Origin of the sequence: uncultured Mailhella sp. (assembly GCF_944324615.1) — a bacterium.
Taxonomy (GTDB): domain Bacteria; phylum Desulfobacterota; class Desulfovibrionia; order Desulfovibrionales; family Desulfovibrionaceae; genus Mailhella.
On the sequence record NZ_CALUWY010000016.1, the window covers coordinates 1 to 50071 of the forward strand.

Annotated in this window: 48 protein-coding genes and 1 tRNA gene; 18 read left to right on the forward strand and 31 right to left on the reverse strand. The window is 62.2% G+C overall.

Features of this window, described 5'->3' with window-relative positions; genetic code table 11:
- The coding region (locus Q0K07_RS05380; RefSeq protein WP_367178869.1) for an elongation factor G at positions 1 to 1014 on the forward strand (1014 nt) is incomplete at its 5' end.
- Between the two features lie 284 nt (positions 1015 to 1298).
- A complete protein-coding gene (locus Q0K07_RS05385) occupies positions 1299 to 1895 on the forward strand; it encodes a sugar O-acetyltransferase (protein WP_294557426.1) in 597 nt (198 codons plus the stop codon).
- A gap of 378 nt (positions 1896 to 2273) precedes the next feature.
- On the opposite strand, the gene Q0K07_RS05390 is transcribed toward Q0K07_RS05385, so the two are convergent.
- From Q0K07_RS05390 to Q0K07_RS05425, 8 genes are all read right to left on the reverse strand, one after another.
- Positions 2274 to 3215 carry a tripartite tricarboxylate transporter substrate binding protein gene (locus Q0K07_RS05390; RefSeq protein ID WP_294557428.1) on the reverse strand — a complete coding sequence of 314 codons (942 nt, stop codon included), beginning with the start codon at positions 3213 to 3215 and terminating at the stop codon, positions 2274 to 2276.
- Positions 3216 to 3301: 86 nt separating this feature from the next.
- The gene (locus Q0K07_RS05395; protein ID WP_294557430.1) at positions 3302 to 4786 is read right to left on the reverse strand and encodes a tripartite tricarboxylate transporter permease; all 1485 of its coding nucleotides are present in this window, start codon (positions 4784 to 4786) and stop codon (positions 3302 to 3304) included.
- A 16-nt stretch (positions 4787 to 4802) separates the two neighbouring features.
- A complete protein-coding gene (locus tag Q0K07_RS05400) occupies positions 4803 to 5249 on the reverse strand; it encodes a tripartite tricarboxylate transporter TctB family protein (RefSeq protein ID WP_294557433.1) in 447 nt (148 codons plus the stop codon).
- A complete protein-coding gene (locus tag Q0K07_RS05405; RefSeq protein ID WP_294557436.1) occupies positions 5246 to 6451 on the reverse strand; it encodes a M20/M25/M40 family metallo-hydrolase in 1206 nt (401 codons plus the stop codon). Before Q0K07_RS05405 ends, Q0K07_RS05400 begins: the two co-directional genes overlap by 4 nt.
- A gap of 296 nt (positions 6452 to 6747) precedes the next feature.
- On the reverse strand, positions 6748 to 7200 hold the full coding sequence (locus Q0K07_RS05410) for a hypothetical protein (protein WP_294557439.1): 453 nt from the start codon (positions 7198 to 7200) through the stop codon (positions 6748 to 6750).
- Positions 7201 to 7210: 10 nt separating this feature from the next.
- Positions 7211 to 8722: a tripartite tricarboxylate transporter permease gene (locus Q0K07_RS05415; protein WP_294557441.1), complete on the reverse strand. Its 1512-nt coding sequence runs from the start codon at positions 8720 to 8722 to the stop codon at positions 7211 to 7213.
- 108 nt (positions 8723 to 8830) lie between these two features.
- Positions 8831 to 9793 (reverse strand): tripartite tricarboxylate transporter substrate binding protein, encoded by a 963-nt coding sequence (locus Q0K07_RS05420; protein ID WP_294557443.1) that lies wholly within the window; start codon positions 9791 to 9793, stop codon positions 8831 to 8833.
- Between the two features lie 58 nt (positions 9794 to 9851).
- Positions 9852 to 11084, reverse strand: coding sequence for a pyridoxal-phosphate dependent enzyme (locus tag Q0K07_RS05425; protein WP_294557445.1), 1233 nt, complete (start codon positions 11082 to 11084; stop codon positions 9852 to 9854).
- Between the two features lie 174 nt (positions 11085 to 11258).
- Here Q0K07_RS05425 and Q0K07_RS05430 point away from each other — a divergent pair, with 174 nt between their 5' ends.
- From Q0K07_RS05430 to Q0K07_RS05455, 6 genes are all read left to right on the forward strand, one after another.
- Positions 11259 to 11792, forward strand: coding sequence for an aminoacyl-tRNA deacylase (locus tag Q0K07_RS05430; protein ID WP_294557447.1), 534 nt, complete (start codon positions 11259 to 11261; stop codon positions 11790 to 11792).
- Between the two features lie 227 nt (positions 11793 to 12019).
- Positions 12020 to 12724 carry a GntR family transcriptional regulator gene (locus Q0K07_RS05435; RefSeq protein ID WP_294557449.1) on the forward strand — a complete coding sequence of 235 codons (705 nt, stop codon included), beginning with the start codon at positions 12020 to 12022 and terminating at the stop codon, positions 12722 to 12724.
- Between the two features lie 176 nt (positions 12725 to 12900).
- Positions 12901 to 13311, forward strand: a complete 411-nt coding sequence (locus Q0K07_RS05440; RefSeq protein ID WP_294557451.1) for an OsmC family protein — start codon at positions 12901 to 12903, stop codon at positions 13309 to 13311.
- Positions 13312 to 13403: 92 nt separating this feature from the next.
- A complete protein-coding gene (locus Q0K07_RS05445; RefSeq protein ID WP_294557453.1) occupies positions 13404 to 13781 on the forward strand; it encodes a RidA family protein in 378 nt (125 codons plus the stop codon).
- Between the two features lie 172 nt (positions 13782 to 13953).
- Complete coding sequence (locus Q0K07_RS05450) at positions 13954 to 14760, forward strand: aspartate dehydrogenase domain-containing protein (RefSeq protein WP_294557455.1); 807 nt, start codon at positions 13954 to 13956, stop codon at positions 14758 to 14760.
- A gap of 22 nt (positions 14761 to 14782) precedes the next feature.
- Positions 14783 to 15205: an OsmC family protein gene (locus Q0K07_RS05455; protein ID WP_294557457.1), complete on the forward strand. Its 423-nt coding sequence runs from the start codon at positions 14783 to 14785 to the stop codon at positions 15203 to 15205.
- 313 nt (positions 15206 to 15518) lie between these two features.
- On the opposite strand, the gene Q0K07_RS05460 is transcribed toward Q0K07_RS05455, so the two are convergent.
- Together Q0K07_RS05460 and Q0K07_RS05465 are read right to left on the reverse strand one after the other, a co-directional pair.
- The gene (locus Q0K07_RS05460; RefSeq protein WP_294557459.1) at positions 15519 to 15986 is read right to left on the reverse strand and encodes a universal stress protein; all 468 of its coding nucleotides are present in this window, start codon (positions 15984 to 15986) and stop codon (positions 15519 to 15521) included.
- Positions 15987 to 16587: 601 nt separating this feature from the next.
- Entirely contained in the window at positions 16588 to 16728 is a 141-nt protein-coding gene (locus Q0K07_RS05465) for a hypothetical protein (protein ID WP_294557461.1), read from the reverse strand.
- A 489-nt stretch (positions 16729 to 17217) separates the two neighbouring features.
- Between Q0K07_RS05465 and Q0K07_RS05470 the strand changes: the two genes are divergently transcribed.
- Positions 17218 to 17445 carry a 4Fe-4S binding protein gene (locus Q0K07_RS05470; protein ID WP_294557463.1) on the forward strand — a complete coding sequence of 76 codons (228 nt, stop codon included), beginning with the start codon at positions 17218 to 17220 and terminating at the stop codon, positions 17443 to 17445.
- Positions 17426 to 18001 (forward strand): 4Fe-4S binding protein, encoded by a 576-nt coding sequence (locus Q0K07_RS05475; RefSeq protein WP_294557466.1) that lies wholly within the window; start codon positions 17426 to 17428, stop codon positions 17999 to 18001. Before Q0K07_RS05470 ends, Q0K07_RS05475 begins: the two co-directional genes overlap by 20 nt.
- 657 nt (positions 18002 to 18658) lie before the next feature.
- Here the strand turns inward: Q0K07_RS05475 and Q0K07_RS05480 are convergent.
- The 18 genes from Q0K07_RS05480 to Q0K07_RS05565 all read right to left on the reverse strand — a co-directional run bounded on the left by Q0K07_RS05480 (position 18659) and on the right by Q0K07_RS05565 (position 35226).
- Positions 18659 to 18733 (reverse strand) — tRNA-Pro (locus Q0K07_RS05480).
- A 54-nt stretch (positions 18734 to 18787) separates the two neighbouring features.
- Positions 18788 to 19273, reverse strand: a complete 486-nt coding sequence (pal, locus tag Q0K07_RS05485) for a peptidoglycan-associated lipoprotein Pal (RefSeq protein ID WP_294557469.1) — start codon at positions 19271 to 19273, stop codon at positions 18788 to 18790.
- Positions 19274 to 19441: 168 nt separating this feature from the next.
- A complete protein-coding gene (locus Q0K07_RS05490; protein WP_294557542.1) occupies positions 19442 to 20707 on the reverse strand; it encodes a translocation protein TolB in 1266 nt (421 codons plus the stop codon).
- Between the two features lie 126 nt (positions 20708 to 20833).
- Positions 20834 to 21172 (reverse strand): GIY-YIG nuclease family protein, encoded by a 339-nt coding sequence (locus Q0K07_RS05495; protein WP_294557472.1) that lies wholly within the window; start codon positions 21170 to 21172, stop codon positions 20834 to 20836.
- Positions 21173 to 21176: 4 nt separating this feature from the next.
- The gene (locus Q0K07_RS05500; protein ID WP_294557475.1) at positions 21177 to 21575 is read right to left on the reverse strand and encodes a CrcB family protein; all 399 of its coding nucleotides are present in this window, start codon (positions 21573 to 21575) and stop codon (positions 21177 to 21179) included.
- Positions 21576 to 21644: 69 nt separating this feature from the next.
- Positions 21645 to 22013: a fluoride efflux transporter CrcB gene (gene crcB / locus Q0K07_RS05505; protein WP_294557478.1), complete on the reverse strand. Its 369-nt coding sequence runs from the start codon at positions 22011 to 22013 to the stop codon at positions 21645 to 21647.
- 84 nt (positions 22014 to 22097) lie between these two features.
- Complete coding sequence (locus Q0K07_RS05510) at positions 22098 to 23312, reverse strand: ammonium transporter (RefSeq protein ID WP_294557481.1); 1215 nt, start codon at positions 23310 to 23312, stop codon at positions 22098 to 22100.
- A gap of 11 nt (positions 23313 to 23323) precedes the next feature.
- A complete protein-coding gene (yut, locus tag Q0K07_RS05515; protein ID WP_294557484.1) occupies positions 23324 to 24331 on the reverse strand; it encodes an urea transporter in 1008 nt (335 codons plus the stop codon).
- Between the two features lie 14 nt (positions 24332 to 24345).
- The gene (locus Q0K07_RS05520) at positions 24346 to 25344 is read right to left on the reverse strand and encodes an urease accessory protein UreD (protein ID WP_294557486.1); all 999 of its coding nucleotides are present in this window, start codon (positions 25342 to 25344) and stop codon (positions 24346 to 24348) included.
- The gene (gene ureG, locus Q0K07_RS05525) at positions 25337 to 25993 is read right to left on the reverse strand and encodes an urease accessory protein UreG (protein WP_294557488.1); all 657 of its coding nucleotides are present in this window, start codon (positions 25991 to 25993) and stop codon (positions 25337 to 25339) included. Before ureG ends, Q0K07_RS05520 begins: the two co-directional genes overlap by 8 nt.
- 63 nt (positions 25994 to 26056) lie before the next feature.
- Positions 26057 to 26824 (reverse strand): urease accessory protein UreF, encoded by a 768-nt coding sequence (locus Q0K07_RS05530; protein ID WP_294557491.1) that lies wholly within the window; start codon positions 26822 to 26824, stop codon positions 26057 to 26059.
- Between the two features lie 66 nt (positions 26825 to 26890).
- Entirely contained in the window at positions 26891 to 27463 is a 573-nt protein-coding gene (locus tag Q0K07_RS05535; protein WP_294557494.1) for an urease accessory protein UreE, read from the reverse strand.
- Positions 27464 to 27526: 63 nt separating this feature from the next.
- On the reverse strand, positions 27527 to 29245 hold the full coding sequence (locus Q0K07_RS05540; protein WP_294557496.1) for an urease subunit alpha: 1719 nt from the start codon (positions 29243 to 29245) through the stop codon (positions 27527 to 27529).
- A 14-nt stretch (positions 29246 to 29259) separates the two neighbouring features.
- Positions 29260 to 29655 carry an urease subunit beta gene (gene ureB / locus Q0K07_RS05545; protein ID WP_294557497.1) on the reverse strand — a complete coding sequence of 132 codons (396 nt, stop codon included), beginning with the start codon at positions 29653 to 29655 and terminating at the stop codon, positions 29260 to 29262.
- 55 nt (positions 29656 to 29710) lie between these two features.
- Positions 29711 to 30013, reverse strand: a complete 303-nt coding sequence (locus Q0K07_RS05550; protein WP_294557500.1) for an urease subunit gamma — start codon at positions 30011 to 30013, stop codon at positions 29711 to 29713.
- Between the two features lie 482 nt (positions 30014 to 30495).
- Positions 30496 to 31572 (reverse strand): M23 family metallopeptidase, encoded by a 1077-nt coding sequence (locus Q0K07_RS05555; RefSeq protein WP_294557502.1) that lies wholly within the window; start codon positions 31570 to 31572, stop codon positions 30496 to 30498.
- Positions 31573 to 31638: 66 nt separating this feature from the next.
- Positions 31639 to 33735 (reverse strand): ribonuclease catalytic domain-containing protein, encoded by a 2097-nt coding sequence (locus tag Q0K07_RS05560; RefSeq protein WP_294557505.1) that lies wholly within the window; start codon positions 33733 to 33735, stop codon positions 31639 to 31641.
- 216 nt (positions 33736 to 33951) lie between these two features.
- Positions 33952 to 35226, reverse strand: coding sequence for an IMP cyclohydrolase (locus Q0K07_RS05565; RefSeq protein ID WP_294557507.1), 1275 nt, complete (start codon positions 35224 to 35226; stop codon positions 33952 to 33954).
- 238 nt (positions 35227 to 35464) lie between these two features.
- Here Q0K07_RS05565 and Q0K07_RS05570 point away from each other — a divergent pair, with 238 nt between their 5' ends.
- The gene (locus Q0K07_RS05570) at positions 35465 to 35806 is read left to right on the forward strand and encodes a hypothetical protein (RefSeq protein WP_294557510.1); all 342 of its coding nucleotides are present in this window, start codon (positions 35465 to 35467) and stop codon (positions 35804 to 35806) included.
- Between the two features lie 119 nt (positions 35807 to 35925).
- Here Q0K07_RS05570 and mutM read toward each other — a convergent pair whose 3' ends face one another.
- The 3 genes from mutM to recA all read right to left on the reverse strand — a co-directional run bounded on the left by mutM (position 35926) and on the right by recA (position 40934).
- Entirely contained in the window at positions 35926 to 36873 is a 948-nt protein-coding gene (gene mutM / locus Q0K07_RS05575) for a bifunctional DNA-formamidopyrimidine glycosylase/DNA-(apurinic or apyrimidinic site) lyase (RefSeq protein WP_294557518.1), read from the reverse strand.
- Positions 36874 to 37075: 202 nt separating this feature from the next.
- On the reverse strand, positions 37076 to 39730 hold the full coding sequence (gene alaS, locus Q0K07_RS05580; RefSeq protein WP_294557521.1) for an alanine--tRNA ligase: 2655 nt from the start codon (positions 39728 to 39730) through the stop codon (positions 37076 to 37078).
- Positions 39731 to 39845: 115 nt separating this feature from the next.
- Positions 39846 to 40934 carry a recombinase RecA gene (gene recA, locus Q0K07_RS05585; protein WP_294557544.1) on the reverse strand — a complete coding sequence of 363 codons (1089 nt, stop codon included), beginning with the start codon at positions 40932 to 40934 and terminating at the stop codon, positions 39846 to 39848.
- Positions 40935 to 41114: 180 nt separating this feature from the next.
- Here recA and Q0K07_RS05590 point away from each other — a divergent pair, with 180 nt between their 5' ends.
- From Q0K07_RS05590 to Q0K07_RS05620, 7 genes are all read left to right on the forward strand, one after another.
- A complete protein-coding gene (locus Q0K07_RS05590) occupies positions 41115 to 42176 on the forward strand; it encodes a tRNA(5-methylaminomethyl-2-thiouridylate) methyltransferase (protein WP_294557524.1) in 1062 nt (353 codons plus the stop codon).
- A 47-nt stretch (positions 42177 to 42223) separates the two neighbouring features.
- A complete protein-coding gene (gene ilvA, locus Q0K07_RS05595; protein ID WP_294557527.1) occupies positions 42224 to 43765 on the forward strand; it encodes a threonine ammonia-lyase, biosynthetic in 1542 nt (513 codons plus the stop codon).
- A gap of 284 nt (positions 43766 to 44049) precedes the next feature.
- Positions 44050 to 45264 (forward strand): DUF3798 domain-containing protein, encoded by a 1215-nt coding sequence (locus Q0K07_RS05600; RefSeq protein ID WP_294557529.1) that lies wholly within the window; start codon positions 44050 to 44052, stop codon positions 45262 to 45264.
- 234 nt (positions 45265 to 45498) lie between these two features.
- On the forward strand, positions 45499 to 47136 hold the full coding sequence (locus Q0K07_RS05605) for a sugar ABC transporter ATP-binding protein (RefSeq protein WP_294557531.1): 1638 nt from the start codon (positions 45499 to 45501) through the stop codon (positions 47134 to 47136).
- Positions 47133 to 48176, forward strand: coding sequence for a hypothetical protein (locus Q0K07_RS05610; RefSeq protein WP_294557533.1), 1044 nt, complete (start codon positions 47133 to 47135; stop codon positions 48174 to 48176). Before Q0K07_RS05605 ends, Q0K07_RS05610 begins: the two co-directional genes overlap by 4 nt.
- Positions 48173 to 49285: an ABC transporter permease gene (locus Q0K07_RS05615; protein ID WP_294557536.1), complete on the forward strand. Its 1113-nt coding sequence runs from the start codon at positions 48173 to 48175 to the stop codon at positions 49283 to 49285. The genes Q0K07_RS05610 and Q0K07_RS05615 overlap by 4 nt, the downstream gene beginning before the upstream one ends.
- Complete coding sequence (locus Q0K07_RS05620; protein ID WP_294557539.1) at positions 49282 to 49680, forward strand: DUF6672 family protein; 399 nt, start codon at positions 49282 to 49284, stop codon at positions 49678 to 49680. Before Q0K07_RS05615 ends, Q0K07_RS05620 begins: the two co-directional genes overlap by 4 nt.
- Positions 49681 to 50071 lie beyond the last annotated feature (391 nt).

Consider the following 50071-nt stretch of genomic DNA (forward strand, 5'->3'; position numbering starts at 1 on the left):
CGTATCGTGCGCATGCACGCCAACAAGCGTGAAGAAATCAAGTGGGCCGGCGCCGGCGACATCGTCGCTCTCGTGGGCCTCAAGAACGTCTCCACCGGCGACACCCTCTGCCACGACGACGCTCCCGTGGTCCTGGAATCCCTGGACATCCCGGATCCCGTCATCCAGGTTGCCATCGAACCCAAGACCAAGGCCGACCGCGACGCCCTTTCCGCCGCCCTCAACAAGCTCTCCAAGGAAGACCCCTCCTTCCGCGTGACGGGCGATGAGGAAACCGGTCAGACCCTGATCGCCGGTATGGGCGAACTCCACCTCGACATCATCGTGGACCGCCTGACCCGCGAATTCAACGTGAATGCCAACGTGGGCAAGCCTCAGGTTGCCTACCGCGAAACCATCACCAAACCCTCCAAGTCCGACACCAAGTACGCCAAGCAGTCCGGTGGTCGCGGCCAGTACGGCCATGCCGTCATCGAGGTCGAACCCAACCCGGGCAAGGGCTACGAGTTCATCAACTCCATCACGGGCGGCGTGATCCCCAAGGAATACATCCCCGCCATCGACAAGGGTATCCAGGACGCTCTGAAGAGCGGCGTGCTCGCCGGCTACCCCGCCGTGGACGTGAAGGTCAACCTCGTGTTCGGTTCCTACCACGAAGTGGACTCCTCCGAACAGGCCTTCTACGTTGCCGGTTCCATGGCCATCAAGGACGCCATGCGCAAGGCCAGCCCCGTGCTTCTGGAACCCATCATGAGCGTGGAAGTGGTGACTCCCGAAGATTACCTCGGCGACGTCATGGGCGACCTCAACGGCCGCCGCGGCAAGGTGCAGGCCATGGAAGCCCGCGCCGGCGCCCAGGTCATCAGCTGCCATGTGCCGCTGTCTGAAATGTTCGGTTACGCCACCGACCTGCGTTCCCGTACGCAGGGCCGCGCCACCTTCAGCATGCAGTTCGATCACTACGAAAGAGTGCCCGCCAGCATCGCTGAAGAACTGGTAGCCAAGAAGAACTAGTCGTACAGGGTATTCCCTGACAAGGCCAGAGAACATGAGGGCCGGGGCGAAAGCTCCGGCCTTCTTTGTACCCTGCGCCCGGCTTCTGATGCGCGAAGGCCTGCGCTCTTCAGAAAGAGGCGCTCTTCCCGCAGAAGGGCGCCGCATCCTGCCATGACGGCCCAAGACGCCGGGCAGACATGCGGCGGAAGCCGCCTCCGCCCCACAGAACGACCTGAAATACCGAACATTTTCGGCCTTTGCGGCCCTCGCCGCACAAGGCTCTGCCCCGCAAGGAGAGAGGCATGACGGAAAAGGAAAAAATGATGGCCGGCATAGTGTACAGCGTACTGGATGAGGAACTGATCCGCCTGCACCGGGCCTGCGTGGACGCCTGCGCGCTCTGCGACAGGCTTCTTCCCTCGCAGCTGGAGGCCAGAAGGGAACATCTTGCCCGCATTCTCGGCAAAACCGGGGAACATTTCCTCATCGAACCGGGCTTTGTCTGCGATTACGGCTTCAACATCGAAATCGGGGAACATTTCTTCGCCAATTACAACCTCGTCATTCTCGACTGCGCGCCCGTGCGCTTCGGCAGAAACTGCTTCATCGGCCCGCAGTGCGGCTTCTACACGGCCTGCCATCCGCTGGATGCCGGGGAACGCGCCGCCGGTCTGGAATGGGCCAGACCGGTTCTTGTGGGCAACGACGTGTGGTTCGGCGGCCATGTCACCGTTCTGCCCGGGGTGACCATAGGCGACGGAAGCGTCATCGGCGCGGGGAGCGTGGTCACGCGCGACATTCCCCCGGGCGTGGTGGCGGCGGGCAATCCCTGCCGCGTTCTGCGCCCCGTCACGGAGAAGGACCGCATACTTCAGGGCGGCCTTCCGCCCCGGCACTGAACTTTCCCCCCTTCCTTTCCCCGAAAAGGGCCGGGGAAAGGCGACGGGCCGGCTTTCCGGCAGGGCAAAAGCGGCACAGCTTACTCGCCTGCCCTCTCCGGCCGGATGCGTTCCGCCGCAGAGTCCTTCCGACTTCCTGTGCCCTGTCTGTGCAGAGGAAAGCGCCCTTCCCCGCCTGTTTTCCGCCCCGCCCTTCTTGCCTCCTTCGCGGAAAAAACAGCGGAAAACGCCGCATTAAAGGAAAAAGCGCCCTTCCGGCACAGCCGGGAGAGCGCTTTTTTGCAGAGAGGGTCTGCCTCCGGGAAGAGTTGAACGGCAGGAGCGGAAAACAGGCCCTCCGGCAGGGAAACAGGAAAACGCTTCCGGGAAGGAACCCGATTAATTGGCCAGAGCTTCCTTCAGCGCCTCGCCGTAGGAGGTGAATTCCTCGGCGTAGAAGGCCTGGGCCTGTTCCGGCTCCATCCACCAGGGGTTCATGCTGAGCTTGCGCACGGCCTCGGCGTATTCGGGGCTGTTCACCACTTCGCGCATGGTATCCACGAGCACCTTGACGATGTCGGCGGGAATGCCCTTGGGCGCAATGCAGGCCTGCCACATGATGAAGTTCTTGTTCAGACCGATGTCGGCGGAATTCGGCATGGGCAGGTTGTCCACCTTCTTGTCGGAGAACTGCACAAGGCCGTACACGTCATACTGGGAAAGCGCCACGGGCATGTCGGCATGGAACTGCAGGCGGTCGGCGGCGATTTCCTTCATGATTTCCGGGGTGGAACGGTAGGGCACATAGCGGAACTTGAGCCCGTAGTGCCTGGCCAGCGCAAGCACCGGCACATGGCTCATGTTGCCCTTGCCGGAAATGCCCACGATGTACTTGCCCGGGGCCTTCTTCACGATTTCCACCATTTCCTCAATGTTCTTCCACGGAGCCTTCTTGCTGGTCATGAGCACCACGGGCTGCTGCGTGGCCATGCCGATGAACTGGAAGCTGTCCACACCGTAGGGCAGTTTCTTCATGTGGGGCTGGAGGCAGAGCGCGCCGGTGGGGTCGAAGCCTATGGTGTAGCCGTCGGGTCTGGCCTGGGCTATCTGCGTGGTGCCCTGCGTGCCGCCCGCACCCACCACGTTCTGCACCACCACGGGCTGGCCGAGCTTCTTTTCCATCATGCCGGCCAGAACACGGGCGGGCAGGTCATTGGAACCGCCCGCGCCGAAGGGCACGATCATGGTAATGGGACGTTCGGGGTAGGCGGCAAGGGCGGAACCCGCGGCAAGCAGCGTACAGGCGAAAGCCAGACCGAGACGTTTGAAAAGACTGTTCATGCGCTCTCCTTGAAAAAGGTTGAGGGTTCACGCCATGCGGCGAGGCGGAAAAGCGGGCGAAGATTCCCTCCGTCCGGCCGGAAACATCAGCTTCGCGTCCTCAGGCGGCGCAGAAGCGGCATGCAGAGAATGAGCGCGGTCACGGCGAACAGGCACAGGGCGATGGGCGAGGCGGAAATGTATTCCCACCAGCCGAGATCGGCCTTGTACAGGGTCATCTGGCCTATGCTCATTTCAAACTGCTGCCCGAGCACGAGACCGATGACGATGGGCGGCATGGGGAAGCCGCTGCGGCGCAGAAGATAGGCCACGATGCCCGCGCCTATGGTGACGGCCACGTCGTTGATGTTCCCGCGGGAACCGTAGGAACCCAGCACGCAGAGCACGGTGATGAGGCCCATGAGTATGGGTTCCGGGGTCTTGAGCAGGTAGTTGAACATGCGCGTGGTGAGGCAGCAGCAGGGCCACATGAGCACATTGGCCACGGCAAGGGCCACGAAAATGCCGTAGACGATGGCGGGGTTATCCGCCATGAGACGCACGCCCGGGGTGATGCCGTGCAGGATGAAGGTGGCCAGCATGATGGCGGTGACGGGATCGCCGGGAATGCCGAGAGCCAGGGAAGGCACCAGCGCACCGCCCGTCACGGCATTGTTGGCGGATTCGGCGGCCACGATGCTGTCGGGTTCGCCGGTGCCGAACTTGTCGCGGCGGGGGCTGGAGCGCTTGGCTTCACCATAGGCTATGAAGGCCGCCGTGGTGGCTCCCGTGCCGGGCAGAATGCCCACGAAGGTTCCGATGATGGAGGATTTCACGAGATTCCAGAGCCTGCCCCGGTAATCTGCGATGCGCGGCATCTTCAGCCTGTCCACACTCAGCACGCTCCCCTGTTCTTCATGAAGCATGCGCTCGGCACGGTCGATGACCTCGGAAATGGCGAACACGCCCACGATGACGGCCACGGTGTCCATGCCGCCGTCCAGGGCGTAGAGGCCGAAGGTGAAGCGCGCATCCGGCGTGAAGGGCGACATGCCCACGCAGGCCAGAAGCAGCCCGATGACGCCTGCCGCAAGCCCCTTGAGCTGATTTTTGCCCGACACGCTGGAAATGCAGGTCAGGCCCATGAGAATGAGACCGAAGGTTTCCAGCGGGCCGAACTGCAGGGCGAAGGAAGCCACCGTGGGCGCGGCGACGACAAGGACGGCGCAGGAAAAAAGGCCGCCGAAAATGGAAGAACCCAGGGCCCAGCCTATGGCCGTGCCGCCCTTGCCCATGCGGGCCATGGGGTAGCCGTCGATGGAGGTGGCGGCGGCCTGCGGCGTGCCGGGGGTGTTGATGAGCACGGCGGCGATGCTGCCGCCGCAGTTGGAGCCGCAGTACACGCCGAGCAGCAGGGCCATGGCCTGCAGCGGCTGCATGCCGAAGGTGAAGGGGAGGCAGATGGAAATGGCCACCACGGAACCGAGTCCGGGCAGAGCGCCGATGATCATGCCCACCATGACACCCATGAGGTTCATGATGAGGGGAAAGGGACTCAGCACTTCGGCAAAGGCGGAAAATATCATGTCCATGCTTGTCTCCCGGAAATCAGAACAGCGTCCCCACAGGCAGGGGAATGCGCAGGATGTAGGTAAAGAGCAGCCAGATCACCACCATGGAAAACCCGCACACGGCGATAAGGGCGGGAATCCTGCGCCAGCCCATGATGAAGGCCACGGCAAAGGCGGCAGCAAAGCTCGACACGAAGAATCCCACCGTGGTGAACACGGCGGCATAGAGAAAAAGCACGGCCATGACGGACAGGGTACGGCGGGAAAAAATGGGCACCGCGGAAACCGTGCCTGCCAGTCGCAGGCCTTTTCCGGCCAGCACGGCCCCCAGAAGCGCCAGCAGCGCAATGAGCATGCGCGGGTACTTCATGGGGTCGATGTCGTCTTCAAACATGATCTCGCTGGGATCGACCAGCGTCTGCGTATAGAGAACCGCGCTCAGGCCCATGAGCAGCACGCCGCTTATCACATCCTCTTTCTTCATGCTTCCGCCTCCTCGGAGCTTCTGTTCAGGGGAACCATGCCGCCACGGCATACCTCCTGCACCATGCGCAGAAGAAGGTAGAGGCGCGGGGCAACGGTACGCACGGGCAGGTATTCCTCCGCCGTGTGCATGGCCACGCAGCCCGGACCGAAACCGTCCAGCGAAGGACAGCATTCCGCACTGAAACTCGTGTCGTTGCCGCCTATGGCATGACGGTAGCCGAGTTCCATGCCGAGTTCGGCGCGGGCCATGGTCCTCACCCTGTCGGCCAGCTCCAGCGTGACGGGGTTGTTGCCGTAGGGCATGATGGCGATGTCCATGTCGAAGGAGACTTCGCTTTCCGCAAACAGTCTGTTTCTGATGATCGCTCTGATGTCGTTCTCCACGCGGGAGAACTCCGCCGCATCCGCCACACGGATGTTGAGCACGGCTTCCGCCGTATCGGGAATGACGTTGGGCCGGGAACCGAAGCTCCCCACCGTGGCGTTCACCGCCGTGCGGATCTGCGGCCGGGAAAGAAAACGGAGCTGAAGCAGCTGATGGGCCAGTTCAAGGCCCGCATTCACCCCTGCCGGGGGTTCCGCCGCGGAATGCGCCGCCCTGCCCCGCACGCGGAGCCTGCCATTGGCCATGCCGCGCCCGCTCACGGTGATGAGGTTGCCCTCCGCCCCGCTCAGCTCCATGTTGAGGGCGATGTCGTGTTTGCGCGCAAGGGCCCTGATCTGATCCCGGCTTCCCAGAGAGCCGGATTCCTCGTCGGCATTGCAGAACACCGTGAGGGTATCATAGTCGCACCCTTCAAGTTCGCGCATCATGGGAAGCGCCCTGAGCACCATGGCTATGGACGTCTGCATGTCGGCCACGCCCGGGCCGAAGGCCTTCTCCCCGTCGCAGGAAAACGGCCGCCTTGCCGCCTCTCCCGCCGGAAACACGGTGTCGTAATGGGTGAGAATGAGAATGCGCGCCCGGCCCGTGCCGTGGAACACGGCCTCAAGGTTCCACTTGCCCTTCCGCGGCTCGGCAGCTTCCAGAAGGCGCACGCTTCCGCCCTGTTCCGTGAACAGATCCGAAAGCAACTCGGCCTTTCGTCTGAGTCCGGGCAGGTCGTCGGTGCCGGAATCCATGTTCACGAGTCGCTGCGAAAGCCCCAGTATCTCCGGGACCGCTCTTTCACAGGCAAGAAGAAGCGCATTGCCTTCCATGAAACACTCCGTCGCGTCTTGAAGATTGTTCCGCACAGCTTCGGGCCTCAAAAGGACGCCGCATGCGGCAGCATCCGGCCCTCAGTGTGATACATTCATCATCAATATCCGTATATTACAGAAGAATCACCTCATTATTGCCGCCGCATGTCTCAGGGATGCATCCTCAGAAGGCTTCCGCTCTGCGCTCCGGGAAGGATATTCCCTTTCCCGGCGCAGAAACGGCAGGCCGTATGCCGGGCGGCGTCGCCTTGCGGAGTCTTCTTCCCGGGCAGCGCCGCCTTGAAGAGCACAGGCTAGTAGAAAAGGTTTTCCGGGAAATAGATGTGCATGATATCGGTGAAGAAGAGCTGGAAGAAGACGAGGAAGAAGGCCACATACAGCACGTTGCACACCGTATTTTTCAGCGAATGCTTCTTTTCCAGAAGGAAGATGATGGTGAGCATGCCGAGTCCCATGAATATCTTGAAGGAAAGATACATGGCGCCCAGGCACTGCACCACGAAGATTGCGGAAACAATACACCAGCGCTTCACCGGAATGCCCGCAAAGAAGGTCATGTGCGGGCCCTGCCGGGTCAGCAGCGCGCGCAGGGCCAGAAGCGCGCTCGTGCCCATGAGCAGATAGATGGTGCACATGGGGAAGATATAGCCTTCCCGGGGAATGTGCGTGAGCTGCGTGCGCATGAGCAGGCAGAACAGAATGACGACAACGGCGCAGCTGACATCGACAATACGGCTGTTGTTCATGACTGCCTCCTTATGCGGCGGCCTGCCCGGCCTTGCGGGCGGCGGAGATTTCCTTCCAGATGGAATAGACGAGGGAAAGCACGGTAAGGGCGATGAGCACGAGGCTCTGCGGACGGGAGAAGAAGAACATGACCACGTTGCCTTCCGCCGCGCCGAGATGCAGGGAAAGCTTGAAGCCTTCTTCCATCATGCCGCCGAGGATGAGGCCCAGGGCCATGGGAGCCACGCCGAACTTGTAGCGGATGAGGATGTAGCCGATGAGGCCGCCCGCGCACATGGAAATGACGTCCATGGCGGAAGTGCTGATGGAGTACGCGCCCACCACGGACATGGCGATGATGGCCACTACCAGGAAATTCTGGGGAATCTGCAGCACGCGCACGAAGATGCGTATCAGCACGAGGCCGAGAATGAGGATCATGATGTTGGCAAGGAAAAGGCCGATGAAGTAGGTGAACACCACGTCGCTCTGTTCCGTGAACAGGGCGAATCCGGGCTTGAGGCCGTGGGTCATGAGCGCGCCGAGCATGACTGCGGCAGGGGCGCTGCCGGGAATGCCCAGGGTGAGCATGGGAATCTGCGCGCCGCCGACCACGGCGTTGTTGCACACTTCGGGGGCCATGATGCCTTCCATGATGCCGGTGCCGAACTTTTCAGGCTTGCGGGAAAAACGCTTGGCCTCGTTGTAGGCGATGAAGGTGGCGATATTGCCGCCCGCACCGGGCATGATGCCGATGATGAGACCCACCACGCCGGCGACGCCCACCACCCAGATGCGGTGGAAGAACTCCTTCACCGTCTGCCAGAACACGCCGGGAGCGGGCCGGTAGGGGGCCATGCCGCCGTGTTCACCCGCGGGCTTGAGCAGCATGAGGGCCTGCGGAATGGCGAAGAGACCGATGAGCGCGGGCACCACGTTGATGCCGTTCATGAGTTCCATGGTATTGAAGGTGAAGCGGGGAATACCGGTGATGGGGTCCATGCCCACGCAGGCGAAAAGCAGGCCGAGCAGCGCGCCGATGATGCCCTTGAGCACCTGCCCGGAAGAAAGAGAGGCGATGATGGTGAGGGCGAACACGCACAGCCAGAACTGTTCCGGCGCGCCGAAGCTCATGGCCACATGCGCCAGAGGAATGGAAAGGAAGATGAGCGCGCACACGCCGAAAAGTCCGCCGAACACGGAGGAAATGAGCGCGGTGAGCAGCGCCTTCTGCGCATGGCCGTTCTGCGCCATGGGGTGTCCGTCGAAGGTGGTGCACAGCGCCGCCGCCGTTCCGGGGGTATTAATGAGAATGCTCGGGATGCTTCCGCCGTATTCCGAACCGCAGTACACGGAACCGAGCATGAGCAGGGCGACGCCGGGTTCCAGACCGAAGGTGAACGGCATGAGAAGCGCGATGCCGAGCGTGCCGGAAAGGCCGGGTATGGCTCCCATGATGATGCCGAAGCAGGCGCTCAGCGCCATGAGCAGCAGCGTCATGGGTTCAAAGAGATTGGAAAGGACAACCGAAATATCAAACATACGCGCCTCGCTGCGTTTCCGTAATGAAAGCGGAACCGGCCCGGTCGGCAGGACCGGGCGGAGAAACAGAGGCCGGGAGAAGGCCGAAGCCTCCCCCCGGCGCAGACATTACTTAATGAAGCCGTAGGTCTTGAGCACGTTGACGGCCTTTTCCTTTTCTCTCTTGATGATTTCGCCGAATTCCTTGCCGTTCGTGTAGTACGGGGTCAGTCCGGCGCCGCGCACGGCCTGCTGATATTCAGGGTTGGCGCAGAGTTCGGCCAGCTTGGTTTCCAGGTACTTCTGGGCCTCGGCGGGGAACTTGGGAGGCGTGGCTATGCCGCGATACTTGGCCGATTCCAGGGTGTAGCCCTGTTCCGCGAAGGTGGGCACGTCGGGGCAGAGCTCGTAGCGTTCCTTGGTGGCGATGGCGAGGCCGCGGGCGCCTTCCATGCGCAGGAAGTTGGAGGCGGAACCGAAGTAGCAGTCCACTTCGCCGCTGAGCAGGGCGGGAGCAGCCTTGCCGCCGCCGGGGTAGGGAACCTGGGTGAACTTGGTGCCGGTGAGTTTTTCAATCTGCATGAGGAAGAGGTGGTCGCCGGTGAACTTTCCCACGGTACCCACCTTCAGCTTGCCGGGGTTGGCCTTGGCGTAGGTGACGAGTTCTTCCAGAGACTTGAAGGGGCTGTCCTTGCGGACCATGACCACGTCGGGGTCGAACACGAGGTTGCACAGGGGGTTGAGCTGCTCGGTCTTGTAGCCGGGCTGTCCTTCGGCGCGAAGCAGGGGCTGCAGCACGATGTGGGGCAGGTCCACGCCGCCCACGGTGTAGCCGTCGGCACGCGCGCCGATGAGCCACGTCCAGCCCACTTCGCCGCCCGCGCCGGGCTTGTAGGTCACCACGATGGGCTGAGATATGACGCCCCGGGCGTATTTTTCAATAAGGCGATGGCTTACGTCGCTGCCGCCGCCCGCATTGAAGGCCGTCATCAGCGTGATGGGCTTGGAAGGATAATCCGCCGCCTGCGCCGTGGCGCCCATGCAGAGCGAAAGGGCCATGAACGGAGCGATGATGAAGGACAACTTTTTCATAAGACCTCCTGAAGGGAATGAAAGGTGTGCTGCATCGCAAAAGCCTTGCCGAAAAACGCTATTCTCCCAAGTACGCCTCCACGGCTTCGAGGGAAGCCTCCACAGGCTCGGGAGATTCCGAATCACTGGTGGCCACCTGCGGGGAGTTCAGCCCGTGGCCGGTAAGGTTGCAGACCGTGACCCCGGGATTCTCGAAGCCGGGAATCTTCACGAGCTTGTCCAGCGCCGCCACGGACACCACGCCCGCCGGTTCCGTAAAGATGCCTTCCTCGCGGCCGAGAGCGCGGATGGCGCGGATGAAATCCGCATCCGACACGGTGATCATGGTGCCGCCGGTGGTGCGCACGGCCTCAAGGCAGTATTTGCCCCAGTAGGGGTTGTTGTTCATGATGGCGTCGGAAAGGGAGGGCTTCTTTTCCACAGGGACGACCACATCCTTTCCGGCGTGGAAGGCCGTGGCCGTGGGGCAGCAGGCTTCCAGCTGCACGCCCACCAGCCGGGGCATGCGCTCGATGATGCCCGCTTCCAGCATTTCGGAAAAACCGTCGAAGGCGGCCACCATGCCCGCACCGCCGCCGCAGGGAATGAGCACCGTATCCGGCACGCGGCCAAGCTGCTGCACGATGCCGTAGGCAAAGGTGCGCTTGCCCGCCACACGGTAGGGGTTGGGCCCGCCGCACTGGTACCAGCCCTTTTCCCGCACCATGGCCGCGCAGACGCGGCTTGCGGCGGCCATGTCGCCGTCGATGCGCACCACCTTGCCGCCGTACACCAGGCTCTTGAATATCTTGGCCGGGGAAACCTGCTTCTGCACAAACACCACGGGACGCAGCCCCGCGCGGGAACCGTAGGCCGAAACGCTGGCCGCATTGTTGCCGGAAGAGGCGAGGCAGATGGTTCTGCACCCCGTTTCCAGAGCCTTGAGCACGCACAGCGCCGTGCCCCTGTCCTTCAGGGAGAGGGTGGGGCCCTGCTCTATCTTGAAATACAGATCACTGATGCCGCGGGAAGGCCCGTAGCGGTGGGAACGCAGCAGCGAGGACTCCTTCTCGCCGAGGCTCACCTTGTCGATGAGCGACTCGTCGGAAATGGGCAGAATGGAGCGCCACTGGTAGAGATAGGAACGGTCGTCACAGGCAGGCATGCCGTTCTTCAGCGCCTCGCGGATGGATCCGGGCGCAAAGTCGACACGCATGGGGGCGCCGCATTTCGGGCAGGAAAGGGAAAATTCGGATTCGGCGATGCGTGTTCCGCAATCGCGGCAAACAAGGCCCGTACATTCAGCGTTCATATTTTCTCCTGGAAAATAAGAAGGTTAAACACCATGTTCCATGGCCGCCCGTGCGGGAAGGCCCCGACTCTTGCCTTTTCAGAGTCAGTATGTGAAAAGAAAAACTTCTTGTCAATATCGGTCGACAGTTTTTTGTCGACAAAAAAAATACACTGTTCGCATCAAGGAGAGAATATGACGGACATGCTCAATGAAGCCCCGGCGCGGGCCATACTGCACGCGGCGGGCATGGAGGCGGCGGGCCTGAAATACGCCTACAGGGAACACGGGGGCACCCGCGACGCGGCGCAGAAGCTCGGGGTGAGCGAACACCTTGTGGTGAAGAGTCTTGTGTTCGACAACGGCATGCAGGGGGAAAAGCGCAGGGCCGTCATGGTGCTCATGCACGGGGACGAGCGCGTTTCCATGCACAAGCTGGAGCGGCTTTCCGGCATACACCGCCTTCTGCCCTCCTCCCCGGAAACGGCGCTGGAGCTGACGGGCTATGTCCCCGGCGGCATCTGTCCCTTCGGGCTGAAGACGCCGCTGCCGGTGTTCATGCAGCAGACGCTCTTCGATCTGCCGCTGGTGTACATCAACGCCGGCGTGCGCGGCGTGGTGGCGGCCATTCCGCCCTCGGCGCTGAGCCTCGTTTCTCCTGTGGCGGGAGACCTTTCCAGCGAACAGGAACAGCGCAGGCCTTTTGACATGAGCGCTCCCATGCGTTAAACTTCGCAGGCTTGAGCATTGCGCAAAGCATTGCCTCACCGCGCGGAATTTCCGCACTTTTCCCTTCCGGCAGAACGCCGCCCTGCGGGAACGGAGCCAGCCTCCGGGCATATTTTCCCCCACCGCGGAAAGTTTTGCCCGGCCGGGGCGCAGCAGAACAAACATTTCCATCAGCTACGGCCCGGCCGGACGAAAAAACGCCGGCAGTGAACACGCCTGGAGGACCTGTGCAGCAGTTCAACAAGACAACCTACAGTGAAAAAGTCGCACACCTCATCAAGCAGCGCATCCGCAGCGGAAAGCTCCGCGGCGGAGACAGCATAGGCGAAGCCGCCATGGCCGAGGAATGCGGCATCAGCCGCGCGCCGGTACGCGAGGCTCTGCACCATCTGGAAGCGGAAGGGCTGCTCATGTCGCACCCCAAGAGGGGCAAGTGCGTGACCATACTCACGCCGGAGAAGATACGCGCCAACTATGAGCTGAGCGCCATTCTGGAAAGCGAGGCCGCCGTGCTCGTCGCGGAGGAAATGCCCCCGAAGGTACAGGAAAGGCTCGCCTCGATCATGGAAGAAATGCGCAAGGCCGTCGCCGCCGGGGGCAGCTATGAGGAACATGCCGAACTCGGCACGCAGTTTCACGAAACCATACTCAGCTTTTCCGACAACGCCCTGCTCCGCTCCCTCGCCTCGCGCTTCAGCCGGGTGATCTCAAAGTACCTCCTCTACCAGGAATGGCGCACCATCTACACCCCGCAGGAGCTGTACGACAGGCACAGCCGCATCTACGAGGCCCTCTGCTCCCGCGACCCGGAACGCATACGGAAAGCCATCCGCGCCCATTACGCCGAATCGGTGGAAAGGCTTGCCTGCTTCTGCGACAGGCAGAAGCCCGCGCGCCGCAGAAAAGGCGACGCCCACTTCCCCACCGAATAGCGCCCCTGCCCCGTAAGGGGCGGTTCCGGATCCGTTCATTTTGTCGACAGTAGACTGTTGACTAAAATGGCGGTTGCCGGTATTGCTTGCCTTAAATGCGGAAGTTTCCGTACGGCCTGCAGCCTTTTCGTCACATGCAACAGCTCCGGGCGCACCCCGGAGAAAAGGAGTTCACCATGGCTAACATGAAGGCTAAGTATCTGGGCGATCTGCGCGTGGAATGCACCCACATCGCAAGCGGCACCACCATCATCACCGACGCCCCCGTGGACAACAACGGCAAGGGGCAGGCCTTTTCTCCCACCGATCTGTGCTCCACGGCCCTGGCCTCCTGCTGCATGACCATCATCGGCATTTATGCCAAGCAGCATGACGTGGATGTGACGGGCACGGAAATTTCCATCACCAAGGTGATGAGCGCCAACCCCCGCCGCATCGGCAAGATTGAAGTCATCCTCGACATGCCCGACCGCGAATACACCGACCGCCAGAAGGCCGCCATCGAGCACTGCGCCCACACCTGCCCCGTGCACCTGAGCCTGCATCCCGACGTGGAACAGGTGTTTGTCTTCAACTGGAAGCGCTGATATAAGGGCCTGACCGGACGTGAGAAGTTTTTCCCGGGCTTTCCGGGAAGCACGGTCTGCGGCAACGCCATAACGCATAAAGGAGCGATTCCATGAAAAACATCGTCTTTACCGCCGATGCCCCCGCGGCCATCGGCCCCTATTCCCAGGCCGTGAAGGCCGGCGACACCCTGTATCTTTCCGGCCAGATCGGCATGAATCCCGCCACCGGTGAACTTGTTTCCGCCGACGTGAAGGAACAGACCGCCCAGGCCCTCAAGAACATGAAGGCCGTGCTCGCCGCCGCCGGCGCCACCACCGACAACGTGGTGAAGACCACGGTGTTCCTCACCGACATGGCCGACTTCCAGGCCGTGAACGCCGTGTACGCCGAAACCTTCGCTTCCGACGCCCCCGCCCGCTCCTGCGTGGCCGTGGCCGCCCTGCCCAAGGGCGCCCGCGTGGAAGTGGAAGCCATCGCCGTCCTGTAACGGCGCCCTTCCGCCACTGGCGTTTCCGGGCCGCCGTCATGATGACGGCGGCCCTTTTTCTTTTCCGCACTCCCCGCATTTCTCCCGGCAGGTTTTCCGGCCGGAACGCTCCGCCGCGCCCTGCGCCGGGGAAATGCCTGCGCCCGGTTGTTTTCACACTGAAGGAGTCTTGATGAAAAAAACGCTCGGCATCATCGGCTGCGGAGCCATGGGACGCCTCATTGGCCTCCATGTTCAAAAGGAACTTTCCCGGTACTACGAACTCAGGGGCGTTGCTTCCCGCAGCAGGGAACACGCCGAGCATCTGGGCGGGGAACTCGGCGTTCCGGCCATGGAAACGGAAGAGGTCATCGGCCTCTGCGACGTGCTGGTGGAATCGGCCAGCGCCGCCGCCATGCCCGGCATCGTGCGCGCATGCCTTGCCGCGCAGAAGGAAGTGCTCTGCCTGAGCGTGGGCGGCTTTTCTCTGGATCCTGCCCTTCTCGACGAAGTGCAGGCCCAGTCCTGCCTTGTCCATGTGCCCTCGGGCGCCGTGGCGGGACTCGACGGCATACGCGCCATGCGTGAAATGGGGCTGGAGAGTCTTTCCCTCACCACCGTCAAGAGGCCGGAAAGCCTGGGCCTTGCCGACCTCTCCGCCCTGCCTCCCGCCGGGGAAACATTCTGTTCCGCACAGGCCCGCCTGGTCTTTGAGGGAAGCGCCGCAGAGGCCATACGCCTCTTCCCCGCCAACGTGAACATCGCCATTGCCCTGTCCCTTGCGGGAAACGGCTTTGAACAGACCACGGTGCGCCTCATCGCCGACCCCGGGGCAAAGGGCACAAGGCACTTCATCGCGGCCCGGGCCGGAACATGCTCTCTGGAAACCACGGTATGCCCCGCGCCGCTCCGGGAAAATCCCAGAAGTTCCGCCCTCGCCATGTATTCCGTCCCCGCCCTGCTGCGCCAGCTTGCCTCCCCCCTGCGCCTTGCGGGCTGATTATTTTTCAAGGAGTAACGCCATGTCTCAGGAAATCGAAGTGCGCTTTGAACAGAAAGGCGATGTCTACACCGTGCATACGGGGTCCCCGGTTCTCGGCGATATCGTCATGGATTATACCGGCTACCCCGAAGACGCCCGGGGCGGCAATTCCTCCATTCTGCTCATTTCCGCCGCGCTGAGCTGCTTCTGCGGAAGCGTGCGGGCCGCCCTCGTGGCCCGCGGCGTGCCCTTCCGCTCCCTTCAGGCCGTGGGAAAAGGCGTGAAGACCATGAACGAACAAGGCTCCATGCGTCTTTCCTCCCTTGACATCGACGTGGCCGTGGACCTCGACGACGCCTGGCTTCCCCAGCTGGAACACTGTGCAAAAATCGTGAAGCGCTGCCTCATCACCGCTTCCCTGCTCGACGGCATTGCCGTGGAACATCACATCCGCCGGGCCTGAGCAGGTTCGGCTCCGGTATTCCCGGAAGGCCGGGCAGCCCGTGCGCCTCAAAAGGCCTTCTCCTTCCGCAGAAGCCTGCGCCGGAGAGCAGCCTGCCAAGGCTGCGGCCCGGAACGCATCACGCCCGTTTTCTTCCCTTCCCCCGGGGGCCGGGCGTGATGCCCCGGGCGGCACGGCTTCAGGTCTTCCGAAAGGACGAAAAAAGGCCCGTCTGCTTTTCGCAGGCGGGCCTTTTCTGCCGTACGGCGCAAAAAAAACTCCGTACCGTTCAGGCGGGAATACCCCCGCCCCACAGAAAAACACGGCTCACGGCTTAGAATTCAGGCACGCATTCCAGGCTGAGGTCGTTGGGGATGACCATGACGGGAATACGGGTCTTGCCGATGATGCTTTCGGAAGGCTTGTTGAACAGGGAACCGAACACGCCCTTGGTGGACATGCTGCCGATGACGATGAGGTCGGCGCAGTACTTGTCGATGATCTTGAGCAGTTCTTCCTCGACGCGGCCTTCGGTGAGCACGATGGTGGTGTCGAGACCGGCGAAGTGCTTGTTCACATACTCGGTGAAGGCTTCTTCATTGGCCTTGCGGCTTTCGTCGATGAGCTTTTCCACCATGCTCTTGCTGCCGGTGCGGCGCAGGATGCTTTCGTTGTCGGCCGCCACATGCACAAGGATGAGCTTGGCGTCGTTCTGGCGGGTGATGTCATTCGTGTACTGGGCCACGTCGTCGGGATTTTCGGAAAGGCTGATGCAGCAGACGATATTGGAAAAAACAGACATGGTATCCTCCTGTTTCGTGATGACAGATTCATTTTTTACTTTCCTTACTTTTAATAATAGGGCGCATGTTGTCAAGCTGGTGTTTAAAAACACATGTTTCGGCAGGATCGGGGAAAAATCGTCCTTCCGGCGGCAAAAATTCCTGCGGGAACGGGACTTTTCCGCCGCTTCCTTCCGCACCGCATTTTTTCGTGCGCGGCCTGCATCAAGAGCATGACCGGGCTTTCCCAAGCAGGAAAAAACACTTTCCTGCCCCGGAGCAGGCCTTTTCCTGTTTCCGCGCCTTTCCCCTGCCCGGAGGCCTCTTCCGCCATGCCCTTTTCCCGGCGAAAGCACCTGCGCAACGTCCGCCCCGCGCACGGCCTCTCCTCTCTGACGGAAATGTTCCGGGAAAACATGCTCCGGCAACATGTCCTGCCCCATGCCCTGCCGGAACGATAGTCCTTCGCAGACAGTCAACGTCTTATTATCCCCGGTCTTTCCGAACAACTGCAACGGAAGGCCGTTTTTATGAACAAACTCACCATCATCCGTAAAGAAAGCCCCATTTTCGTGCAGATGCGTTGACATGATCCGGAAACTCTGACACAAAAATCCAAAACTACAGGTCCATACCAGAGAAGCTCATGCTCCCGGGACGGCAGAACACCGTTTTTTCAGGGAACGGTACGTTGCCGATGATGCCGGCCCATGACCATGCGGCCCTGCCCGGTGCGGAAAGAGACGTTGCAGCGTGAGCCATGCACACCGGCTCCCTCCGGCTGTAAAGCTGCGGATCCGGAAACACGGCGGAGGTGACACGCGCAGGAAAAGGCCCTGACTTCCGGCAGCACAAGCCTCCTCCTGCGGCTGTTCCGGCACCTGCACACGGAAGTTTCCGGCTGACGGCGCTCAAGAAAACGCAGGAAACGGCATGTGCCGCGCTTTCGGGAAATTCCATGTCACGGCCGGAACAATGCGGAACTATCCGCCCCCGGAGCGGATATATATTGCTCCTCAGGCGGGGTTCGTTGCCCCGATGCTTCATGAACGCACGCCTCTTCGCCGCATCCATGCCGGGGAGAGGAGGAAAAGGAGCGCCATATCCTTGCGGCCATGCTGCTTCCGCACCGGAAAAAACGGCAGCGGCCGGTTATGGAGATGACCGGCAGAAATCCCGCACTGCGGCCACGGCTGCCGCAGGTTCGCAACTCCGCGCATGCCGCGGAAAACAGGAAAAAGGAGAACGCTGATGCCATCCAGGCGCCATGCCGTCGTCAATCCCAGAAACTGTGTCGCCTGCGGCACCTGCGAAAATGTCTGCCCGCGCCATGCAGCCCTGGTCGTCCACGGCTGCCGGGCCGAAATCGACATCGAGCTGTGTATCGGCTGCGGCAGATGCGCCGCATCATGCCCGGCCAACTGCATAGAACTTGTGGAAAGAGAAAGGCGGGAAGGCAATGAAGCGGCACTGGTATGACTATCTGTGGATATGGACCATCGTTTATTTCAGCCTGGGATTTTTCAATATCCTCTTTGCCTGGCTGGGGATGATCGACTTTCTGGTTCCGCTCGGCTTTGCCATCTTCGGGGGAAACAAGCTGTTCTGCAATCATTTCTGCGGACGTGGTCAGCTGTGCATGAAGCTCGGCCATGAGCTCGGATATTCACGCAACAGGCCTACGCCTGCATGGCTGTACTCCCGCTGGTTCCGGTATGGATTTCTGCTTTTTTTCCTGACCATGTTCGGGAACATGCTCTTCCAGACGTGGCTGGTGGGAGCAGGCGCCGCTTCCCTGCGGCAGACCGTCAGCCTGTTCTGGACCTTCCAGCTTCCCTGGCACTGGGCCTATGCGGAAACCTCCCTGCCGGCATGGGTGGCCCAGTTCAGCTTCGGCTTTTACAGCATCATGCTCACCTCGTTCCTTCTGGGCCTTCTGATGATGGCTCTGTACAGGCCGCGGACATGGTGCGCCTTCTGCCCCATGGGCACCATGACGCAGATGATATGTCTGCTCCGGTGCAGAAAGAAATAACGCGCCGCCCTGCCTTTTCCTGAGGGCGGCAGGATCCTCCCTTGCGTCTTCCGCCTGCCGGGCCGCGGGGGGACAGCCCGACGCCGTTCATCCCCGACGCTGCTCCGGCAGAAGGCCCGCACCCATACGCTTTTCATGAAACAGCCCGGGGGCAGGCGTCTGCCCCTCCTGCCGGACGGCTGCTTTCCGCCGCGCCGGAACTTCCCGCGCCTGTATCCCGGCCATGCAGAGAAAGGCAGGGTACAGGCAAAAGCCTTCCTTGTTCCGGCAACGTCATAAAAGAGCTGCCGGGACTTTCCCTTCTGCACGTTGCGGCCTGCCTGTGCAGCGCTGCCCGCAAGACGCTGCATCTTCCCTCCTGCAAAGGCCGAACGTTACGCCTTTTCGCCCGGTGTTGCCGTTTCCCGGGGGCGTATTATCCATGCCTCTCCTGTCCGGGGCTCGTCGCCCTGGAGCAGGTGGCCCGGGGGCGACAGCGAGTATCTCCCTCTCCTGTGTCTCTCTCCTGTATTGCCGGAAAAAAGCGTGGCACCCGCATACCCCTTTCCGGTACCGGGGACAAAGACAGACCATGCGCGGCAGAAAAAGGATGAAAAAAGAATAAAAAAAAGCCCCACAAGGAGTTGCACTCCTTATGAGGCCTTCTTTCCGTGACCGTGGTCGGGGCGACTGGATTTGAACCAGCGACTCCCTGCTCCCAAAGCAGGTGCGCTACCCCTGCGCCACGCCCCGAAAAAAGGCTGCCCTGCAGAGGTTACAGGGCAGCCTTGATGTCAGACGGTGCCGTTAGCGGGCGATGACGTTGAATTCGTCACGACGGTTCTGAGCCCACACAGCTTCACCGGTGCCTTCCACAGCAGGACGTTCCTTGCCGTAGGAGATGATGTCGAGCTGGTCAGCAGGCACGCCGAGGCGGATCATGTATTCATAGGCAGCGCGGGCACGACGTTCGCCGAGGGCGAGGTTGTATTCCTGGGTGCCGCGTTCGTCGCAGTTGCCTTCAATGCGCACACGGATGGAGGGGAACTGCTTCATCAGTTCGGCCTTCTGCTGGAGCATGTCGCGGTATTCGGCCTTGATGTCGTACTTGTCGAAATCGAAGTACACAACGCCGTCGGTGATCTGCTGAGCAGCGGCTTCAACAGCGGAGGTGGTGGCCACGGGAGCGGGTTCCACGTTTTCCACTTCAGCGTTCTTCTTAGCGCAGCCGGCGCCCATGCCGAGAGCCAGAGCAAGAACCATAACCAGGCCAAAAGACTTCAGAGACTTCATGATAACTCCTCCTGAGAGTTAAGTCATAATATTTCTCTCTCCCGCTCTTCCCTCTAAAAATAGAGCGTGGAAAGAAAACTGCACTTATGGGCAGAACGGCATATTACCCTCACACTTGCCGTTGTCAAGCTTGCAGGGGGGGTAATTCGCCCTGAAATTTAAATTATTTTACTTCCCCCAGCTCGGGAACGAGGCATTGCCGGCTCCGGTGGGAACCTTTCTGGCCTCGCCGCCGTGGCGCGTGGTCAGATAAATCTGGGAAGAACCGCCCCTTGTGGAGGTGAAGGCCACAAAGTAGCTGTCGGGAGCAAAGGCGGGCTGTTCGTCTCTGCCGGGGCCGAAGGAAATCTGCTGCTCATAGCCCGTGACCATGTCGTGCACGAAAATGCGGAAGCCCGAAGGGGTGGCCTTGGTGTAGGCGATGAGCGTTCCGTCGGGACTGATGCAGGGTTCGGAGTTGTAGGAACCTTCCATGCTCACGCGGGACACGGTGCCGGTGGTAAAGTCCTTCAGAAAGACCTGCGGGCTGCCCAGGCGGCTGGAGGTGAAGGCCATCTTGGTGCCCGTGGCGTCGAAGGAAGGCGACACGTCGATGCCGGGGCTCTGTTCCAGGGTGCGTTCACGCTGGAACTGGCGGTTCAGCAGGAAGATGTCGGGGTAGTGGCCCGTGGAAAGGCTCACGGCCACGCGGTTGTCGGGCAGGAAGCAGGGGCCGATGACGGTGTTGCCGGGGAAGCGCACGCGCTTGACCGTATTGTTCATGCGGTCCCACACGCCGAGGGCGTGGGTGCTGTCGTCCATGTGGCTGAACACCACATAGCGGCCGTCCGGCGACCAGGAAGGAGACATGGCCGCGCCGGGAATGTTGGTGACCTGACGCAGATCGCGGCCGGTGGCGCGCACCACCCACACGTCGCGCTTGCGGCCGTTGCCCTTGACGAAGGCAAGGGAGCTGCTGAAGAAGCCGCGCGCACCGGTGAGCGCTTCCATGAGGTCGTCGCAGAAGCGGTCGGCCACGTTGGGCACTTCGGAATGGGTCACGCCGGAATAGGCGTTGCCGAACACGAACTTGCCGGAATAGGTTTCAAACACGCGCAGCTCAACGGTGCTGTTGTCCCTGTCGCCGTTCGGCCAGTGCGCCGTGACGAGAAGGTCGGCACCTGCGATCTGGAAGCGGCGGAAATCCACTTCCGCACCCTGCCAGGCGGAAAGGAGCGTTCCGCCCAGAACGGCGGAAGGCGAAGTGAGCCGCATGAAGGGCAGGTAATTGAGGTTGGTGGTGATGGCGTCGTTCAGCTCGGCGCCCAGAGCCGTGGCGCGCTGACTCGGCCCGGTGAGGGGGGAGGCCATGGCCAGGTTGATCTTGTTCTGGCCGGCACCGTAAATATCCACCATGGTGGCGGCGCCGCAGGGCACGGCAAGAACCAGCATCATCAGAACAACAAGGCTATGAAAAAGAGGAAGGAACTTACGCATAGGACACCCTTGCATGGATTTTCGGGCCTCATGTGACACGGTCGGCCCGGGGAGGTCAGAGCATATTCCCGCAGGTGCCCGTGGTCAAGAGTGCGTCATCCCTCCCCTTTCCGGGGTCAGGTGCGGCTGCTGCTCCCTTTCCGCCTCCCGGCTTTCCGGGCTGCGGAACGCGAAAAGGGCTTCCGCCTTCCGGGCATGGGGAAGCTTCTTGATCCTCCTCTCCAGCCTGAGCGCCTCTGCGCGGCAGAAGCCTCCGGCGCAGGAAACAAGGCGCACCGGTCTGCGGCCCCGGGTATATTTCGCCCCGCCGGGAAGAAGGCCGTTGTGCATGGCCACTCTGCGGGGCACGTCAAGCGTGATGCCGCAGTAGAAGGTGCCGTCGGCGCAGAGAAGAAGGTACACGCTCCATGCTCCGCCAGCCATGGCGTCACGCCGCCTTTGCCGGACGGGCCGCCATCTTCCAGCCGAGGCCCGCAAGGCTGATGCAGCACACGCCGTTCAGGCCCACATTGAGCAGGGCAAACAGCACATGTCCCGTTCCGTACAGCAGCACGGTATCCAGCGCAAAGGAAGAAAAGGTGGTGAAGCCGCCGAAAAATCCCGTGGCGAAAAAGGCCGTGGCCGTGGGATAGCCGGAGCGGGAACGGGAGGCAACGCCCGTGAGAAGTCCCAGCAGAAAGGAACCGGCCATATTGACGCATAAAATGCCCACGGGCAGCACCGCACCCGCCGCTGCCGTGACCAGTCCGCCTATTTCCACGCGGCATACCGCGCCGAGCGCTCCGCCCACAAGGACGGCCAGCACCTGTCTGAACAATGGTTTCATGAGGGTCCTCATCCTTAAAAAAGCTCACATCCGGAAAGCGCTCTTCTTCCCGGAAACGCCGCAGTCCTTCTACGCCCCGGCAAAAAGAGAAAGGCCCAGCGCCGCCGCGCCGAGACCGAGAACCATGTTGAGGGCCGCATTGGCCGCCGCGCTCCCTGTCCGCCCCTCGTGAAGCAGCCTGAAACAGTCCAGCGAAAACGTGGAAAAGGTTGTGAGCGCGCCGCAGAAGCCCTGGATGAGAAAGGTCGCCAGCATGCCGTGGGCCTGTTCCGCCATGGCGGCGTACACGGCCCCGATGATGAAGCAGCCCGCCACGTTGACCATGAGCGTGCCCACGGGAAAGCCCCTGCCGAACAGCACCGTGGAAAGCAGCCCCGCGCCATAACGGCAGAGCGCGCCGAGCGCACCGCCCGCCGCCACAAGAAGCAAAGAAGTCATAGATCCTCCAGGGGAGGAACATCCGCACTTTCCTCCCCCTTGTCAATGCTCCGTGCGGGCGGCGCCGTGCCGCCCGCACAAAGGCTACAGCCTGTAGGCCGATTCGCCGTGCAGGGCCTCATCCAGCCCCTCAAGCTCCTGCTCGCGGCTCACGCGGATGGGCCCGAAGTGACTGATGACCTTGAGAATGAGCCATGTGCCCGCAAAGGACCAGGCCGCCACCACGCCCACGCCGAGCACCTGCATGAAGAACTGCTCCAGCCCGGCATGAACATCGTTGATGGCGGCGGAGGCGAACACGCCCACCAGCAGAGAACCGGTGAGCCCGCCCATGCCGTGGGCGCGCCACACTTCCAGGGCGTCGTCGAAGTGGAGTTTCGCCTGCACGCACCGGGCATGGTAGCACACCACGGCCCCGGCCGCCCCGATGACGATGGCCGCCCACGGCGGCACATAGCCCGCGCAGGGCGTGATGGTGGCAAGGCCCGCCACCGCGCCCACGAGCACGCCGGAGAAGGAGGGACGGCTTGAAGCGCGCCAGTTGAGGAACATCCACACCAGCATGGCGATGGAACCGGCAATGGTGGTGTTGGTGAAGGCATAGGCGGCCAGAGCGTCGCCCGCGTAGGCTCCGCCCGCGTTGAAGCCGAACCAGCCGAACCACAGAAGGCCCGCGCCCACGGCCACCAGAGGCAGGTTGTTGGGTTCCGGGTGTTCGCCGGGAGCGATGTCGTCACGCGGGCCGAGGAACATCACGGAAGCGAGCGCGGCAAAGCCTGCGCTCACATGCACCACGATGCCGCCTGCGAAATCCGCCACGCCGAGGCGCGCAAGGAAACCGCCGCCCCATATCCAGTGGCATACGGGGATGTAGATGAAGATCATCCAGAGCACCAGAAAACGGAGATAGCCGCGGAAATTGAACCTTCCGGCAAAGGCTCCGGTGATGAGCGCAGGCGTGATGATGGCGAACATGAGCTGATAGGCGAAAAACAGCAGGAAAGGCACGGTGACGGCATAGTCGGGGCTGGGTGCGCCGCCCACCTTGTCCAGGGCGAAGTGATAGGTGATGTCCCCTATCACGCCGCCGATATCCGGCCCGAAGGCCAGGCTGAAGCCGCCGAAAATCCAGATGACGGCAATGACGCCCATGGAAATGAAGCTCTGCATCATGATGGTGAGCACGTTCTTGCGGCGCACGAGGCCGCCGTAGAAAAAGGCCAGGCCCGGCGTCATGAGGCAGACCAGCGCCGTGCAGAGCAGGATGAAGGCGGTATCTCCGCTATCTGCTGTGTACATGGAAACTCCCGTCAGGCTGAAGGTGAACCGCCGCTTCCCTTCTGCTCAAAGCGGATATGGGGCAGAAGGAAGAGCCATGCGGCGATGACGAAGGGAAAGGTGAGCGTGGGGATGCCGAGGGGGGAAAGGGCCGCATTGAGCGCGCCCTGCGCCACCACGGTGAACACCGTGCCCAGAAAGGCGTAGAGCATGACGCGCCAGCCCGGGCTGTAGAAGGTGGAGCCGAGCCCTATGGCCGTGAGCACGGCGCTGAACTGATAAAGCCCTTCCTCCACGCTCCGCCCGTCCGCACCGAGAAAAAGCGCCGTGGCCATGGCCAGCACGGAACCGGCCCAGCCGAGCAGCGCGGCGGGCAGGGAACTTGCGGCAATGCCGGCAAGGAAGATCACGCCGGTGACGGCGTTGTCGATGAGAAAGACCTGGGAAATACCGGCAAGACTCGCCTTGAGAAGGGCCTCGGGCCCGGGCACCATGGCCATGGCTCCGCTTATCTGCGAAGGAAGCGCAGGGGAAGGGAGCGCCGCAATGCTGATATGGGAGAAGCCGTAGGAGGAAAGCAGGATGAACCAGGTGGTGAACACAAAAGGCCCCGTCATGGCCGAAACCTTCCACGAGCGCAGAAACACGGAAACGGCCATCATGATGACGGTGGAAAAGAAGGCCCCGGCAAAGACAAGCGCCCAGCACAAAGGCCCACTCCCGAAGAATACGGGCAGGGCGCAGCCCACCAGAATGCCGTTGTAGCCGTGCAGGCCCGCGTCGATCTCCTCACGCGGGGCGTGCAGCAGGCAGGCCGCAAGGGTACCCGTGCAGAGTCCGGTGAGGGCGCCTGTGATGATTTCCGGCCTGTCCGCCTGCCAGGATCCCCAGGCGATGCCGAGAAGAAAAAGAAGCCCCGTCCACGGGGAATTCTGAAACATGACCTGTCCCGCCCCGCGAAGGAGCACGTCCAGAACGCGGGGGAAGGGATAATATCGCGCGCCCCGGGGCGCGCCGTCTTTGTTCTCCGTCTGCCGCATGAATCCTCCCTCGTTCAACTCCAGAGAAATCCGGGGGGAAGTTCCCTTCCCAGCACCGTTTTCCGCACCAGGGACCGGAAGGCGCGCATTGTCTCCCGCACAGCCTCCACGTTTCTGCCCAGAACGCGGAAGGCAAGCCCGGCCCGGCCGGGGAGCGTGAGCGCGCCGAAGGCAAGGCGCTCCGTCACGCCGCTTCCCGCCTCCTCCCTGAGCGCGGGCAGAAACTCTTCCGGCACCAGCGCATACAGGGTGCCGAACACCTCATACCCCGCCATGATGCCCGCATTGCAGAACGGCGTTTTTCCCGGATCCAGCACAAGGCGTTCCTCAAAAAGGGCTTCCCCGTCGCTGCGGAACACATGAAAGCCCGCGGAATACATGTCGAAGCCGAACTGTTCCTCCTCATGATGCCAGCGCCTGCCCGGCATGAGGATTTCCCCGTACAGAAAGCCCGCCGAGGCAGGCAGCGTGACCCAGGTATCCTGCAGAAAGCGCGCACGGCGGTGCAGAATGAGCGGATCGGGAACGTATTCCAGCCAGCCCTTCTCCTCCACCACAAAATGCTGAAGAAGGGTGGCGTGATTATGCTCCATGCTGTGCACCTTGGTGGCGCTCTGGGTGGTGACCAGCGCGCGGGCGCCCTTTCCGGCGTGCACCTCCAGGGCAAGGCGGTCCCCCTGCACGACGCAGCCCGTGGTTTCTATGGTGATCACGCAGGCCATGTCCGGCTGGGAACTGTCCCAGTACAGGGCCTTCTGCGCCAGAAGCGGCGCGCGCCTGTCCAGATCGGCAAGCACGGTGCGGCCGAGCTTCTCATCACGCTGAAAATCCAGCCTGAGGTAGCCCACCTTGCCCGTGGCGCCGCTTTTCATCTGCGGAGGTTCGTCGCAGTAGGGGGCAAACTCCGCGGCCCCGGCTTCAAGGCGCGCGAGGGCCTCCCTTGCCGCGGCAAAGCTGGAACAGTCGGGAAAAAAGCCCTGCGGGGCGCCGGAAAGCGGCCTTGCCTCAGGCATGGGCACTCTCCTCCTTTCCCTTCGTCCGGTCCGGCACGTCAAAGAGCGCGTCGCGCATGATCCAGTCGGCCAGGGTGGAAATGTTGCGGCCCGTCATGCAGTTGGTGAAAAGGAAGGGCTTTTTGCCGCGCATGAGCCTGGAATCGCGCTCCATGACCTCAAGACTCGCCCCCACATAGGGCGCAAGGTCTTCCTTATTGATGACGAGGATGTCGGAATGGCACACCCCCGGCCCGCTCTTGCGCGGAATCTTGTCGCCTGCGGCCACGTCGATGACGTAGATGAAGAAGTCGGCCAGGGCCGGGCTGAAGGTGAGGGTGAGGTTGTCGCCCCCGCTTTCGATGAACACCACGTCGCTGTCGGGAAAGCGCTTCTCAAGCTCCTCCACGGCGGCAAGGTTCATGCTCGGATCCTCGCGTATGGCCGTGTGGGGGCAGGCCCCGGTTTCCACGCCCACAATGCGCTCGGCAGGCAGAATGCCCGCAAGTTCCCGCTGCACATGCTTTGCATCCTCAATGGTCACCACGTCGTTGGTGATGATGAGCGGGCGCACGCCACGCCGCATGAGCTCGGGCACCACGGCCTCGATCACGGCCGTCTTGCCCGAACCCACCGGGCCGCCTACGCCGATACGGGTGATTTTCTTCATCGCTTCCTCCTCCGGCTTTTCCGGGGGCCGCCCCGGAATGTTCTTCCGCATCCGCTGCGGCTTTCAGCTCATGAACAGGCGCACGCGCCCTCCGGCATGAACGGCGGAAAGAATGTCCGTCATGGGGGCATAGCCCGTCATCCGTTCACGGGGCGTTTCCAGAGCCGCCGCGCACAACGCCTCAAACGTTGCCGACACGCGGTAGAGCATGGCCTGCACCTCGAAATGGGTCACGCGCATGAGCCTGAGCGAGGCGTTCAGAATACCCATGGCAACCCCGTAGAAATACACGGTAAGCGCCTCCTGAAGCAGCGCTTCCTCCTCGGTGCCGTCGGAACGGCGGATGGGCGCGTCGGCAAAGGCGGTGGAGGCGAAAAGCACGGCCAGCGACACGGGATAGGTGCCCGCAGTTCCGCCCGACTCCAGCTGCGAAAGCCAGCGGGAAAGCAGCGGAGAGTGCGTTGCCCGCACGCCGAGTTCCGTGAGCCTGCGCCCGGTTTTCACCATCATGTCCCTGAATTCCCCGGGGAGCTTGCGGCGGTACAGGGCAAGGTCGATCTCCCGCAGTCTGGAAAGGGTGCTCTCCTGCACGGGGCCGCCCATGCTTGTCGTATCGTCGCACAGCGCCCGCAAAGCGAAGGCAAGGCCCACCGCGTCGCCCGTGGAGGCCTGATGCAGCGCGGCCGTCACATACTGCTGAAGCGTTGCGGCATCGTGCACCACGCCCGTCTGCACCGCCGCTTCCAGGGCGCTGGAAAAGGCAAAGGCTCCGGTGGGAAGCATGGAATCGCCGAACTGCATGAGCCGCACAAGGGAAAGAATGTCCACCATGTGCTCCTTTTGAAGCGGGTTATGTCCGAAGAGAAGCCTGAACGCCCGTGCCGGGCGCGCGGATCATCAGGCGTGAACGCCGTGATGATGAACGTGTCCGCCCGCCGCCTTTTCCGCCCCGCCGAAGAGCAGGCGGGCTTCTTCCCTGTCCAGCAGACGCCGCACCTCTTCTCCGGCAAGAAAGGCATACGAGGTGCCCGGAACGGCGTGCGTGTCCATGACCGCGCCCATGACCTTTTCATCCGCCGTCATGGGCACATAGACGCAATCGCCCTTCACCACGGCGGGCCAGTGCTGGTTTCCGAGGGCGTGCCCCAGGCGCACGGCGGCGCGAAGCGCCTCTTCCGGCGGAAGCTGCCTCAGCCCTTCCATGCTCACGGCCATGACGGGGCAGAGCCTGATGCGGCACAGCACCGCCTCGCGGGCGTTCTCATCGTACAGAAGGATGTCGCCGTCGCTGAGGGAAGCGCCCCGCTCAAGGGACACGGCCACGGTGCGGCCGCCTTCGGTCTCCTTGCGCAGGCGGTTTTTCTGGGCGTCCCACTGGGAAAGTTCCAGAATATCCACCGTCGCGCCCTCAAGACGCGCCTTCCACGCCGTATCCGCCCTGTTGCCCAGAATCTTTTCCACAATATCCATACGCAATCTCCTCCGCCGCCCGTCCGGACAGGCCGGACGGGCAGACGTTCATGAAGCCTGCTCTCAGCTGAAGAAGTAAAGCTGCCCCAGGCTTGCGCGCTGCACCGGAGGCACGGTGACGTGCACGCCGTCCACCATGACGGCGAAGGTTTCGGGGTTGACCTCGATATGGGGCGTGATGTTGTTGCGCACCATGGAATGCTTGGTCAGAGAGCGTATGCCGCGCACGGGCTCCACCCTGCTCTTCAGACCGAGCTTTTCCCTGATGCCGCGTTCCATGGCGGCCTGCGAGGTGAAAGTGATGCGGCTTGTCTGCTGCAGAAGGCCGGTGGACCCGAACATGGGCCGGTAGATGACCGGCTGCGGCGTGGGCAGGGAGGCGTTGGGATCCCCCATGACGGACCATGCTATGGTGCCGCTCTTGATGACCATGTAGGGCTTGGCCCCGAAGAACTGGGGCTGCCAGAGCACGAGGTCGGCCACCTTGCCCTTTTCCACCGAACCTATGAGATGGGACACGCCCTGAATGATGGCCGGGTTGATGGTCACCTTGGCCACATAGCGCAGCACGCGGAAGTTGTCGTTGCCCGGCGCGTCTTCGGGAAGCGCGCCGCGCGCCGCCTTCATGGCGCTCGCCGTCTGCATGGCGCGCGTCCAGTTTTCGCCCACGCGACCCATGGCCTGGGAATCGCTGGCGATGCAGGAAATGGCGCCCATGTCGTGGAGCACGTTTTCCGCCGCTATGGTTTCGGGCCGCACGCGGCTTTCGGCGAAGGACACGTCGGAAGGCACGTTGTGGTTCAGGTTGTGGCAGACCATGATCATGTCGAAAAGTTCCGCCTGGGAATTGATGCCGAAAGGCAGGGTGGGATTGGTGGAACTCGGCAGAACATTGGGCTGCCCCGCCACGCGGATGATGTCGGGCGCATGGCCGCCGCCCGCGCCTTCGGTGTGGAAGGTGTGGATGACGCGGCCTTCCATGGCGGCTATGGTGTCCTCCACATAGCCGGCTTCGTTCAGCGTGTCGGTATGGATGGAGACCTGCACGTCCATCTTGTCGGCCACGGAAAGGGCTGCGCGGATGATGGCGGGCATGGCGCCCCAGTCCTCGTGTATCTTGAAGCCGCAGGCCCCGGCCTCTATCTGTTCGCGCAGGGGGGCTTCGTTGTAGGCGTGGCCCTTGCCCAGAATGCCTATGTTCACGGGAAGCCCCTCGGCCGCTTCCATGAGGCGGTGTATGTTCCACGCGCCGGGGGTGATGGTGGTGCCGTTGGTGCCGTCGGAAGGCCCTATGCCTCCGCCGAAGAAGGTGGTGATGCCGTTGGAAATGGCCGTCTGCGCCTGTTCGGGGCAGACAAGATGCACATGGGCGTCGATGCCGCCCGCCGTAAGGATGAGGTGTTCGCCGGAAATGGCGTCGGTGGCGTTGCCCACCACAAGGTTCGGGTCCACATTGTCCATGCCCGCGGGGTTGCCCGCCTTGCCTATGCCGGCGATGCAGCCGTCGCGGATGCCCACGTCGGCCTTGATGACGCCCTGCACGGGGTCGATGATGGTGGCGTTGGTGATGACAAGGTCGAGCACGCCGTTGTCGCGGGGGGAATGGTCGTCCCCGCCCATGCCCGCACGCAGCGTCTTGCCGCCGCCGTAGATGACCTCATCACCGTAACCGCGCAGATCCTTCTCTATTTCCACATAGAGATCCGTATCGCCGAGCCTGATCTTATCGCCCACGGTGGGGCCGTACAGGCTGGAATATTCCTGCCGTGATATCTGGGGCATGTCGCTTCCTCGGGTTAGACGATTTTCGCGTTTCTGAAGCCGAGTGCCAGGGCTCTGGCCACATTGACGGGCTTTGCGTGCGCATCCCCGGCCCAGCAGTCCACAAGATTGTTGAAGCCGTACACGGTGCACAGCCCTCCGAAGGGTACCAGGGACACGGTTTTCTCATCCCCGGGTTCAAAGCGTATGGCCGTGGTGGAGGGAATGTTCAGCCGCATGCCGTAGGCCGCCGCGCGGTCGAATTCCAGGGCGCGGTTGACCTCGAAGAAATGAAAATGGGAACCTACCTGAACGGGCCTGTCGCCGGTGTTGCGCACCTTGATGGTCACGGAAGGCCGGGACTCGTTGAACGTGATGGGTCCATCGGCAAACAGGTATCCGCCGACGGGTACTTTGGGAGAATCTGCCATATCAGCCTGCCTTTGCTGTGCCGCAAGCGCGGCGTGAAAACATCCTGCCGGGAAATCAGCTTATGGGATCGTGCACGGTGACGAGACGGCTGCCGTCCGTGAACACGGCCTCAAGCTGCACAAAGGGAATCATGTCCGGCACGCCTTCCATGACATCGTCGCGGGTGAGTGCCCTGCGGGCGTCGTTCATCACCTCTTCCACGGTCTTTCCGGCCCTTGCGCCCTCAAGCGCCGTGGCCGTGATGACGGCGACCGCCTCGGGATGGTTGAGCTTCAGCCCTTTCTCCCTGCGGCGCTGCGCCACTTCCGCCAGGGAAAGCACCAGCAGTTTGTCGAGTTCTCGCGGGGTAAGGTGCATGAGACCTCCTTTTTAAAATGTTGCACGCAGGCAGACGCCATCCGCCCCGGCCTCCTTCCGGGACAGAGGCGCCCTTCCCGAAAAGCACGGCATATTGCCGATTCCTGAGAAAAAACTAGCCCCGCACCCGTGAGAGAGGTATTGTAATCACCGCCTGCGCCATGAGAAAAAACAGGGGAAGAGTCCGGGCGGCGGAAAAGCGTCCGACAGATGTTTCATTAGTCTCATAAAGTAAGATTGGTCTCACTTTATGACTGCGCCATGCCCCTTCCGCAGCCATGGAAAAGGCGGCCATCAGGGACATGCACAAGAGCAGGGCTTTTCCGCGCCTCTCACAGAAGGCGGGAAGAGACCGGGTGCTTTCTGCTCCCGGTATGCGGAAGACCGCACCGCCGCCCTGCCCGCTTCTGCGTCCTGCCGGGTGCACGGGCTAAAAAAAAGCCCCTCCGGAAGGGAGGGGCGCATGCAGCCGTCAGGCATCATCAGCTTTTCGCCGACTTTTTCGAGGAACTCTTTTTGGAGGATGTCTTTTTGGAAGAAGACTTCTTCGCCGTGCTCTTCTTCTTGGAAGAGCTTTTCTTCACTGCGGACTTCTTTTTGGAAGACGTCTTCTTCACCGCAGACTTCTTCTTGGAGGAAGACTTCTTTACTGCGGTCTTCTTCTTGGAGGAAGATTTCTTCACCGCAGTCTTTTTCTTGGAGTGGCCGGACTTGGCAAGGGCCTTTCTGGCCGCCGCCGCATCGGCTTCCGTGCCCTTGGTCACCACCTGCTCGGGGGTGGGCAGGTAGGCCATGGGGTTCATCTGCCTGTTGTCGCGCAGAAGCTCGAAATGCAGGTGCGGGCCGGTGGAACGGCCGGTGGAGCCCACGCGGCCTATCATGAGGCCGGGTTCCACGCGCTCACCCTCGCGGGTAAGGATCTGGCTCATGTGGGCATAACGGGCAAGGATGCCGTCATCCTGCTGTATTTCCACCATGTAGCCGTAACTTCTGTGATACTGGGCGCAGACCACCACGCCTCCGCGGAAGGCCATGATGGGAGAACCCAGAGGCGCGCGGATGTCTATGCCCTTGTGGGAGCGACGCGAGGAGCGGCGCACGCCGTAGGGGGAGGTGATGCACACGGTTTCCCCGGCGGAACAGAGCGCTTCCTTGGTGTGCATGGCGGCCAGTCTGCGTTCCTCGGCGCTGCCCGGGGCGGGCATGTTCCACTGACCGGTGCTTTCCGGCGCATGTTCAAGGGAAAGCAGGCCCGAGGGCAGGGAAAGAGAAAGCAGGTCGCCCGACAGTTCCAGAGAATCGCCGTAGGGGGCGCGGTGCTCCTCCAGTTCGGAAACGCTCAGTGCGGAACTCTGCACCAGGGTGCCGGGCTTGGTGGCGGCAAGATAAAGTTCACGGTCGATGACGAACGAATCAAAGGCATCGGAAGCCTGGGCCGCTTCCTCCATCTCCGTGCCGGTGCGGCTCTGCTTTGGGGCACAGGCCGTCTGCGAAAGGCCCATGCAGCCCATGAGGGCGCAGCACAGGGCAGTGGTTGCAAGCTTTCGGGCTGATGACATTCCTTCTCCTTGGCGAACCGGAATAAAGGTAGCCTGTCGTTATGATTATATACGGGAAGCGGGCAATCAATCTTCCCGCACGTCGAGAATGACGGCCTCGCTCCTGAGGGGATTCACCTTGCCGAGGCGCACATGAAGTTCCTGCCCGGGGAAGACCTTTTCCCCGAAGAGGTTGCGCCTGCCGCGCAGGCCGAGCTGCACTTCGGGCAGGTTCACGCTCACCCACATGTCGTTTTCCTCGGACACTTCCGCCTTCCAGCAGCACTGATCGCCGTGCAGGCGGGCCTGCTGCTGGATGTAGAGATACTTCCAGTAGCGCGGGCGGAAACGCTGCACCTGTCCGGCGGCCTCAAGGCGTATGGAAAGGTGCATGAGCATGGCGGAAAGCTCCTCGCGCGACCAGCGCGGGCGGCCGTTGGCCAGCATGAAAAGAAGCTGCGCCTCGTTCACAAGGTCGGTAAGGCGGCGGAGCGGAGAGGTCACCGGACTGTAGGCCGCAAGCCCCATGCCCGCATGGGGACGGGGCACCACATCCAGCGAAGCCGCCACAAGAATACGCACCACGCGGGCGATGTCCGGCGCGCTCTTCCACACGCCGGCATATTCCCGGGGCACGGCCACATCCTGCGTGCGGAAAAGAAGCGGCACATCGTTCTTCACCGCCCATTCCGCCAGAACGGCATTGGCCACCACCATGAGTTCCGCAACCAGAAGCTGCGCCCGCGGTGCGGCCGGAACATCCTTGATCTTCACCACCACATCCGCGCCCTCGCCCTCAAGCTCGAAGTCAAGCTCCGGGCGTTCGATGATCACCGCGCCGTGTTCCACGCGGTAATCAAGTCTCTTCCTGCTCATGTCGCAGGCAAGGCGCAGGGCTTCCACAAAGGGGGAGGCGGCGTTTTCCGCCCCGTCCAGCGCGGCCTCGCAGTCGGGGTAGTTGAGGTTTCTGGCAATCTTCACCGTGGCCGCGCGGAAGGAGCCTTCGCCCAGCGTGCCGTCGGGAGCGACGTGCGCGCCGATGACGAGCGCAGGGCGCGCCTGCCCTTCAAACAGGCTGAACGCGCCTTCGCCCAGGGCCTCCGGCATCATGTGACAGTTGCCTTCCGGCAGATAAATACTGGTGGCTCTGTGGAACACGGCCCGGCCCAGCGGGCTTTCAAAGTCCCAGAACCACGCGGGGCAGGCCAGCGCCACTTCCACATCCCAGCCGCCGTCGGCCGCGGCGGCGATGCGGAAGGCGTCGTCGATGTCGCGGGTGGTGGCGCTGTCGATGCTGATGAAGGCCGTATCTTCGGCAGGAGGAAGCCCCTTTTCCCCGGAAACGGCCTGACAGAGCGCCTCCGTTTCTCCGGCAAAGGGCTTTTCCCAGTCCGTGCCCGCCTCATAGTCCGCGCGGTCCAGCCAGTAATTGTAATGCTCCGGCACCAGACCCCAGGTCATGGCCAGATACAGCGCAAGGTGCGGATCATCGGGCAGGCCCTTGGTCACCTGCTTCCAGAGCGCCTCGTCCTCCACGGTTTCGGGGTCCACCATGCGGGCGCGGAGCATTTTCTCAAGTCTCTGGCGCACGGCCTCATCCGGCGCGGTGGAAAGGTCGGGCGCGGCATGCCTGCCCACTCTCGCCTCCCACAGGCGGCGGAACCAGTCCGCACCGCCGCAGACCATGGCTTCGCGCACGCGCGCGGCCTCTTCCGCCTGACGGCGCGATTCCACGGTGGCGGCGTCGTAAATCTCAAATTCCGGCGGCTGGAAGCGGAAATGCGTCTTGCACTGCAAAAGCGCGCGGCCGCAGGCCGCCACGGTGTCGGCGTCGGGGCTGGTATAGCCGAGTTCCGCAAACCATTCGGCCGGAGCCTTGTCCATTTCGCCCTGAGCCATTTCCCACAGTTCCATGGGCGCAACTTCCGAGGCGAGGCGTTCGCGGCGCTCGCGGTGCCTGTTCAGAATCTCCACCATGGCGTCCTTGCCCTGCTGCGCGCCGTAGGCCGGACCGGCCCAGGGAAGTATGCGGGAGGCGGACAGGGTGGTTTCGCGGCGGTTCGGCAGAAAAAGGCGCATCTTGCCCTTCTGCTCTTCCATCACCCATGCGATCTGGGGTTCGTTCCCCTGCATGAATTCCACAATACAGCCCGCGCCGGGGTACTGCACGATATGCGATGCCATGATTTCTTCCTGAAACAGAGTAAGAGGTGTCGCCCGCGCCGCCGTAAAGAAGCAGAGTATTCCCGGAGCATGTTCACATGTTCCGCCGCGCAGGCGAAACCATGCCGGACTCGCGCCCTTCGGGGCAAAAGCGCCGGGGCGGGAAGCTCCGGCTGAAAAAAACGCCCCGGAAAAGGGCAGAAAACGCCGGGCGCAGAGCGCCCGGCGCAAGCGGCATCAATGCTTGAAGGAACGCTGGCCGGTGTAGACCATGGCCACCTGCGGTTCATGTTCGTTGCAGGCCTGCACCACTTCCCAGTCGCGGATGGAGCCGCCGGGGTGCGCAATGGCCGTCACACCCTGAGCCATGACCACGTCCACGCCGTCGCGGAAGGGGAAGAAGCCGTCGGACACCACCACGGAACCGATGAGGCCGCCCTTTTCTTCCCGCGTCTGGCGGTTGATCTCATCGAGCAGCGCGGCGGATTCGGCGTCGGAAAGGGCCTTCTGCTGCAGTTCGTAGAGGGAAAGACCGGTGCGCTTGAAGCAGAGCACGTCGGCATGCTTGGTGTAGGCCTTGTGAATGGCCAGTTCCGCACAGCCCACGCGGTCCTGTTCGCCGGTGCCGATGGCCACGGTGGCGCCGTCGCGCACGAAAATCACGGAGTTGGAGGTCACGCCGGCTTCCACAGCCCAGGCAAAGAGCAGATCTTCCGCTTCCTTTTCCGTGGGCTTGCGGGCGGTGAACACGGTGCCGTCCTTCTTCGCGCCGGTGGCGGGAATGAAGTCTTCCACGCTGTTGATGCGGTTCACGAAGGACTTCTGCATGATGATGCCGCCGTCGGTGAGGCTCTTGAAATCGAGCATGGGAATGCCCTTGAGCTCATCGAGATGCGCAAGCCCGGGCAGTTCGAAGATGCGCAGGTTCTTGCGGCCCTTGAGCACGTCCACCACGCCTTCCTCGAAGGCAGGAGCGGCCACCACTTCAAAATACTGGGAGGCGATGAGCTCGGCGCACTTCATGTCCAGCGGACGGTTCACCACCACGGCGCCGCCGAAGGCCGCGATGCGGTCGCACCAGAAGGCGTTGTTCAGCGCGTCGAAAAGCGTGTCGGCCCAGGCCGCGCCGCAGGGATTGTTGTGCTTCAGAATGGCGGCGGCGGGCTTTCTGGAAAGATACTGGAGGATGTTGCAGGCGTTGTCCACGTCGGTGAGGTTGGTCTTGCCCGGATGCTTGCCGGACTGCACCATCTGCTTTTCCGTAAGGGCGGAAACAATGCCCTGCTTCGGAGAACGCCACTTGAGGTGGGCCACCTTGTTTTCGCCTTCCACGAACTCATAGAGCGCAGCGGGCTGATCGGGGTTTTCGCCGTAGCGCAGGCCGCGCACTTCGCCGCCCATCTCCCAGGTGCGCTTGTGGTAGGTAAGCACGCTGTCGCCCAGCGTGATGGTCATGGTATCGGGAAAACCGTCCGCAACGATGGTACGATACATATCCTTGAGTTCGCTCATATCAACTCCGCAACGGCGAAAAGAATGTTGGGAAGACGCCCCCGCGGCCGGAACCGCGCGGCGGCAAAAAGAGGCGCGGCCCCCCCGCGCCCCTGAGGAAACCTGTTTTTTATCATAAAAAACGCAGGCGGGCAAATTGCCCCTTTTTCCCCCTCTCCGGCAGAGAAGGGAGGGAGAATTCATTTGCCCGCATCCGCCTTGCAGGGTATAAGGGGGAAGCCCAACAACGAGGAATACAATGGAACAGATGCTGCTGAAAATGGCCCGCCAGCTCAACGCCATGGACGAGGCTTCCCTTATGGCGCTGTGGAACAAGTACCTGCAGCGCGTGCAGGATTTCGACGCTTCCCGGGAATGGGAAGAAGCCGCCATCGTGCTTTCCCTGCTTCAGGCGGTGCGCGGCAAGAACCAGCTTTTCAATACCAAGTGGGAAGAACGGGAGGCCATGCGGAAAAATCCGCCCGAGCCCCGGCATGAGGATCTGCGCCCCTGGCGGCGCATGAACCCCGAGGAAAAACCGGAAAAAAAGGCGCCGGTGCGTCAGGCCACGGTGCTGCCCTTCCGCCCGAAAAAATCCTGATGCGCCCTCTGCGGCACATCACAGGCTGAAGGGCCCGTCCCTATCCCCGGTGCGCCTCACGCCGAGGCCCGCCCTTCCGCCGCATGTCTCCCGCGCCTTTTCCCGAAAAGGCGCGGTTTTCAGTCTTTCTGGCAGTGCGGGCACCATGCCGTGGCACGCCCGGCCACGCGGCCGGACTGCAGCTTCCTTCCGCAGACAAGGCATGTCTTCCCTGCTCTGCCGTATGCGAAAAAACGATTCTGGAAAGCGCCCACATCGCCCCGCGCGGTGCGGTAGTCGCGTATGGAACTGCCGCATTCCCCGATGGAGGCAAGCAGAACCTCCACAAGGGCGCGGTGCAGCTTCGCCAGCCTCTGCCGGGAAAGAGCCCTGCCCGGAGTGCCGGGCCGTATGCCCGCACGAAAAAGGCTCTCATCCGCATAAATGTTGCCCACTCCGGCCACCACGGACTGATCGAGCAGCAGCGCCTTGACCGCTCTGCCCGAAGAAAAGCGCGCGGCAAAGGCCTCATCCGTCATTTCCAGAGGTTCCGGCCCCAGCTTCTTCCAGAAATCCCATTGCTCCAGCCCGGCCGGGCTCACGGCCCGGGCCTGCCCGAACTTGCGCGCATCGTCGAAGAACACGCGCCTGCCGTCGTCGAGATCAAGAATGATACGGGTATGCTTTTCCGCCGGCGTGTCCGCCGGATACACGAAAAGCCTGCCCGTCATGCGCAGGTGAAAGGCAAGGGCCGTGACCTCATCGGGGCTTTCCCCCTCAAGAGGAGGCCGCCCCTGCTCCACGCCCTGCGCGCCATAGAAAAGCGGCCAGAGCGAGGCCTCATCCGGCACGGGTATCTCCTCCCCTTCCGGGGGAAGGGGACATGCCTTCTGCGAAAGGTAGAGAAAAAGCAGCTTGCCGCGCCTGCCCGTGCCCCGTATGACGGGCCGCAGCGCCGCCACCTCTTCCGGTGCGGCCGTCCCCTGCCACGAGCCCCTGTTCAGAACCTCCACGGCCACGATGCGCCGCCCGCATATCTGCGGCGCAAGGGTGCGCGCCACGGTTTCCACTTCCGGCAGTTCCGGCATGAATGCTTCCTCTCTGAATAAAGGGTGAACCATTTCCGCGCAAAAAGTCTGCCCGGCACATGGCAGGGCATCTGCCCGCCCCGCGCGGCTTCTTCCGGCATCTGCCCGGCACAGGCTTTTTCCGACGAAAAAGGCGGGGAAGAAAGCATGCGCTCTCCTCCCCGCCGTCATCTCACAGACTCACACTGCGGTCAAAAGACCATCAGCCCGCAATCTTCGCCTTGAGGATGCGGAAGGCCTCGTCGATGCCCCCGGCATTATTGCCGCCGGCCTGCGCCTGGTCGGGACGGCCGCCGCCGGAACCGCCGATGGCCGCGGCCACATCCTTAATAAGGGCGGGCGCGGTGAAGCGGTCGTGCAGGTCCTTGGAAACGTAAAGGATCATCTGTACCTTGCCGCCGTCTTCCGCCACAAGGCAGGCCACGCCGGAAGGCATCCTGGAGCGCACATCGTCCATCATTTCGCGCAGGGCCTTCACATTCATGGAACCGGCCTTTGCGGCCAGCACCTTCACGCCCGCCACATCCTCGGCGGCGGACATGACGTCGCCGCGGCTTGCGGCCTGGGCCTTGTCCAGTTCCTTGCGCAGGGACTTGATTTCCTTCTGCATGGCGTCCACGCGGGAGGCAAGGTCGGAGGAACGCACCTTGAGCATGGAGCTCAGGGCGCCGAGTTCCGCACGGCGTTCGGCCATGACCTTGTAGGCGTTCCAGCCCGTGGCGGCCTCGATGCGGCGCACGCCGGCGGCAACGCCGCCTTCGGAAAGAATGACGAAGGAGCCGGCCTGACCGGTGCGGGCAAGGTGGGTGCCGCCGCAAAGTTCCATGGAGCAGGGATCGGCGCCTTCGGCGCCCATGCTGACCACGCGCACCTTGTCGCCGTACTTTTCATTGAACAGCGCCATGGCGCCGCACTTCACGGCCTCGTCGTGGTCCATTTCGCGGGTGGTCACGGGGTAGTCGGCCATGATCATGGCGTTCACCTCGCGTTCCACGGCGGCGATTTCCTCTTCCGTCATGGCCGCAATGTGGGTGAAGTCGAAACGCAGATGATCGGGGCCCACGGAGGAACCGGCCTGATGCACATGGGTGCCCAGCACCTTGCGCAGCGCGGCCTGAAGCAGATGGGTGCAGGAATGGTTGCGGGCGGCGGCCATGCGTTCGCCTTCCGTCACTTCCATGGTCACTTCCTGCTCGGCGCGGATCACGCCTTCGGTGACTTCGATCTGTTCCACGGTAAGGGTGGGCATGGGCTTCAGGGTATCGGTAACGCGGGCCTTGCCCTCTTCCGTGGTCAGAAGGCCGGTGTCGCCGCTCTGGCCGCCGGAAGCGCCGTAGAAGGGCGTGTGGCCGGTGACCACATAACCCCTGGCGCCCACAGGCAGGCTTTCCACAGGCAGGGCGTCCTCATCCATGAGGGCCACGATGCGGCTTTCGGCCTTGAGGATGCCGTAGCCCACGAATTCCGACTGCATGCCTTCTTCGAGCAGGGAACGGAAGCGGGCCGCGAGGTCCTTTTCGCCGGAACCCTTCCACGCCGCACGGGCGCGGGCGCGCTGCTCCTGCATCTTTTCGGCAAAGCCCTCTTCATCCACGGTGAAGCCGCGCTTGTAGGCCACGTCGGACACGATATCCAGCGGGAAGCCGTAGGTGTCGTTCAGGCGGAAGGCCACTTCGCCGGGGATGACGGTCCTGCCTTCGGCGGCAAGGGCGGCAAGTTCGCTGTCGAGCAGGGCAAGGCCCTTGTCCAGCGTGACGCGGAAGCGGTTTTCCTCCTCGAACACCACGCGGGAAAGAAATTCGGCGTGTTCGCGAAGTTCGGGGTAATCGTCGCCCATGACTTCCACCACCTTGCCCACGGTCTTGTACAGGAAGGCTTCGTGCAGGCCCATGAGCGTGCCGAAGCGCAGGGCGCGGCGGATGAGGCGGCGCAGAACATAGCCGCGGCCTTCGTTGGAGGGCAGGATGCCGTCGGCGATCATGAAGGCGGCGGCGCGGCTGTGGTCGGCAATGACGCGCAGGGCGGTGTCCACGTCGTTGGTGTCGGGCGCGGAGAAGCTGTAGGTCACGCCGGCAATGGAGGCCGCGTACTGGATGATGTCCTGGAACAGGTCGCAGTCGAAGTTGGAACGCTTGCCCTGGCACACGGCGGCAATACGTTCAAGGCCCATGCCGGTGTCGATGTTGGGATGTTCCAGCGGCACGCGCACGCCGGGTTCCTTCTGGTCGTACTGGGTGAACACGAGGTTCCAGATTTCCAGGAAGCGGTCGCAGTCGCACTTGCCGATGCCGCAGTCAGGGCCGCAGGCCATGTCCTCGCCCTGGTCGATGTAGATTTCCGAACAGGGGCCGCAGGGGCCGGTGTCGCCCATGGTCCAGAAGTTGTCCTTCTCACCCATGCGCGTGATGTGGTCGGCAGGCATGCCCGCTATTTCCTGCCACAGGTTGTAGGCCTCGTCGTCGTTTTCATACACGGTGACGTACAGCTTTTCCTTGGGCAGATGCAGCTCCTCGGTGACGAACTTCCACGCGAAGGTGATGGCCTCGCGCTTGAAATAGAAGGCGAAGGAGAAGTTGCCCAGCATTTCAAAGAAGGTATGATGGCGGGCGGTACGGCCCACGTTCTCAAGGTCGTTGTGCTTGCCCGACACGCGCAGGCACTTCTGCGAAGTGGCGGCGCAGCGGTAGGAGCGGCGTTCCTGACCGAGATAGAGCTTCTTGAACTGCACCATGCCTGCATTGGTGAAGAGCAGCGTGGGGTCGTCCTTCGGCACAAGAGAAGAGGACGGCACAACGGCATGGCCGTTCTTTTCAAAAAATTCCAAAAACTTGCGGCGTATTTCCTTGGCAGTGAGCATATATTCTCCGATGGGCGGAAGGCCCTTGACATGAACATGGGGGAAGAAGCCTCTTCCCCCTTTTTTTCTCTCTTTCCCGCCGGGCCTTCCCGCCGGGAATCAAAACATGAAAGGCCTAGTAGCCTTCGTCGTAGCTGTCCTCGTCGCCGGGAATCTCGGGCTCGGGAGCGGAAACGGGCGCCTGATCCGCGACGAAACCGAGATGTTCCTTGACCTTGGCCTCTATTTCATCGCGCAGGGCGATGTTTTCGTTCAGAAGATCGCGCACCCTTTCACGGCCCTGGCCCAGCTTCTCGTCGCCGTAGGCGAACCACGCGCCGCTCTTGTCCACGATGCCCGCTTCCACGGCCATGTCGAGGATTTCGCCCGCGCGGGAAATGCCCGTGCCCCAGATGATGTCGAACTTGGCTTCACGGAAGGGCGGAGCCATCTTGTTCTTCACCACCTTCACGCGGGTGAGGGAACCGTAGGCCTCATCCCTGTCCTTCAGAGTCTGCACGCGGCGGATGTCCATGCGCACGGAGCTGTAGAACTTGAGGGCGTTGCCGCCGGTGGTGGTTTCGGGGCTGCCGTAGCCCATCTGGCCTATCTTCATGCGGATCTGGTTGATGAAGATCACGCAGGTGCGGGACTTGTGGATGGTGCCGGTGAGCTTTCTCATGGCGTGGGACATGAGGCGGGCCTGACTGCCCACCTGGGTTTCACCCATGGCGCCGTCGAGTTCCGCCTGAGGAATGAGCGCGGCCACGGAGTCGATGACCACGATGTCCACCGCGCCGGAACGCACCAGCATATCGGCAATGTCGAGGGCCTGTTCGCCGTGGTCGGGCTGGGAAATGAGCAGCTCATCGGTCTTCACGCCGAGGCGGCCGGCATAGGTGACGTCCAGCGCGTGTTCCGCGTCGATGAAGGCGGCGACGCCCCCCTGCTTCTGGCATTCCGCGATGATGTGGAGCGTAAGCGTCGTCTTGCCCGAAGATTCCGGTCCGTAGATCTCGGTGACGCGGCCGCGCGGCACGCCGCCGATGCCGAGAGCGAGATCAAGGCCGATGGAACCGGTGGGAATGACGGGCACATGAACGTGCGCCCCGTCGGAAAGCTTCATGACAGCGCCCTGGCCGTACTTGCGTTCAATGGTGCTGAGGGCTGTCTTGAGCGCTTCGCGGCGGGCGTCTTCCGCGGAAACAAGAGGCTTTTTCGCCATGGTGATGAACTCCTCCGAGAACAGATTCCCCGTCATGCCGGAACATGTTCCGGCCGGCAGGTGCGTTGCGCGGCGCTTTCGCGGGAAAAACGCCGCAAGTCGTCAAACAGTACCAAAAGGCCGCCCTGGGGGCAAGAGAAACACTTGCCAGCGCGGCGCTTACCATCTATCTAAAGAGCCATGAAAAATTATGACGGCATCGCTCTTTTTTCCGGGGGACTGGACAGCATCCTCGCCGCCCGGCTGTTGATGGAACAGGGCAGAAGCATCAAGTGCCTGCACTTCTTCTCGCCCTTCTTCGGCCATCCCGGCCGGGTGGAACACTGGCAGGAGGTCTACGGGCTGGACATCACGGCCGTGGACGCCAGCGCGGCCTTTGTGGACATGCTCCGGCGCGGCCCGGCCTACGGCTTCGGCAGCGCCATGAACCCCTGTGTGGACTGCAAGATACTCATGATGCGCATGGCCCGGGAGTGCATGGAGGAATACGGGGCGAAATTTCTCGTATCCGGCGAAGTGCTGGGCCAGCGCCCCATGTCGCAGAGGCGCGACACGCTCAACGTCATCCGGCGCGACGCAGAGGTGCGCGACATACTCCTGCGCCCCCTCTGCGCAAAGCTCCTCGACCCCACGGCGGCCGAGGAATCGGGTCTTGTGGACCGTTCCCGCCTGCTCGGCCTGAACGGACGCGGCCGCAAGGAACAGCTCGCCCTTGCCGAACATTTCGGCATTGCCGAGATCCCCACCCCCGGCGGGGGCTGCAAGCTCACGGAAAAGGAGAACACCCGCCGCTTCTGGCCCGTGCTCTCCCGCCTGAGCGAACCTGATGTGAACGACTTCCGCCTTGCCGACGTGGGCCGCCAGTTCTGGTACGGCGACTACTGGCTCACCATCGGCCGCCACAAGTTCGACAACGAAATCTACGCCTCCCTTCTGCGGGAGAACGATCTGCACTTCAAGCTCGCCGGCTTCCCCGGCCCCATCGCCCTGGGCAGAAGCTCCCGCCCGTGGGACAGCGACGCGGTGCAGAAGGCGGCCTCCCTCACGGCCTCCTATTCGCCCAAGGCCTGCAAGGCCCATGAAGAGGGGCAGCGCGTCTTCGTCCGCGTGACGCAGGGGGGCCAGAGCAGCCTTGTGGAAGTTTCGCCCTGCCGGGAAAGCGAGTTCCGGGAACCCACCTGGGAGGACGCGCGCGACGCCCTTCATGCTCTGCGCAGGCCCGGCGGAGAACACAACGAATAACTGTCGAAAGACAGGAGGGCGCAACACAGATGCGCCAGGAGAACATCATGCCCAGTGAACATCCCACCCCGGCAGAATATCTGCGAAAAATCCTCCTTTCCCCCGTGTATGACGTGGCCCGCGTGACCCCGCTGGAATACATGGAAAAACTTTCGGAACGCATGGGCTGCCGCGTCAGCCTCAAGCGCGAAGATCTGCAGCCTGTGCACTCGTTCAAGCTGCGCGGCGCCTACAACAAGATTGCCAGACTCCCCGAAGAGGCGAAGAAGCGCGGCGTCATCGCCGCCTCGGCGGGCAATCACGCCCAGGGCTGCGCCCTTTCCGGCGCAAGGCTCGGCGTGAAGGCCACCATCGTCATGCCGAAGACCACGCCCGACATCAAGGTGGACGCGGTGCGCCGCTTCGGCGGCAACGTGGTGCTCTTCGGCAACAGCTTCGATGAGGCCTATGCCGAATCCATGCGCCTTGCGGAAAAGGAAGGCCTCACCCTCATTCCGCCCTACGACGATTCCGACGTCATCGCCGGCCAGGGCACCATCGCCCGGGAACTGCTGGAGCAGGACAGCCGCCTGACCCACGTTTTCGTGCAGGTGGGCGGCGGCGGCCTTGCCGCGGGCATTGCCGTGTACATCAAGCAGATTCTGCCCCAGGTGAAGGTCATCGGCGTGGAAGCCAAGGGCTCCGCCTGCCTCAAGGCCGCATGGGAAAAGGGTTCCCCCGTCACGCTGGAGCGCGTTTCCCTCTTTGCCGACGGCGTGGCCGTGAAGCGCATCGGCGATGAAACCTTCCGCGTGCTGCGCGAAAACCTCGACGAGATCATCACCTGCTCCAACGACGAGATCTGCGCCGCCCTCAAGGACATCTTCGACGACACCCGCGCCATTGCCGAACCTTCCGGCGCGCTTTCCCTCGCAGGCCTCAAGAAGTACGTCGCGGAACACGACATGACGGGCGCGCGCACGGCGGCCATCCTTTCCGGCGCGAACATGAACTTCCACACCCTGCGCTTCGTTTCCGAACGCTGCGAAGTGGGCGAACAGCGCGAAGGCATCATTTCCGTGACCATTCCCGAAAGGAAGGGCGCCTTCCTCGACCTGTGCCGCAAGCTCGGCAACCGCATGGTCACGGAATTCAACTACCGCTTCTCCGATCCCTCGCAGGCGGAAATCTTCACCTCCCTGCGCCTCACCGAAGGCATGGACGAGCTGGAACGCATCATTGCGGGCCTCAGAGAGGCGGGCTACAGCGTCACCGACATGACGCGCAACACCTTTGCCAAGAGCCATGTGCGCTACATGATAGGCGGCAAGGCCCCGAGCATGGTGAAGAACGAGCACATCCTGAGCTTCCAGTTCCCGGAACGCACCGGCGCGCTGCTGCACTTCCTGGAGACGCTCGGCACGAACTTCAACGTCACCATGTTCCATTACCGCAACCACGGCGCGGAATACGGCCGCGTGGCCTGCGGCTTTGAAGTGGCTCCCGAACAGTGCGACGAGTTCTACGCGAACCTCAACAAGCTCGGCTTCGCCTGGTGGGACGAAACCTCCAACGAGGCCTGCAGAAAGTTCCTCGCGCCCATGGAGTAGCCCTCCGTGCGGCACGCCCTCCCGAAGGGGGCGGCATGTCGCAGGCAATGTGAAGAAAAAGGCCCCGGCCGCAAGACCGGGGCCTTTCCTGTCCGGCCGCTCCTCACCGTTTTTCCGGTATTTTTTTTCATTTCCGTCAGAAATTTCAGGGGTCAGGCTCTGCAACGCGCACTTTCTGCACAAGATGTTTTGACAATTTGCGTCCTGTCGGTGTAGGTTGAATTTATCATAGCCCTAAGGAACTGTTACGGGCCTTTTTTATTACCTTCAAGGAGGGATCAGAAGTGAAACGCTTTCTTGCAGCCATGTGTCTGGGCATGATGGCCTTCGCCACGCAGGCCGTCGCCGCGGAACCCGCGAAAATCCACATCGGCATTTGCACCGGCACGGTGTCGCAGTCGGAAGACGACCTGCGCGGCGCCGAAGCCCTGATCAAGAAGTACGGCGATGTCGCAAACGGCGGCATGATCAAGCACATCACCTACCCCGACAACTTCATGACCGAAATGGAGACCACCATTTCCCAGATCGTCTCCTTCGCGGATGACCCCGACATGAAGGCCGTCATCGTTAACCAGGGCATTCCCGGCACCACGGCCGCCTTCCAGCGCATCCGTGAAAAGCGCCCCGACATCATGCTCCTCGTGGGCGAAGCGCATGAAGACCCCAACGTCATTGAAAGCGCCGCCGACCTCGCCATCAACGCCGACAACATCTCCCGCGGCTATCTCATCATCGCCGCCGCCAAGAAGCTCGGTGTCACCGACTTCGTGCATATTTCCTTCCCCCGTCACATGAGCTACGAGCTGCTCTCCCGCCGCCGCAACATCATGGAAGCCGCCTGCAAGGACCTCGGCGTGAACTTCCACTTCATGAGCGCTCCCGATCCCACCTCCGACGTAGGCGTGGCCGGCGCCCAGCAGTACATTCTGGAACAGGTTCCCCAGTGGCTCGACAAGCTCGGCCCCAAGACCGCCTTCTTCTGCACCAACGACGCCCACACCGAACCTCTGCTCAAGCGCCTCACCGAAGACAAGGGCGGCTACTTCATCGAAGCCGACCTGCCCTCCCCGCTCATGGGCTACCCCGGCGCTCTGGGCATTGACCTCGCCGACGTGTCCGGCAACTTCCCGGCCATCCTGAAGCGTGTGGAAGACACCGTCATCGCCAAGGGCGCGGGCGGCCGCATGGGCACCTGGACGTACTCCTACGGCTTCACCAACTCCCTCGGCCTCGGCGAACTCGCCATCAAGTACGCCAAGGAAGGCGTGACCGGCGGCCGCAGCTTCCGCCGTCACTTCAAGAAGGAAGACGTCTTCGCCGCCTACAACGCCGCGACCCCCGGTTCCACCTGGAGCGGCGGCTACTATGTGGACGTTGCCACCGGCAAGGAAAAGAAGAACCACGTCCTCGTGTTTGAAGACCTGTACATCTTCGGCAAGGGCTACATGCACATGACCGAAGTGCCCGTGCCCGACAAGTACAAGACCATCAAGTAACGTTTTTCAGGAGGGAAGGCTTCGGCCTTCCCTCTCATCGTACAAGGTGCCGGAAAAGCCCGTTTTCCCCATGTTCCGGGCAGCGCGCCTCCCCCGGATGCGGCTTTTGCCGTTTCCGGCATATTATGATACGCTTTTTTTCGCGTTTTTTGAAAACGCTTCGGAAACAGCCTCCGCACCCTCATTCCCTTTTTTTCCCCGGCGGAGGCGCAGCCCTTTATGCAAAGAGGTACCATGGGCGCAGAAGATCCATTGCTTCGCGTGGAAGGCGTCGGCAAGGCGTACTTTTCCAACCGGGTGCTGAAGAACGTCAATTTCACTCTGGGAAAGGGGCGCATTCTCGGCCTGGTAGGCGAAAACGGGGCGGGTAAATCCACCCTCATGAATATTCTTTTCGGCATGCGCGTCATTCAGGAAACAGGCGGGTATGAAGGAAAAATCCTGATCGACGGGCAGGAGGTGCACTTCCGCAGCCCCATGGACGCCCTGAAGGCGGGCATCGGCATGGTGCATCAGGAATTTTCCCTCATTCCCGGCTTCACGGTGGCGGAAAACATCGTGCTCAACCGTGAAACGCTCGTCTACAACCCCCTTGTGGAGGCTTTCGGCGACAGGCTCACCACCCTGGACCGGAAGAACATGTCCCAGCGCGCCGATGAAGCCATCGCAAGGCTGAACATCGAACTCGACAGCTCCACTCCCATTTCGGAACTGCCCGTGGGCTACAAGCAGTTCACGGAAATCGCCCGGGAAATCGACAAGAAGGGCACGCGCCTTCTGGTGCTCGACGAACCCACCGCCGTGCTCACGGAAACGGAAGCGGATATTCTGCTCGATTCCATGCGCCGTCTGGCCTCGCAGGGCATTTCCATCATCTTCATTTCCCACCGCCTGCAGGAAGTCATGAGCGTGTGCGACGACATCGTCATCCTGCGCGACGGCGAAGTGGTGCTCCAGACCACGCCTGCGGAAACCAGCGTCCGGCAGATTGCAAGCGCCATGGTGGGCCGCAAGATAGAAAAGAACGAAGGCGCGGGCGAAGAGCGCGCCCTCTCCGGAGAAACCGCCATGGAGATAAGCCATCTCTGGGTGGACATGCCGGGTGAAACGGTGCGCGACGTCAGCCTCAGCGTGAGGGAAGGCGAAATTCTCGGCATCGGCGGCATGGCCGGTCAGGGCAAGCTCGGCATCGCCAACGGCATCATGGGCCTGCACCCTGCGGGTGGAAACGTGACCTTCCACGGGAAGAACGTGGAGCTCAACAACCCCTCCTCCCCCCTCTCCCTGGGCATTTCCGCCGTTTCCGAAGACCGGCGCGGCGTGGGCCTGCTGCTTGAGGAATCCATTGCCTGGAACATCGTCTTCACCTCCCTGCAGATGCAGGGGCGCTTTTTGAAGCGTGTGGGGCCCCTGAAGCTGCGCGACGAGGAAGCCATTGCCGAATGCGCCCGCAGCTACATCCGCGATCTGGAAATCAAGTGCACGGGCGAAAAGCAGCATGTGCAGGAACTTTCCGGCGGCAATCAGCAGAAGGTGTGCCTTGCCAAGGCCTTTGAAACCCGGCCGCAGCTGCTTTTCGTGGCCGAACCCACCCGCGGCATCGACGTAGGCGCGAAGAAGGTGGTGCTCGACACCCTGAAGCGCTACAACCGCGAACACGGCATGACCGTGGTGGTGATTTCCTCGGAACTTGAGGAACTGCGTTCCGTCTGCGACCGCATCGCCATCATCGACAAGGGCGCCGTGGCTGGCATACTGCCCGCAAGCACCCCGTCCGAAGCCTTCGGCTATCTGCTCATGGGCGCAGGTTCCGACGAAGCGGAAAAGGCCGCGTCGGACAATTCCAACGCTACGGAGGCGGCACGCGCATGAACCGCATAAAAAAATTCATTGAAGAAGCGGGCTGGCCCAGAGTACTCATTGCGGTCTTTCTGGTCCTCCTTTTCATCGTCTCCCCGTTCGTGGGCGTCCCGGTGGACGCCGCCTTCAGCGACACTCTGGTGCGCTTCGGCATGAACGGCGTGCTGGTGCTCGCCATGGTGCCCATGGTGCAGTCCGGCTGCGGCCTGAACTTCGGCCTGCCCCTCGGCATCATCGCCGGGCTTCTCGGCGCGGTGACCAGTGTGGAACTGGAGGCCAAGGGCATTCCCGGCGTGTTCACGGCCATGGCCATCGCCACGCCCATCGCCGTCGTGCTCGGCTGGGGCTACGGGCTTCTGCTCAACAAGGTCAAGGGCGAGGAAATGATGATCGCCACCTATGTGGGCTTCTCCTCCGTGGCCTTCATGTGCATCATGTGGCTGGTGCTGCCCTATTCCAGCTCCAACATGGTGTGGGGCTATGCGGGCGTGGGCCTCAGAACCACGGTTTCCGTGGAGGAATTCTGGCAGAAGGCCATAAGCGACATAGGCGCCTTCAACATAGGCGACGCCTTCTACTTCCCCACCGGCATGTTCCTCTTCTTCCTGCTGCTGTGCGGCCTCATGTGGCTCTTCATGCGCACGCGCACGGGTACGGCCATGACCACCGTGGGTTCCAACCCCGAATATGCCCGCGCAAGCGGCGTGAACATCAACCGCATGCGCACCCTTTCGGTCATCATCTCCACCTGGCTCGGCGCGCTCGGCATCATCGTGTATGAACAGAGCTTCGGCTTCATCCAGCTCTACATGGGTCCGTTCATGATGGCCTTCCCCGCCGTGGCCGCGCTGCTCATCGGCGGCGCGTCGGTGAAAAAGGCCTCCATCGTCAACGTGATCGTGGGGACGTTCCTCTTCCAGGGCATCCTGACCATGACCCCCTCGGTCATCAACAGCATGCTGCAGACCGACATGTCGGAAGTCATCCGCATCATCGTTTCCAACGGCATGATTCTCTACGCCCTGACCCGCGTGACAAAGGTAAGATCATGAAAAGCTCCTCCGGCGGCAATGCCGTCAAGCTCTTTTGCGTCCGCAACGCCGTGCCCATCGTCTTTCTGCTGGTGAGCGCCGTCGGCATCTACTATTCCCAGTTCACGGCGGAATACCTGATTCAGGAAATGCTGACCCGCCTTGCCAGAAACTCCTTCCTCGTGCTCTCCCTGCTCATTCCCATCATGGCGGGCATGGGCCTCAACTTCGGCATGGTGCTCGGCGCCATGGCCGGGCAGATAGGGCTCATCTTCATCAGCGACTGGAACATCTCCGGCCTCTACGGCATGACCCTTGCAGCGCTCATCGCCACCCCCCTCGCCATACTCTTCGGCTGGATGTGCGGCGTGGTGCTCAACAAGGCCCGGGGCCGGGAAATGGTCACCTCCTACATCCTCGGCTTCTTCATGAACGGCGTGTACCAGCTCGTGGTGCTCTACGGCTTCGGGAGCCTCGTGCCCATTCTCAACCCGGAACTCGTGCTCTCGCGCGGCTACGGCATACGCAACGTGACCAACCTCGACAATATCCGGGGCACGCTCGACAACGCCATTCCCCTCGACATCATGGGCATTCACATTCCGCTGGCCACATTCCTGCTCATCGGCGTGTTCTGCCTGTTCATCATCTGGTTCCGCCGCACCAAGCTCGGGCAGGACATGCGCGCCACAGGGCAGGACCTTTCGGTGGCGCATTCGGCGGGCATTCCCGTCATGCGCACGCGCATCATCTCCATCGTCATTTCCACCGTGCTCGCCGCCTACGGGCAGATCATCTTCCTCCAGAACGTGGGCACGCTGAACACCTACAACAGCCATGAACAGGCGGGCGTGTTCGCCATCGCCTCCCTGCTGGTGGGCGGCGCCACCGTGGCGCGCGCCTCCATCCTCAACGTGTTCACGGGCGTGCTGCTCTTCCACCTCATGTTCGTGGTTTCGCCCATGGCCGGCAAATACCTGGTGGGCGATGCGCAGATAGGCGAATACTTCCGCGTGTTCGTCTGCTACGCCATCATTTCCCTTGCGCTGGTGCTGCATGCCTGGCGCCGCCATGCCGACAGGGAACGCGCCCGCGCCGCGCTGCGCGGAAACGCCGGAGGCGCAGCATGAAACAGCTCCCCAGCCGCAGACAGGTCATCCTCAAGCATATCCTCGTCAACTGCGTCATCATAGTGCTGCTCATCGGCCTTGGCGTGTGGTGCTACGATCAGGGCAAGACCTACAAGGTCATTCTCGGCAACTACGCCTTCACCGGGCAGGACGGCACGGAATACCCCGCCCTTGAAGCCGCGGAAGTGTTCATCGACGGCAACGACCCCGTCTTCCTTCTGGAAGACGACAGCGGCACCGGCGACGCCACGGGCAGAAGGCACACCATGGTCATCGCCCTGCTGGACGAAAACGACAAGCCCATGGAAACGCGCTCCGTGCAGTTCAGCATCGCGGAACTCGGCGAGAAGCTGGAACTCAACGTGGCCGAATACTGGCTGAAGGCTAAAAAATAAGCTCCCTCTTCAGGGAAAAAGGCGCTCCCGGGCGGCAACGGCCTGCGGAGCGCTTTTTTTATGCCCTTTTTCTGCAAAAAAAAACGCACGAAAAGCACGGAACGTTTCCGCCCTGTGCCGCATCTTCCCGCCGGTGACGCGCCACCCCCGCGCAAGAAACTGCCCTCCGGCGCAGGCGAAGAAAAGACTTCCCCGCCTTTTTGGAAGGCGGCGCGGGAGGCCCGGGCGGCATATCCGCATCTTCCGCACCTCAGGGAAGAAACGGCCCCGGTGCGGGCCGCCTTTGGGGAAAAACGCACCCTTCTGCAGAAAAACGCCTAGGCTCAGGACTCATTAATTGCCAAAAGGGTAAAAAGTTCTTATTGTCGGCATAGGGAGGATGCCATGAAGG

Coding starts and splice junctions, on each gene's coding strand:
- Q0K07_RS05590 (WP_294557524.1), top strand. CDS start 41,115: ATGAAAAATTATGACGGCATCGCTCTTTTTTCCGGGGGACTGGACAGC.
- Q0K07_RS05570 (WP_294557510.1), top strand. CDS start 35,465: ATGGAACAGATGCTGCTGAAAATGGCCCGCCAGCTCAACGCCATGGAC.
- Q0K07_RS05410 (WP_294557439.1), bottom strand. CDS start 7,200: ATGAACAACAGCCGTATTGTCGATGTCAGCTGCGCCGTTGTCGTCATT.
- Q0K07_RS05490 (WP_294557542.1), bottom strand. CDS start 20,707: ATGATGCTGGTTCTTGCCGTGCCCTGCGGCGCCGCCACCATGGTGGAT.
- Q0K07_RS05560 (WP_294557505.1), bottom strand. CDS start 33,735: ATGGCATCGCATATCGTGCAGTACCCCGGCGCGGGCTGTATTGTGGAA.
- Q0K07_RS05455 (WP_294557457.1), top strand. CDS start 14,783: ATGTCTCAGGAAATCGAAGTGCGCTTTGAACAGAAAGGCGATGTCTAC.
- Q0K07_RS05605 (WP_294557531.1), top strand. CDS start 45,499: ATGGGCGCAGAAGATCCATTGCTTCGCGTGGAAGGCGTCGGCAAGGCG.
- Q0K07_RS05390 (WP_294557428.1), bottom strand. CDS start 3,215: ATGAACAGTCTTTTCAAACGTCTCGGTCTGGCTTTCGCCTGTACGCTG.
- Q0K07_RS05535 (WP_294557494.1), bottom strand. CDS start 27,463: ATGGATATTGTGGAAAAGATTCTGGGCAACAGGGCGGATACGGCGTGG.
- Q0K07_RS05395 (WP_294557430.1), bottom strand. CDS start 4,786: ATGGACATGATATTTTCCGCCTTTGCCGAAGTGCTGAGTCCCTTTCCC.
- Q0K07_RS05405 (WP_294557436.1), bottom strand. CDS start 6,451: ATGGAAGGCAATGCGCTTCTTCTTGCCTGTGAAAGAGCGGTCCCGGAG.
- Q0K07_RS05460 (WP_294557459.1), bottom strand. CDS start 15,986: ATGTCTGTTTTTTCCAATATCGTCTGCTGCATCAGCCTTTCCGAAAAT.
- Q0K07_RS05465 (WP_294557461.1), bottom strand. CDS start 16,728: ATGGCTCACGCTGCAACGTCTCTTTCCGCACCGGGCAGGGCCGCATGG.
- Q0K07_RS05385 (WP_294557426.1), top strand. CDS start 1,299: ATGACGGAAAAGGAAAAAATGATGGCCGGCATAGTGTACAGCGTACTG.
- Q0K07_RS05450 (WP_294557455.1), top strand. CDS start 13,954: ATGAAAAAAACGCTCGGCATCATCGGCTGCGGAGCCATGGGACGCCTC.
- Q0K07_RS05530 (WP_294557491.1), bottom strand. CDS start 26,824: ATGGTGGACATTCTTTCCCTTGTGCGGCTCATGCAGTTCGGCGATTCC.
- Q0K07_RS05520 (WP_294557486.1), bottom strand. CDS start 25,344: ATGCCTGAGGCAAGGCCGCTTTCCGGCGCCCCGCAGGGCTTTTTTCCC.
- yut (WP_294557484.1), bottom strand. CDS start 24,331: ATGCGGCAGACGGAGAACAAAGACGGCGCGCCCCGGGGCGCGCGATAT.
- Q0K07_RS05440 (WP_294557451.1), top strand. CDS start 12,901: ATGGCTAACATGAAGGCTAAGTATCTGGGCGATCTGCGCGTGGAATGC.
- Q0K07_RS05620 (WP_294557539.1), top strand. CDS start 49,282: ATGAAACAGCTCCCCAGCCGCAGACAGGTCATCCTCAAGCATATCCTC.
- alaS (WP_294557521.1), bottom strand. CDS start 39,730: ATGCTCACTGCCAAGGAAATACGCCGCAAGTTTTTGGAATTTTTTGAA.
- Q0K07_RS05420 (WP_294557443.1), bottom strand. CDS start 9,793: ATGAAAAAGTTGTCCTTCATCATCGCTCCGTTCATGGCCCTTTCGCTC.
- crcB (WP_294557478.1), bottom strand. CDS start 22,013: ATGACTTCTTTGCTTCTTGTGGCGGCGGGCGGTGCGCTCGGCGCGCTC.
- ilvA (WP_294557527.1), top strand. CDS start 42,224: ATGCCCAGTGAACATCCCACCCCGGCAGAATATCTGCGAAAAATCCTC.
- Q0K07_RS05550 (WP_294557500.1), bottom strand. CDS start 30,013: ATGCACCTTACCCCGCGAGAACTCGACAAACTGCTGGTGCTTTCCCTG.
- Q0K07_RS05610 (WP_294557533.1), top strand. CDS start 47,133: ATGAACCGCATAAAAAAATTCATTGAAGAAGCGGGCTGGCCCAGAGTA.
- recA (WP_294557544.1), bottom strand. CDS start 40,934: ATGGCGAAAAAGCCTCTTGTTTCCGCGGAAGACGCCCGCCGCGAAGCG.
- Q0K07_RS05430 (WP_294557447.1), top strand. CDS start 11,259: ATGACGGACATGCTCAATGAAGCCCCGGCGCGGGCCATACTGCACGCG.
- Q0K07_RS05470 (WP_294557463.1), top strand. CDS start 17,218: ATGCCATCCAGGCGCCATGCCGTCGTCAATCCCAGAAACTGTGTCGCC.
- Q0K07_RS05475 (WP_294557466.1), top strand. CDS start 17,426: ATGAAGCGGCACTGGTATGACTATCTGTGGATATGGACCATCGTTTAT.
- pal (WP_294557469.1), bottom strand. CDS start 19,273: ATGAAGTCTCTGAAGTCTTTTGGCCTGGTTATGGTTCTTGCTCTGGCT.
- mutM (WP_294557518.1), bottom strand. CDS start 36,873: ATGCCGGAACTGCCGGAAGTGGAAACCGTGGCGCGCACCCTTGCGCCG.
- ureG (WP_294557488.1), bottom strand. CDS start 25,993: ATGAAGAAAATCACCCGTATCGGCGTAGGCGGCCCGGTGGGTTCGGGC.
- ureB (WP_294557497.1), bottom strand. CDS start 29,655: ATGGCAGATTCTCCCAAAGTACCCGTCGGCGGATACCTGTTTGCCGAT.
- Q0K07_RS05500 (WP_294557475.1), bottom strand. CDS start 21,575: ATGAAACCATTGTTCAGACAGGTGCTGGCCGTCCTTGTGGGCGGAGCG.
- Q0K07_RS05445 (WP_294557453.1), top strand. CDS start 13,404: ATGAAAAACATCGTCTTTACCGCCGATGCCCCCGCGGCCATCGGCCCC.
- Q0K07_RS05425 (WP_294557445.1), bottom strand. CDS start 11,084: ATGAACGCTGAATGTACGGGCCTTGTTTGCCGCGATTGCGGAACACGC.
- Q0K07_RS05555 (WP_294557502.1), bottom strand. CDS start 31,572: ATGTCATCAGCCCGAAAGCTTGCAACCACTGCCCTGTGCTGCGCCCTC.
- Q0K07_RS05540 (WP_294557496.1), bottom strand. CDS start 29,245: ATGCCCCAGATATCACGGCAGGAATATTCCAGCCTGTACGGCCCCACC.
- Q0K07_RS05565 (WP_294557507.1), bottom strand. CDS start 35,226: ATGAGCGAACTCAAGGATATGTATCGTACCATCGTTGCGGACGGTTTT.
- Q0K07_RS05615 (WP_294557536.1), top strand. CDS start 48,173: ATGAAAAGCTCCTCCGGCGGCAATGCCGTCAAGCTCTTTTGCGTCCGC.
- Q0K07_RS05400 (WP_294557433.1), bottom strand. CDS start 5,249: ATGAAGAAAGAGGATGTGATAAGCGGCGTGCTGCTCATGGGCCTGAGC.
- Q0K07_RS05415 (WP_294557441.1), bottom strand. CDS start 8,722: ATGTTTGATATTTCGGTTGTCCTTTCCAATCTCTTTGAACCCATGACG.
- Q0K07_RS05510 (WP_294557481.1), bottom strand. CDS start 23,312: ATGTACACAGCAGATAGCGGAGATACCGCCTTCATCCTGCTCTGCACG.
- Q0K07_RS05495 (WP_294557472.1), bottom strand. CDS start 21,172: ATGGCTGGCGGAGCATGGAGCGTGTACCTTCTTCTCTGCGCCGACGGC.